Source organism: Rhizobium sp. Leaf384 (genome assembly GCF_001424065.1).
Classification (GTDB): Bacteria; Pseudomonadota; Alphaproteobacteria; order Rhizobiales; family Rhizobiaceae; genus Ferranicluibacter.
Map to the genome: position 1 here is coordinate 569,496 of NZ_LMQE01000001.1, position 57,671 is coordinate 627,166.

General features: G+C 60.0%; 44 protein-coding genes and 8 pseudogenes (2 of these 52 cut by a window edge). 23 read left to right on the forward strand and 29 right to left on the reverse strand.

What is annotated here, in order from left to right; all coding sequences use genetic code 11:
- Positions 1-659, reverse strand: the 5' end (the start) of a protein-coding gene (gene cysS / locus ASG25_RS02745; RefSeq protein WP_062468928.1) for a cysteine--tRNA ligase. 799 nt of this gene lie to the left of the window's left edge; only the first 659 of its 1,458 coding nucleotides appear in the window; it begins with the start codon at positions 657-659; its stop codon lies beyond the left edge, outside the window.
- Between the two features lie 548 nt (positions 660-1,207).
- On the opposite strand from cysS, the gene ASG25_RS23060 reads away from it, so the two are divergent.
- Entirely contained in the window at positions 1,208-1,384 is a 177-nt protein-coding gene (locus ASG25_RS23060; protein WP_164490737.1) for a hypothetical protein, read from the forward strand.
- Positions 1,385-1,427: 43 nt separating this feature from the next.
- On the opposite strand, the gene ASG25_RS02750 is transcribed toward ASG25_RS23060, so the two are convergent.
- Positions 1,428-2,252 carry an SOS response-associated peptidase gene (locus ASG25_RS02750; protein ID WP_082479987.1) on the reverse strand — a complete coding sequence of 275 codons (825 nt, stop codon included), beginning with the start codon at positions 2,250-2,252 and terminating at the stop codon, positions 1,428-1,430.
- Positions 2,253-2,390: 138 nt separating this feature from the next.
- On the opposite strand from ASG25_RS02750, the gene ASG25_RS02755 reads away from it, so the two are divergent.
- From ASG25_RS02755 to ASG25_RS02765, 3 genes are all read left to right on the forward strand, one after another.
- Positions 2,391-2,837, forward strand: coding sequence for an NUDIX domain-containing protein (locus ASG25_RS02755; RefSeq protein WP_062471977.1), 447 nt, complete (start codon positions 2,391-2,393; stop codon positions 2,835-2,837).
- Complete coding sequence (locus ASG25_RS02760) at positions 2,834-3,340, forward strand: TIGR02301 family protein (RefSeq protein ID WP_244479296.1); 507 nt, start codon at positions 2,834-2,836, stop codon at positions 3,338-3,340. Before ASG25_RS02755 ends, ASG25_RS02760 begins: the two co-directional genes overlap by 4 nt.
- A 124-nt stretch (positions 3,341-3,464) precedes the next feature.
- Positions 3,465-3,734 carry a hypothetical protein gene (locus ASG25_RS02765; RefSeq protein WP_092988168.1) on the forward strand — a complete coding sequence of 90 codons (270 nt, stop codon included), beginning with the start codon at positions 3,465-3,467 and terminating at the stop codon, positions 3,732-3,734.
- Here the strand turns inward: ASG25_RS02765 and ASG25_RS23585 are convergent.
- Entirely contained in the window at positions 3,728-3,850 is a 123-nt protein-coding gene (locus ASG25_RS23585; RefSeq protein ID WP_277996158.1) for a hypothetical protein, read from the reverse strand. The genes ASG25_RS02765 and ASG25_RS23585 overlap by 7 nt on opposite strands.
- Between ASG25_RS23585 and ASG25_RS02770 the strand changes: the two genes are divergently transcribed.
- The 6 genes from ASG25_RS02770 to ASG25_RS02795 all read left to right on the forward strand — a co-directional run bounded on the left by ASG25_RS02770 (position 3,849) and on the right by ASG25_RS02795 (position 8,900).
- Positions 3,849-4,694, forward strand: a complete 846-nt coding sequence (locus ASG25_RS02770) for a hypothetical protein (protein ID WP_062468933.1) — start codon at positions 3,849-3,851, stop codon at positions 4,692-4,694. The two genes, ASG25_RS23585 and ASG25_RS02770, sit on opposite strands and share 2 nt — an antisense overlap.
- Before the next feature lie 245 nt (positions 4,695-4,939).
- On the forward strand, positions 4,940-5,800 hold the full coding sequence (locus tag ASG25_RS02775) for a folate-binding protein YgfZ (protein ID WP_062468935.1): 861 nt from the start codon (positions 4,940-4,942) through the stop codon (positions 5,798-5,800).
- Positions 5,797-6,417, forward strand: coding sequence for an HD family hydrolase (locus tag ASG25_RS02780; protein WP_156379641.1), 621 nt, complete (start codon positions 5,797-5,799; stop codon positions 6,415-6,417). Before ASG25_RS02775 ends, ASG25_RS02780 begins: the two co-directional genes overlap by 4 nt.
- Complete coding sequence (locus ASG25_RS02785) at positions 6,414-6,989, forward strand: tyrosine phosphatase family protein (RefSeq protein WP_062468951.1); 576 nt, start codon at positions 6,414-6,416, stop codon at positions 6,987-6,989. The genes ASG25_RS02780 and ASG25_RS02785 overlap by 4 nt, the downstream gene beginning before the upstream one ends.
- A complete protein-coding gene (locus ASG25_RS02790) occupies positions 6,979-7,956 on the forward strand; it encodes an NAD regulator (protein WP_156379642.1) in 978 nt (325 codons plus the stop codon). The genes ASG25_RS02785 and ASG25_RS02790 overlap by 11 nt, the downstream gene beginning before the upstream one ends.
- A gap of 77 nt (positions 7,957-8,033) precedes the next feature.
- Positions 8,034-8,900 (forward strand): mechanosensitive ion channel domain-containing protein, encoded by an 867-nt coding sequence (locus ASG25_RS02795; protein WP_082475673.1) that lies wholly within the window; start codon positions 8,034-8,036, stop codon positions 8,898-8,900.
- A gap of 17 nt (positions 8,901-8,917) precedes the next feature.
- On the opposite strand, the gene ASG25_RS02800 is transcribed toward ASG25_RS02795, so the two are convergent.
- The 6 genes from ASG25_RS02800 to ASG25_RS02825 all read right to left on the reverse strand — a co-directional run bounded on the left by ASG25_RS02800 (position 8,918) and on the right by ASG25_RS02825 (position 15,553).
- Complete coding sequence (locus tag ASG25_RS02800) at positions 8,918-9,445, reverse strand: superoxide dismutase family protein (RefSeq protein WP_062468954.1); 528 nt, start codon at positions 9,443-9,445, stop codon at positions 8,918-8,920.
- A 141-nt stretch (positions 9,446-9,586) separates the two neighbouring features.
- Positions 9,587-10,300: a sulfite exporter TauE/SafE family protein gene (locus ASG25_RS02805; RefSeq protein ID WP_062471985.1), complete on the reverse strand. Its 714-nt coding sequence runs from the start codon at positions 10,298-10,300 to the stop codon at positions 9,587-9,589.
- Positions 10,301-10,420: 120 nt separating this feature from the next.
- Positions 10,421-11,329 carry a carboxylating nicotinate-nucleotide diphosphorylase gene (gene nadC, locus ASG25_RS02810; RefSeq protein ID WP_062468957.1) on the reverse strand — a complete coding sequence of 303 codons (909 nt, stop codon included), beginning with the start codon at positions 11,327-11,329 and terminating at the stop codon, positions 10,421-10,423.
- A gap of 50 nt (positions 11,330-11,379) precedes the next feature.
- Entirely contained in the window at positions 11,380-12,978 is a 1,599-nt protein-coding gene (locus ASG25_RS02815) for an L-aspartate oxidase (RefSeq protein ID WP_062471988.1), read from the reverse strand.
- 89 nt (positions 12,979-13,067) lie between these two features.
- A complete protein-coding gene (gene nadA, locus ASG25_RS02820) occupies positions 13,068-14,147 on the reverse strand; it encodes a quinolinate synthase NadA (protein ID WP_062468960.1) in 1,080 nt (359 codons plus the stop codon).
- A 167-nt stretch (positions 14,148-14,314) separates the two neighbouring features.
- Positions 14,315-15,553: an MFS transporter gene (locus ASG25_RS02825; RefSeq protein ID WP_062468963.1), complete on the reverse strand. Its 1,239-nt coding sequence runs from the start codon at positions 15,551-15,553 to the stop codon at positions 14,315-14,317.
- Between the two features lie 201 nt (positions 15,554-15,754).
- Between ASG25_RS02825 and ASG25_RS02830 the strand changes: the two genes are divergently transcribed.
- Positions 15,755-16,189: a VanZ family protein gene (locus ASG25_RS02830; protein WP_082479988.1), complete on the forward strand. Its 435-nt coding sequence runs from the start codon at positions 15,755-15,757 to the stop codon at positions 16,187-16,189.
- Here the strand turns inward: ASG25_RS02830 and ASG25_RS02835 are convergent.
- The 5 genes from ASG25_RS02835 to recO all read right to left on the reverse strand — a co-directional run bounded on the left by ASG25_RS02835 (position 16,170) and on the right by recO (position 22,826).
- Entirely contained in the window at positions 16,170-17,045 is an 876-nt protein-coding gene (locus ASG25_RS02835) for an MOSC domain-containing protein (protein WP_062468965.1), read from the reverse strand. The genes ASG25_RS02830 and ASG25_RS02835 overlap by 20 nt on opposite strands.
- A 50-nt stretch (positions 17,046-17,095) precedes the next feature.
- Positions 17,096-18,190 (reverse strand): acyltransferase, encoded by a 1,095-nt coding sequence (locus tag ASG25_RS02840; protein WP_162242157.1) that lies wholly within the window; start codon positions 18,188-18,190, stop codon positions 17,096-17,098.
- A gap of 176 nt (positions 18,191-18,366) precedes the next feature.
- Positions 18,367-19,029, reverse strand: coding sequence for an HD domain-containing protein (locus tag ASG25_RS02845; RefSeq protein WP_062468971.1), 663 nt, complete (start codon positions 19,027-19,029; stop codon positions 18,367-18,369).
- 26 nt (positions 19,030-19,055) lie between these two features.
- Entirely contained in the window at positions 19,056-21,908 is a 2,853-nt protein-coding gene (locus tag ASG25_RS02850; protein WP_062468974.1) for a DUF2339 domain-containing protein, read from the reverse strand.
- A 129-nt stretch (positions 21,909-22,037) separates the two neighbouring features.
- On the reverse strand, positions 22,038-22,826 hold the full coding sequence (gene recO / locus ASG25_RS02855) for a DNA repair protein RecO (protein WP_062468978.1): 789 nt from the start codon (positions 22,824-22,826) through the stop codon (positions 22,038-22,040).
- 449 nt (positions 22,827-23,275) lie between these two features.
- On the opposite strand from recO, the gene ASG25_RS23325 reads away from it, so the two are divergent.
- Positions 23,276-23,668 (forward strand): transglutaminase-like cysteine peptidase, encoded by a 393-nt coding sequence (locus tag ASG25_RS23325; protein WP_277996161.1) that lies wholly within the window; start codon positions 23,276-23,278, stop codon positions 23,666-23,668.
- Positions 23,669-24,027: 359 nt separating this feature from the next.
- Here the strand turns inward: ASG25_RS23325 and ASG25_RS02865 are convergent, their stop codons facing one another.
- Positions 24,028-25,035 carry an NAD-dependent epimerase/dehydratase family protein gene (locus tag ASG25_RS02865; RefSeq protein ID WP_062468985.1) on the reverse strand — a complete coding sequence of 336 codons (1,008 nt, stop codon included), beginning with the start codon at positions 25,033-25,035 and terminating at the stop codon, positions 24,028-24,030.
- Positions 25,036-25,375: 340 nt separating this feature from the next.
- Here ASG25_RS02865 and ASG25_RS23330 point away from each other — a divergent pair.
- Both ASG25_RS23330 and ASG25_RS22045 read left to right on the forward strand, forming a co-directional pair.
- Positions 25,376-26,293 (forward strand): annotated as a pseudogene (locus ASG25_RS23330) (IS3 family transposase); the annotation flags it as partial.
- A gap of 9 nt (positions 26,294-26,302) precedes the next feature.
- A pseudogene (locus tag ASG25_RS22045) lies at positions 26,303-26,485 on the forward strand (integrase core domain-containing protein); the annotation flags it as partial.
- Between the two features lie 18 nt (positions 26,486-26,503).
- On the opposite strand, the pseudogene ASG25_RS02875 reads toward ASG25_RS22045, so the two are convergent.
- Positions 26,504-27,337: pseudogene (locus ASG25_RS02875) on the reverse strand (IS5 family transposase).
- Between the two features lie 41 nt (positions 27,338-27,378).
- Here ASG25_RS02875 and ASG25_RS23335 point away from each other — a divergent pair.
- A pseudogene (locus ASG25_RS23335) lies at positions 27,379-27,525 on the forward strand (IS481 family transposase); the annotation flags it as partial.
- Positions 27,526-27,566: 41 nt separating this feature from the next.
- Here the strand turns inward: ASG25_RS23335 and ASG25_RS02880 are convergent.
- Positions 27,567-28,238 carry an SGNH/GDSL hydrolase family protein gene (locus ASG25_RS02880; RefSeq protein ID WP_244479297.1) on the reverse strand — a complete coding sequence of 224 codons (672 nt, stop codon included), beginning with the start codon at positions 28,236-28,238 and terminating at the stop codon, positions 27,567-27,569.
- 565 nt (positions 28,239-28,803) lie between these two features.
- On the opposite strand from ASG25_RS02880, the gene ASG25_RS02885 reads away from it, so the two are divergent.
- Complete coding sequence (locus ASG25_RS02885; RefSeq protein WP_062468991.1) at positions 28,804-31,059, forward strand: Wzz/FepE/Etk N-terminal domain-containing protein; 2,256 nt, start codon at positions 28,804-28,806, stop codon at positions 31,057-31,059.
- A gap of 384 nt (positions 31,060-31,443) precedes the next feature.
- Here ASG25_RS02885 and ASG25_RS22970 read toward each other — a convergent pair.
- The 4 pseudogenes from ASG25_RS22970 to ASG25_RS22060 all read right to left on the reverse strand — a co-directional run.
- Positions 31,444-31,656 (reverse strand): annotated as a pseudogene (locus ASG25_RS22970) (IS630 family transposase); the annotation flags it as partial.
- An 82-nt stretch (positions 31,657-31,738) separates the two neighbouring features.
- Positions 31,739-32,982 (reverse strand): annotated as a pseudogene (locus ASG25_RS02890) (IS256 family transposase); the annotation flags it as partial.
- A 71-nt stretch (positions 32,983-33,053) separates the two neighbouring features.
- Positions 33,054-33,884, reverse strand: a pseudogene (locus tag ASG25_RS02900) (IS256 family transposase).
- A 108-nt stretch (positions 33,885-33,992) separates the two neighbouring features.
- Positions 33,993-34,361, reverse strand: a pseudogene (locus ASG25_RS22060) (helix-turn-helix domain-containing protein); the annotation flags it as partial.
- A gap of 363 nt (positions 34,362-34,724) precedes the next feature.
- Between ASG25_RS22060 and ASG25_RS02905 the strand changes: the two are divergent.
- Both ASG25_RS02905 and ASG25_RS02910 read left to right on the forward strand, forming a co-directional pair.
- Entirely contained in the window at positions 34,725-35,477 is a 753-nt protein-coding gene (locus ASG25_RS02905) for a hypothetical protein (protein WP_156379643.1), read from the forward strand.
- Between the two features lie 333 nt (positions 35,478-35,810).
- Complete coding sequence (locus tag ASG25_RS02910) at positions 35,811-39,110, forward strand: VCBS domain-containing protein (protein WP_082479861.1); 3,300 nt, start codon at positions 35,811-35,813, stop codon at positions 39,108-39,110.
- Positions 39,111-39,284: 174 nt separating this feature from the next.
- On the opposite strand, the gene ASG25_RS02915 is transcribed toward ASG25_RS02910, so the two are convergent.
- Entirely contained in the window at positions 39,285-39,878 is a 594-nt protein-coding gene (locus ASG25_RS02915; protein ID WP_244479298.1) for a CatB-related O-acetyltransferase, read from the reverse strand.
- A 399-nt stretch (positions 39,879-40,277) separates the two neighbouring features.
- Between ASG25_RS02915 and ASG25_RS02920 the strand changes: the two genes are divergently transcribed.
- Positions 40,278-41,141, forward strand: coding sequence for a right-handed parallel beta-helix repeat-containing protein (locus ASG25_RS02920; RefSeq protein WP_162242159.1), 864 nt, complete (start codon positions 40,278-40,280; stop codon positions 41,139-41,141).
- 71 nt (positions 41,142-41,212) lie between these two features.
- On the opposite strand, the gene ASG25_RS02925 is transcribed toward ASG25_RS02920, so the two are convergent.
- Both ASG25_RS02925 and ASG25_RS02930 read right to left on the reverse strand, forming a co-directional pair.
- Positions 41,213-41,656 (reverse strand): hypothetical protein, encoded by a 444-nt coding sequence (locus ASG25_RS02925; protein WP_156466859.1) that lies wholly within the window; start codon positions 41,654-41,656, stop codon positions 41,213-41,215.
- Between the two features lie 34 nt (positions 41,657-41,690).
- Positions 41,691-42,440 carry an exosortase/archaeosortase family protein gene (locus ASG25_RS02930; protein ID WP_162242161.1) on the reverse strand — a complete coding sequence of 250 codons (750 nt, stop codon included), beginning with the start codon at positions 42,438-42,440 and terminating at the stop codon, positions 41,691-41,693.
- 480 nt (positions 42,441-42,920) lie between these two features.
- Between ASG25_RS02930 and ASG25_RS02935 the strand changes: the two genes are divergently transcribed.
- Positions 42,921-43,130, forward strand: coding sequence for a KTSC domain-containing protein (locus ASG25_RS02935; RefSeq protein ID WP_062469022.1), 210 nt, complete (start codon positions 42,921-42,923; stop codon positions 43,128-43,130).
- Positions 43,131-43,363: 233 nt separating this feature from the next.
- Positions 43,364-43,837, forward strand: a complete 474-nt coding sequence (locus ASG25_RS02940) for a transglutaminase-like cysteine peptidase (RefSeq protein ID WP_062469024.1) — start codon at positions 43,364-43,366, stop codon at positions 43,835-43,837.
- A gap of 40 nt (positions 43,838-43,877) precedes the next feature.
- Here ASG25_RS02940 and ASG25_RS02945 read toward each other — a convergent pair whose 3' ends face one another.
- Entirely contained in the window at positions 43,878-50,762 is a 6,885-nt protein-coding gene (locus tag ASG25_RS02945; RefSeq protein WP_082479864.1) for a VCBS domain-containing protein, read from the reverse strand.
- 658 nt (positions 50,763-51,420) lie between these two features.
- Here ASG25_RS02945 and ASG25_RS02950 point away from each other — a divergent pair.
- Complete coding sequence (locus tag ASG25_RS02950) at positions 51,421-51,633, forward strand: hypothetical protein (RefSeq protein WP_156379775.1); 213 nt, start codon at positions 51,421-51,423, stop codon at positions 51,631-51,633.
- Positions 51,634-51,707: 74 nt separating this feature from the next.
- Here ASG25_RS02950 and ASG25_RS02955 read toward each other — a convergent pair whose 3' ends face one another.
- The 3 genes from ASG25_RS02955 to ASG25_RS02965 all read right to left on the reverse strand — a co-directional run bounded on the left by ASG25_RS02955 (position 51,708) and on the right by ASG25_RS02965 (position 55,225).
- The gene (locus tag ASG25_RS02955) at positions 51,708-52,928 is read right to left on the reverse strand and encodes a hypothetical protein (protein WP_062469034.1); all 1,221 of its coding nucleotides are present in this window, start codon (positions 52,926-52,928) and stop codon (positions 51,708-51,710) included.
- Positions 52,929-53,295: 367 nt separating this feature from the next.
- Positions 53,296-53,730, reverse strand: a complete 435-nt coding sequence (locus ASG25_RS23590) for an acyltransferase (RefSeq protein ID WP_062469037.1) — start codon at positions 53,728-53,730, stop codon at positions 53,296-53,298.
- A 310-nt stretch (positions 53,731-54,040) separates the two neighbouring features.
- Entirely contained in the window at positions 54,041-55,225 is a 1,185-nt protein-coding gene (locus tag ASG25_RS02965; protein ID WP_062469040.1) for an O-antigen ligase family protein, read from the reverse strand.
- A 374-nt stretch (positions 55,226-55,599) separates the two neighbouring features.
- On the opposite strand from ASG25_RS02965, the gene ASG25_RS02970 reads away from it, so the two are divergent.
- Positions 55,600-56,727 carry an acyltransferase gene (locus ASG25_RS02970; protein ID WP_062469043.1) on the forward strand — a complete coding sequence of 376 codons (1,128 nt, stop codon included), beginning with the start codon at positions 55,600-55,602 and terminating at the stop codon, positions 56,725-56,727.
- 67 nt (positions 56,728-56,794) lie between these two features.
- Here ASG25_RS02970 and ASG25_RS02975 read toward each other — a convergent pair whose 3' ends face one another.
- Positions 56,795-57,671: the 3' portion of a hypothetical protein gene (locus ASG25_RS02975; protein WP_062469046.1), read on the reverse strand. It continues 8 nt past the right edge of the window; the window shows 877 of its 885 coding nt (coding positions 9-885); its start codon lies beyond the right edge, outside the window; the stop codon is at positions 56,795-56,797.

Here is a 57,671-nt window from a genome sequence, read left to right on the forward strand (position 1 = left end):
TCGATATGCCAGCCCGGACGGCCGCGGCCCCAGGGGCTGTCCCAGCCGGGCTCGTTTTCGGACGACATCTTCCACAGCACGAAATCGCCGGGGCTCTTCTTGTGGGCATCGACCGCAACGCGGGCGCCCGCCTGTTGTTCGTCGAGATTGCGATGGGAAAGCGCACCGTAATCGGCCATCGAGGTCGTGTCGAACAGCACCTCGCCGGCGGCGACATAGGCGTGCCCCCGCGCGATGAGCGCCTCGATGATCGCGATCATTTCGGCGATGTTGTCCGTCGCACGCGGCTGCACGGTCGGTTCCAGGGATCCGAGCGCACGGGCGTCCGCCAGGAACTGCGTCTCGGTCTTTTCCGTGACGGCCCGGATGGCGTCGTTGAGGGGCAGATCCGGAAAATCGCGCAGCGCGCGGGCGTTGATCTTGTCATCGACGTCGGTGATGTTGCGGACATAGGTCACCTTCGCCTCGCCATAGAGATGCCGCAGCAGGCGGAACAGGACGTCGAACACGATGACCGGGCGGGCATTGCCGATATGCGCGAAGTCGTAGACGGTGGGGCCGCACACGTACAGACGGACATCCTCGGCATCGATCGGCGTGAACACGGCCTTCTCGCGTGTCAGCGTGTTGTAGAGCCTCAGTGCCGGCACGTCCGTCATGCGTATGGTCTCCCTGTCTAGGTTCGTTGTCTTTGTATCGTTGTCGTCACGTCGTCGGCTTCCTGCCCGAACGCCCCGTCCGGATGATCTCCGCGAGGGATCGACCGCGCCGGCCTGCCGGCCTTCGCGTTGTCATCTTTGTCTTGGGTAAGGAGACGAAACGGAAAAGGCCAGCGACGAGCGCTAGCGAATGATCGAGCCGCAGATAATGCAGGTGTCCGTTTTCATGCCGGCTTTATCGCCGTTCTCGTCCTTTGGGTCAAGGGCCGAACCTGACCACCAGAACCGAAAGGCCGTCCGCACCGACGGTTGCATTGCAGCATGAGCTTTGCCGCGTTGCAGCATGCTTTTGCTCGCAAAAAGCTCGCAAGACGGACATGAATTTGTCATGATTGAACCGCTTCAAAACCATAGATTTCTTGGAGAGTCGAGCTTGCGGGGACAACGCAGGAAGCTTGGGTCTCCCGGAACGAAAGGGGTGCAGCAGGTTGTATAAGTGACCAAGCAGCACCCGATCCGGGACGGAATGAAATTAAGGAGAGAGTGACATGACGGAACGCAAGACGGACACGGCGGATACCGCTGCCAAGAACGAGACATTGATCGACCGCTATCGCCCGCTCGGCCTGAAGGCCGTGGCTGCCGCGGCTTTGCATCAGAAGCCCAAGGCATCGACCCAGACGACGAAGGTTTCGGATCGCGCCCGCGACTGGCGCGAGCACTGATCGCGGACGGCAGCCGAGGTCCCGCAGCGTTGCGACCGGGCGCTCAGAACAGCGACAGCTGAGGCCCGTCACTCTTGTGCAGCGATGCTTCAGGCCCGGCCTTGGCGCCGCCCGGCTTCCTGTCGGACGGGCTCTGGGCGTTGACGGCCTGCCGCGGCACCGCGGCGACGGTGACCGGCGTCTGAATGTCAGGTGTGGTGTTGGCGACCTTGTTGACCGCGTCGGATATCGGCACGAACTCGAAGAGATCGTCGTCGGCCGGAACCATCAGGTCGGCGACATCGCGCGGCTCCTGCGTCTTGCAGTCGAGCCAGCGCTCGAAATTTTCCGGCCGGATGACCACGGGCATGCGATCGTGAATGAACTCCATTGCCGCGTTGGCGCGGGTGGTGAGGATCGCGCCGGTATCCATCTCGGATCCGTCGGCCGAAGCCCAGGTTTCCATCAGCCCGCCGAAAGCCACGACCCCTCCCGCCTTCGGCCGGATCCAGTAGGCCTGCGACGGCAGGCCGCTCTCCTTCGGATGACGCCGCCATTCGTAGAAGCCGGAGGCGGGCACAAGCACGCGGCGATGGCGCATGGCGGCCCGGAACGAAGCCTTTTCGATCGCCGTCTCGGCGCGCGCGTTAAGCAGGAGGGGAAAGTCGCCGGGATCCTTGACCCAGCCGGGTACCAAGCCCCAGCGCACGAGCCCAGCGCGGCGCGGCGGCGTGTTGCTGCGCGGGTCCGAGCGGTCGGCGGCGGCGACCACCAGGATCGGCTGCGTCGGCGCGATATTGTACCGCGGCGGAAAATCCCCGGCGTCGATGACGGCAAGCGCCTCTTCCAGTTCCTCGGGCGTGACCGTCAGGGCAAAACGTCCGCACATGATGTCGATCTCCCTGTGACCGACCGGCGCCGGACCATTCCGCCAGGCTTCGGCCACTCTGCGGCGACGCATAGGATCGCGTTCGCCCCGTCCCTTGATGTAGGAACGATTGGCATGCAACGCCAGAACGGAACCGACATGACTGCCTCTCTTTCCCCCGCCCCGCCTCCTTCTCCCGCCCTCGCCTCGTCGGCGATCGTCGTGCGCGCTGGACGATACCTCCTCGTGCGCCGCTCCAAGCCGCCGTCTGCCGACATGTATGCCTTTCCGGGCGGCCGGTCCGAGCCGGGGGAGACGCCGGCGGAAACAGCGATACGGGAGCTGCTCGAGGAGACCGGCATCGTCGGATCCGCGCCGCAGCTCTTTGCCACCTACGACCTGCCGGCAGCAAAGGCGGACGGCGCAGGCGGGCGGCACTTCTTCCTCTCGGTGTTCCGCGTCGAGGCAGAGGTCGATGCCGAAGCCGTGGCGGGAGACGATGCCGCGAGCCTTGGCTGGTACACGGCCGACGAAATTGCTGACCTGCCGGCGCCGCCGAGCGTGCGGGACTGCATCGCCAGGCTGGAAGCCCTGCGGGCATCATGAAACGGTCGGGCCTTGCGGAATCGGCGGAATCCGGCATCTTCGCCGGCATGACTCTTGCCCCCCTCTCGCGCCGCGTCTGTCGCCTGCGCTGCGCCACCGCCTGTCTGCTGCTTCTGGCTATGCCCCTACCCGTCGCCCTGGCTCAACCGGCCGCGGAACGCGCGCCCGCGCCGAGCGTCGATACGGCCGCCCCGAAGCCGGCGCCCTACGATGCCCGCCTGCTGCGCATGGCGGAAATCGTCGGCTCCGTCACCTATTTGCGGACGCTCTGTGCCGACGCCTCGGCCGGAGAATGGCGGGAGGACATGCAGGCGCTGATCGACCGGGAGGCCGGCGCGGAGGCGGATCGGAAAGCGCGCCTTACCGCCGCCTTCAACAGGGGCTATCGCAGTTTTGCGGCGGTCTATACACGCTGCACGCCGAGCGCCCGGCTTGCCGACAAGCGCTACCGTGACGAAGGCGCAACACTGGCGGCCGAAATCGTCTCGCGCTTCGGAAATTAGGGGTGCGTTAACCTTTTTTCGAACGGGCCGTGTCGTTTCGGTAAAAGACTGCTAGTCTTGTTAAGACCATGGTAACAAGTGCCGCCGCGATTCCGATGCGGCGTGATGTGAAAGCGTAAATTGCATGGAACGATCGATGGAGCAGAGCCTCAACGAGATAGACGACATGATCGTCCACGAGAAGATGCAGGCGGCCCTGGAACATCAGAACGAGGCGTGGGCTGACGGCATGGCGGACGGTATCGAGCCGGAGATCATCGCCGATGCCGCCATCGCGCTTGCCATGCGCGAGACGATCCGTCTTCACGGCGAGGACGGGGCTGAAGCCATGCTCAATTCGCTGCGCGAGCGCATGCTTGCGGGCGAGTTTTCTCCGCAGCGCTCCCTTCAGTAGCCGCTGCCCGATGCGGGCACGTCCGTCTCCGGACGCCCCAGACGTAAAGCGCCGGCCGTAGCGCCCTTAGCAGTAGCGCCCCAGCAGTAGCGCCCCACCAGTAGCGAGAGTGCCATGACACGTTCGTCGGACAGCCGGAGTCCATCCGTTCTTGTGGGTGCGCTTGCCGTCGCCTCCCTGATCGCCTCGACGTCCCTCCTTTCCACGACACCGGCTCTTGCCCTCAGCCAGTTGCGCACGATCCCGGGCGATGCCGGTCCCGATGACGCGGGTTCAAGCGGCGCGACCACGGGCGCGCCGGACGCGCCGTCAAAGGACGACGCCAGCGCCCCGAGCAAACCCACCGCACCGGGCGCCATCCCCATGCCCGATCCGCTGGTCAACAAGCCGGTGGCACCGGCACGGCCCGGCAAGGCCGAAGGGCAACCCGGCAAGACACCCGCCGCAGGCGGCCCCACCGCCCAGCCCCCCGGCAGCGAGACGCGCGAAGGCCCGGTCGAGGTCCTGACGGATGTGTCCAAGATCCCGAAGCCGGTCGCCCGCATGCGCGAATTGATTGTCGAGGCTGCCGCCTCCGGCGACATCGAGCGCCTGCGCCCGCTGCTCGGCAAGGGCGAGACGGCGACGGCCATCGGCGACAGCGGAGAGGAAACCGATTCTGTCGCTGCCGTGAAAAGTCTTTCCGGCGACGCGGATGGTCTGGAAATCCTGGCGATCATGCTCGACGTCCTGTCCACGGGCTTCACCGTGATCGACAAGGGCACCCCGGACGAAATGTATGTCTGGCCCTATTTTGCGGCCAAGCCGCTCGACAGCCTGACCCCGCCGGAGAAGGTCGACCTGATGCGTCTCGTCACCGCCGGCGACGTGGCGTCCATGCAGGAGTTCGGCAGCTACAATTTCTACCGCATCGGCATCACGCCCGACGGTCAGTGGAAGTTCTTTATCGGCGGCGATTGAGGCTCGCGCCCGTCTGGAAACGCTTTGCCGGTCATGCGCTGCCGCATGGGGCGGAGTGCTTGCAGCGCAGCCGTCGAAAGCCTACCTCTCAAGCATGCGTCGCGTGCTTCTGCCGGTCTCTTGGGTCGAACGGAAGCTGCGCCGACCGGTGCAAGGCGTGCGGCCGTCCTTCGTCGAAGGCCTGCGCGGTGCAGGTGCGCCATCCCGTTCAATGCCTGGGCGTTCCGGCCCTTTCAGGATCGATCATGTCTCTTCTCTCTGTCCCCGACCGCGCTCTCGTCCTGGTATCCGGAGAGCCGGCCATCGCGTTTCTCCAGGCGCTGATCACCACCGATCTCCTGCAATTGGAGGCGGATGAGGTTCGTCCCGGCGCCCTCCTCACCCCGCAGGGCAAGATCCTGTTCGACTTCCTCGTCAGCCGGACGGACAACGGCGTCCGGCTCGAAACCGATGTCGACCAGGCGCCCGCGCTCATGAAGCGGCTGACGCTCTACAAGCTGCGTGCGCCCATCACGCTCTCGCTGGATGCCGAAACCGCTGTCGCGGTGTCGTTCGAGCTGGCCGAGGGCGCGTTGCGCGACGTGCGCTTTGCGATGTCGGGCGTTACCGCCTATCGGATCTACGGCGCGAGCGGCGTCGACGACAGCAGCGGGCGTGTCGACGCTGCGCGCATCGCCGCCGGGATTGCGGTTTCCGGCGCGGATTATGCGTTGCAGGATGCGTTCCCCCACGATGTTCTCCTCGACAAAAATGGCGGTCTTTCCTTCCGCAAGGGCTGCTATGTCGGCCAGGAGGTGGTGTCCCGCATGCAGCATCGGGGTACGGCGCGGCGACGCGTGGTGACGGTGGAGGCAAACGGCACCCTGCCCGCGTCCGGCACGCCGATCACGGCAGCCGGCAAGGTCATCGGCACGCTGGGAAGCGTCGCGGGACGCGCAGGCCTTGCCATCGTGCGCATCGACAAAGCGGGCGAAGCCATGGCGGACCGGACGGATATCCTGGCAGGCGACGTCAAGGTGGCGCTGGCGCTGCCGGCCTGGACCGGGCTCGCCTTCCCCGTGCCGTCACCAGACGCGGCTCCCAAGACCTCCGAGGCGGGCGCCTGATGTCGCCACGAGCCTGGCAGCGCATGCTCTCCGGTCGGCGACTGGATCTGCTCGACCCGTCCCCGCTCGACGTCGAGATCTCCGATATCGCACACGGACTTGCCCGCGTCGCACGCTGGAACGGACAGACGGATGGCGCGCATGCCTTTTCGGTCGCGCAGCACTCGCTGATCGTCGAGGAGATCTTTCGCCGCAACGGCAAGGCCAGCGCTGCGGAATGCCAGATGGCGCTCCTCCACGATGCGCCGGAATACGTCATCGGCGACATGATATCGCCCTTCAAGGCCGTGGTCGGCGGCGGCTACAAGGTGGTGGAGAAACGGCTCGAGGGTGCGATCCATCTGCGCTTCGGCCTGCCGCCGATCACGCCCGAGGCCGTGAAGGAGCGGATCAAGAAGGCCGACCAGATCGCAGCCTATTTCGAAGCCACCGTGCTGGCCGGCTTCACGCTCGAGGAAGGCCGCCGCATCTTCGGCCAGCCGCGCGGCATCACGCGCGACATGCTGGCGATGGAGCCTCTTCCCGCGCTCGAGGCGCAACGGCTCTTCGTCGCGCGTTTCGAGGCGATCGAGGCGGAGCGGACGGCCGGGCAGACCGTGCAGGAGGCGCACACATGAGCGTGATCGTCGTTTCGCCGCTCGCCCGCATCGGGGAGATGGCCGTCCGTCATGGCTGCCGGGACATGCTGAGCCTGATGGCTGTCGGGCACACATTTCACAGGCCTGGGGTGATTGCGGCGACGCGGCACCTGACGCTCGGGCTGAACGACATCACCTTTGCCGGCAACGACAAGCTGATTGCGCCGGCCGAGGAGCACGTGGAAGAGATCGTGCGGTTTGCCCAAGGCTGGGATCGCCGGACGCCGCTCCTCGTGCATTGCTGGATGGGCGTATCCCGCTCGCCCGCCGCCGCAGCCATTGTTGCGCTCACGGTTGCACCCGATCAGGACGACGAGACACTGGCAGACCGGCTGCGTGCGGCGTCGCCCTTTGCAACACCCAATGCCCGCCTGATCGCAATCGGTGACAGCATGCTCGACCGCGGCGGTCGACTGGTCAGGGCCATGAAACGCATCGATCGGGGCAAGGATGCGGATGGCAACACGCCGTTCGTGTTCGATCCCCTGCCGCCGCCGGCCATCCTGTCTCCCGCCCCTGCGGATCGCGGAGTGCCAGCCGATGCCACGTGAGGCGGTACCGGGCGGCATGACCGTCGAGATCGGCCTCAATGCCGCGATCGTCGCGATGGTCGATCGGTCGCCCCGCATTCTCGTCGTCAACGACGGCGGCGATGGCGGGCGGGATGCCCTGCCCTTCGGCCCCTTCGACCCGGCCGTTCACCGCACCTTCGAGACGAGCGTGCGGGCGCGGGTCGAGGAGCAGACCGCGCTCGATCTCGGTTATATCGAGCAGCTCTATACCTTCGGCGATCGTGGCCGGCAGCGGCTGGCCAACGAGGATCGCCTGCATATGGTCTCCGTCGGCTATCTCGCGCTCACGCGGAGCGACCCGGAGACGACATCGCACCTCGCGCAGGCCGGGGTCCACTGGCGCGAATGGTATGTCTACCTGCCGTGGGAAGACTGGCGGCGGGGACGCCCGGCCGTGCTCGATCGCGTGATCCTGCCGGCCTTGAGCGTGTGGGAACGGGAAGATCCGGGCAGCCGCCGCAGCCGCCTGCGGCTCGCCTTCGGCCTGGACGACTTCCCCTTCGACGAGGAGCGCGTTCTCGAACGCTACGAGCTGCTCTACGAAGCCGGCCTCGTTGCGGAAAGCCGGAGCGGCACGGAGGGAAACGGCGCAGAGACGCCGGCCGCGGCAGGCCTTCCCGTGGGTCAGGCCATGCGCCATGACCACCGGCGCATCGTTGCCACGGCCGTTGCCCGGCTGCGCGGAAAGATCAAGTATCGACCCGTCATCTTCGAACTCATGCCGCCGGAATTCACGCTGACGCGCCTGCAGGAAGCGGTGGAGGCGATCTCCGGACGGCATCTGCACAAGCAGAATTTTCGCAGGCTCGTGGAAGGCGCCTCGCTGGTGGAACCGACCGGCATGACCACCGGGGGAACCGGCGGGCGACCGGCCGCGCTCTTCCGCTTTCGACGGCAGATCCTCGACGAGCGACCGGCGCCGGGGCTCAAGCTCGGCACCCGCTGACCGTACCAAGCGGCGCCGTGCGGTTGACCCCCGGAGCTTCCGCCCCATGTCCCTCCTTCCAACGAAGAGGGCCTTTCATGGAAGCACAACAGCCGGACGTCATCCTTGCGACCCGCACGGCGCTCAGCCAGGCATCCGCCCTGGCCGTGCAGTATTCGTTCTCGATCGTGGGCGCCCTGGTGCTGCTCTGTGCGGGTTGGCTCATTGCGCGTCTCTTGCACAACTGGGCCTATGCCGGTCTGAAGCGGGTGCACGGGATCGATGAGACGCTGGCCCGGTTCTTTTCCAACATTATCCGCTATGCCCTGCTGGTGCTGGTCTTCGTCACCGTGCTCGGCCAGTTTGGGGTGCAGACGGCCTCGATCATCGCAGCTCTAGGCGCTGCCGGCCTGGCCGTCGGTCTCGCGCTTCAGGGCACGTTGCAGAACATTGCCGCAGGAATCATGCTTCTCGTGCTCCGGCCCTTTCGGGTCGGCGAATCCATCGAGACGTCCAGCGTGACCGGCACCATCCGCGAGATCGGACTGTTCGCGACGGAGCTTGTGGATTCCGACGGTGTCTATCGGCTCGCGCCCAACTCGACGCTGTGGAATACGCCGGTGCGCAATTTCAGCCGTCTGCCGACACGCAAGCACGACCTGACCATCTCCGTCGGCGCCGACCGCGATCTCGACGGCGCGATGCAGCGACTTCTCGACATCGCCAAGGGCAACGAAAACGTGCTGAAGACACCGGCACCGGCCGTCTTCATCTCCGAGCTTTCCGGCGACGGGGCCAGCGTCACGCTGCGCTACTGGGTCTCGACGCCGAACTGGTGGGCGACGACCCGCAGCATGCTGAAGCGCGTCAAGGACGAGTTTGCGGTGAAGCCTGAACCGAACCTGCCGATGGAATCCCAGACAGACGAAGACCGGGGCGACAGCCCCGGTCCGCTGGGTTCGTAGTTTAGATACCGACGACGTTATCGGATGACGGCGCAGGCGAGACGCTCGCCTGCATCGCCGGACGGCTGGCTGCGGTTGTCGTCCGGCTTGGCGTGGATCATCAGGGCCCGTCCCCGAATGCCATTGGCCTTGTCGTCGAGCGTGACCATGGTGTTGAACACCTGTGCGCGCAGCGTGCCGTCCGCACCGACATATTGATTGGGCATATCGCCGGCATGCGGGCCGTTGGCGGCGAGAAAGCCGTGCTCCGTCTTTTCCGGATTGAAGTGGCCACCCGCGGATTCATGCGCGTGGGCAGGATCGCACTTTCCGGTTTCGTGAACATGGAACGCGACCCAGGTTCCCGCCGGCAGGCCCGTTACCTCGACCTCCATGAGAACGCCGTGCTTGCCGGCGGTCAGGACCGCACGCCCGGTTTCCTTGTCGTCCTTGCCGACAAAGCTGGCCATGGCCGTCTGGGACTGCATTTGGGCGGCGGCGGGGACCGCGGCGGCGACGGTGGCCGCAAGCGCGGCGGCCGTGAAAGTGATGAGCGCTGACGTCATGATGTTCCTTCCCTGATGATCCCGATGTCCGGGAAACGAAGCCGCGTATTCGCAGACCCGCATGGACGCAACGCCGCCCGCCCGCGCGATGTTCCCCACACAACCGCGTGAGGCGTGCGCGAGCAGCCGGGGAGCAGAAGATCAGAAGAAACGGATGAGGGACGTCACGATGATGACGAAGGAGACGGCGACCATCAAGGGCCGGACCGGCAGGTGCTTGACGATATACGCCCCGACGGGTGCGGCCAGGACCCCGCCGATGATGAGACCGACCGCGGCGTCGAGCTGCGACCAGCCGAGCGTGACGATGAAGGTTGCGGAGATCGTGAGCGTTACGGCGAATTCGGTGAGGCTGGTGGAGCCGATCACCTTCTTCGGATGGTGCCCGCGGCCGATGAGCGAGGTCGTGACGATCGGACCCCAGCCACCGCCGCCGGCCGCGTCGAGGCTGCCGCCGGCAAAGCCGATCAGCGGCACCATCCGGTCGTGCACCTCCCGTGTGAATGTCGGCCGGAACGCCTTGATGAGAATATAGATGCCGATGAGGATGAGGTAGACGGAGACGAAGGGCTCGATGACCTTGCCGTCGATGTTGGAGAGCACATAGGCACCGAGAACGCCGCCGATCATGCCGGCCGGCGCCAGCCGCGCGACGAGCTTCCAGTCGACATTCCGATGCCAGGCATGCGACGCGCCGGACGCCGCCGTGGTGAAGACCTCGGTGATATGCGTCATGGCGCTTGCGACCGCCGGCGGCATGCCGAAGGCGAGAAGGGCTGTGGTGCAGAGAACGCCGAATGCCATGCCGAGCGCGCCATCGACCAGTTGCGCGAAAAAGCCGATGAGGATGAACATCCAGATGTCGCTCAAATGCCGTCTCCGTTTCGTCTATCGCGCAGCCGTTCCCGGCGGTTCGTTCTGCTCGGACACCCGGACACGCAGCACGCGCGTCGAGGCACCGCCGCGGCCGTCCCGTCAATCGGCGCCGATCCCGATGTCGAGACCGATATCGAGCGTCGGCGCCGCCATGGTGATCTTCGACGTGGAGATATAGTCCACCCCCGTCTCGGCAATGGCGGCGATGGTCCCGAGATCGACGTTTCCCGACGCCTCGAGCCGCGTGCGCCGCCTGTCGGTCGGATAGAGATCGGCGGAGAGCATCCAATGCGCAGCATTGAGCGCGACCGCCTCGAGCAGGACGTCCGGGGACATGTTGTCGAGCAGGATCGCGTCAGGCGCTTCCCGCAGCGCATCCCGCATCTGGTCCAACCCGTCCACCTCGACCTCCACCTTGACCAGATGCCCGGCATAGGCTTGGGCCGTGCGGATCGCCGGTGCCACACCGCCGCAGACCGCGATGTGATTGTCCTTGATCAGGATCGCGTCGTCGAGGCCGAAGCGGTGGTTCGACCCGCCACCGAGCCGCACGGCGTGTTTCTCGACCGCACGAAGCCCCGGCAAGGTCTTGCGCGTGCAGCAGACCCGTGCCCGGGTGTGGGAGATGGCATCGGCATACCGGGCGGTGGTGGTGGCTATCCCGCTCAGATGCATGAGGAAGTTCAGTGCCACCCGCTCCGCCGAGAGAAGCCCGCGTGCCGGGCCGGAGATCCGGGCGATGGACGTGCCGGCCGGCACGCGATCGCCGTCGGACGCAAGCGCTGCAAAGGTCAGAGCGGGGTCCACGAGCCGGAAGGCGGCACGCGCAAGGTCGAGCCCCGCCACAATGCCCGCGTCCCGGACGTTCAGGGTGGCCGTTGCCGTGAGATGCGGAGCGACGGTGGCCGCCGTGGTGATATCGCCGGCCCGACCGAGGTCTTCGAGCAGGGCGGCACGAACGATTTCGTCGATCATCAGCGGGGGAAGATACGGTGGATGGGCGGTCATCGGCGGTCTCTTGGCAAACTGGGGCGTGAAGGAGCTGGAAGCACGGACGTTCAGGCGAAGGCGGTTTCCGTCACGTCGGCAAAGATCCGGTCGGCTTCCGCAAGGGTCATGAAGGTTCGGCGCTTCCACCGGGCGCTCGGCTCGGGAAAGTCGCGGCGGAAATGACTACCGCGACTTTCCTCGCGCGTCAGAGCGCCGGCGACGATCAGTTTGGCGGTCGTGACGATATTGCTGAAGCGCAATCGCGGCGTGTTGCGTTCCAGCGCGGCAATGGCGCGCGCAGCGGTCATCAGGCCCGCGCGATCCCGAACGACGCCGGCATGGGCCGACATGATGCGGCGGAGCTCGCGCAGTTGCGGGCTGTCCTCGATGGTCACCAGATCGTCGCTCTCACCGGCATTGCCGGCCCAGTTTCCCTGGCGCGGCGCGGGAAGCATGCCCTGGATGTTCTCCGCGATGCGGGCCGCGAAGACGACGGCTTCCAGGAGCGAATTGGAGGCGAGCCGGTTTGCGCCATGGACGCCGGTGGATGTCACCTCGCCCGCCGCCCACAGACCGTCGATCGAGGTGCGGCCCTCGGCATCCGTGAGAATGCCGCCCATGTGGTAGTGGACCGCGGGCACGACAGGGATCGGCTGCGTCACCGGGTCGATGCCAGCCGCCCTGCAGGACGCATAGACCGTGGGGAAGGCCTGCGGGAAATGCGCCCCCACGGCCGTGCGGCAATCGAGGAAGGCGCCACGGCCGGCGGCGACCTCGGCGAAAACACCGCGCGACACGATATCGCGCGGTGCCAGTTCGCCATCGGGGTGGATGTCGAGCATGAAGCGGCGGCCGTTCCGGTCGACGAGGTGGGCGCCGTCCCCGCGGAGGGCTTCGGTGGCAAGCGGGGCCGGATCGCGGCCGACATCGATCGCGGTCGGGTGAAACTGGACGAATTCGGGATCGGCGATGATGGCGCCGGCGCGTGCCGCCATGCCCACGCCCTGCCCGCTCGCCTCCCGCGGGTTCGTGGTGACCGAAAAGAGGTGACCGACCCCGCCCGAGCAGAGGACGACGGCCCGTGCCGGAAACACGATGCGCGTTCGGGACTGCCCGGCATCAGGCCGTGCGATCACGCCGGCAATGAAGCGCCCTTCGCGGATCAGGTCCTCCACGACATACCCCTCCAGCACGCGGATGGACGGCGTCGCCCGGACGGAGGCGATCAGCGCCTCCATGATGGCGCGCCCGGCCATGTCCCCTTTGACGCGGACGATCCGGCGCTCGGAATGCGCCGCCTCGCGCGAGAGCAGCAGGTGCCCTTCCAGATCGCGATCGAAGGGCACGCCATAGGCGAGGAGATCATGGATGCGGGCCGGGCCTTCCGACACCATGCCACGCGCCATCTTCTCGTCGACAATGCCGGCGCCGGCGGCCAGCGTGTCGGCGACGTGGCTGTCGATCGTATCGCCCGGGCTCATGGCCGCCGCGATCCCGCCTTGCGCCCAGGCCGAGGATGCGCCGTGGCCGATCGGCGCGGCGGCGAGCACGGTGACCGGACGCGGACTGAGCTTCAGCGCGCAAAACAGGCCGGCGAGCCCGCCTCCGACGATGACGACGTCATCGATGCCGTTGAAGGACTGGGGACGAAAATGATCGGTCAGCATGGCGTTTTCCTCCGCCGTCGTCATCGGGCCGTCCTGGGTCCCGCAAACGCCGCCGTGTTGTCCCCGGCAACGATGCGACGCCGTCGGACTTACTGTTTGAGGTTGATCATCCGCTCCACGGCAAGCCGCGCACGGTCGGCGATATCCGGATCGATCACAACCTCGTCCGTCATGGTCAGCAGGCTGTCGAGGATCTTCGGCAAGGTGATGCGCTTCATGTGCGGACAGAGGTTGCACGGCTTGACGAAGTCGACGCCCTCGACCTCCGCCTCTATGTTGGACGCCATGGAACACTCGGTGACCAGCAGCACCTTCGGCGGCCGCTTGTCCTTGACATAGCCGATCATGCCGGCGGTCGACCCGGCAAAGTCGCAGACCGCGATGACGTCCGGATGGCATTCGGGATGCCCGATGATCTCGATGCCGGGATGCGCGGCCTTGTAGGCAAGGAGTTCGGCCGCCGTGAAGCGCTCGTGCACCTCGCAATGTCCCTTCCAGGTCAGGATGGTCTTGCGGGTCTGCCGGGCGACATTCATCGCCAGGTATTCGTCGGGGATGCAGAGCACGGTGTCGCTCTCCAGGCTTTCCACGACGGCAAGGACGTTGGACGAGGTGCAACAGATGTCGGTCTCGGCCTTAACGTCGGCGGAGGTGTTGACGTAGGTGACGACCGGAACGCCCGGATAGCGCGCCTTCAGAAGGCGGACGTCGGCCCCGGTGATCGAGTCCGAGAGCGAACAGCCGGCACGGGAATCGGGAATGAGAACCGTCTTCTGCGGATTGAGGAGTTTCGAGGTCTCGGCCATGAAGTGCACGCCGCACTGGACGATGATATCCGCGTCGACCCGCGTCGCGTCGCGCGCCAGCTGCAACGAATCGCCGACGATATCGGCGACGCAGTGGAAGATGTCCGGTGTCTGGTAGTTGTGGGCCAGGATCACGGCGTTCCGCTCCCGCTTCAACCGGTTGATGGCCGCGACATAGGGCGCATAGACCGGCCACTCAAAGGCAGGAATAAAATCGCGGACCTTCGCATAGAGATGCTCCGTCTCCCGGGCGACCTCGGAGGTGAAGGTGAGATCCGGGAGGGGACGGACGCCGAAGCGCTCGGCAGCGGTCGGCCGCGCGGCAGCCACGGGCCCCTGTCCTCGATGAACCATCTGTGTCATGCCGCCTCGCCTTCCGCCGCTCCACCAGGGCAGCACATATGCTCGAAATGAGCATAAACAAGCCAAAACAAAACCGGCGGTGCCGGTCCTGCTCAATTAGAAAGTTTTGTGACAGAGATCAAGCCAGCCGCGGTGACTTTTTATCATCTCGAGCATAACTGACGGCATCACGCGATCGCCGGGCGCACGACAGCTTTTTCCTCAATGGGCCAGTGCACGAGCGCTGCGAAAAGTCCGAGCGCGACGCCGATCCACCAGACCGGATCGTAGGAGCCGAAGTGATCGTACAGATACCCTCCCATCCACACGCCGAGGAACGAGCCGAGCTGGTGCGACAGGAAGACGATGCCGCCGAGCAATCCGAGATGGCGTGTCCCGAACATGATGGCCACCAAGGCATTCGTCGGCGGCACCGTCGACAGCCAGAGCAGGCCCATGGCGATGGCGAAGAGAATGACGGTCAGCGGCGACTGCGGCAGCAGGAGAAAGGCGGATACGACAATGGAGCGGCCGATATAGATCAGAGACAGGAAATAGGGCTTGGAAAACCGCTGCCCGATGATGCCGGCCGACAGCGAGCCGATGATGTTGAAAAAGCCGATGAGCGCGAGCGCAATGACGGCGTAGCGGGCATCGATGCCGATATCGCCGATATAGGCGGGGAAGTGTGCGGTGATGAAGGCGACCTGATAGCCGCAAACGAAGAAGCCGGAAACGAGGAGGAGATAGCTCTTGTGGCCGAGCGCTTCCTTCAGCGCTGCCCCGATCGACTGCTTGTAGGCCGAGGGGCTCTGCGAACCGGAGGCGGCGTTCCCGCGCAGGGGAATGGCGACGAGCGGGACGATCAGCATCATCAGCCCGAGGTAAACGAGGCTGTCCGACCAGCCGAATGTCGAAACGAGGCCCTGGCTCAGCGGTGCGAACAGGAACATGCCGGCCGATCCGGCAGCCGTCCCGATGCCGAAAGCCATGGAGCGCTGCTCCGGCGTGACATTGCGGGCGAAAGCCGAGAGAACCGTTCCGAACGACCCTGCCCCCACGGCAAGGCCGACGAGAACGCCGCCCCCGACATGCAGGAAGACCGGGGCGGTCGCGAACGCCATGACGATCAGGCCCGTGGCATAGAGGACCCCGGACATGGCGAGCACCCGCCAGGTGCCGTACTTGTCGGCGACGGCGCCGAAGAACGGCTGGCTCAACCCCCAGCACAGGTTTTGCAGGGCCATGGCCAGACCGAAGGTCGTGCGGTCCCAGCCGAGATCGGCCAGCATGGGCAACTGGAAGAACCCCATGGCCGAGCGCGGCCCGAAGGTGAGCATCGCGACCAGCGAGCCGGAAAGGATGATGAGCCACGGCAAGCCACGGCGGGGCGCGACGGCGGCAGCGGACGGGATGGCGGCGGACATGGTCGGGCTCCGGAGAATGTGCCGTGGAGGGCGAGGCGAAGTCGCAAGATTAGGCGAGCGGACGCGGGATCGAAAGTGAAATTGCGTGACGCTCGGATCAATCGGATTGATCAGACGCGAAGAGGCACGCAACTCGACATGCTGCAGGCGCGAATAGCCGTGTGCATTGCAACATGCGCCCGCAAGGTCTATGACGTTTTCATGACATTTCGTTCCCTGCTCCGAGCGGCCGCCTGGGCTGCTCTTCTCGTCCTGGTCTTCGTCACGGTCTCGCCGATCGGGTGGCGACCGCATACCGTCACGGATGTCAGTCTCGACCGGGCTGGCGCCTTCGCGCTGGCAGGCGCGATCTTCGCGATCGCCTATCCGCGCCGATGGCTTTCTCTCGCCTTGTTCCTGGTCGCGGCCGCCATGTTCATCGAGATGATGCAGTGGCTTTCACCCACCCGGCATGCGGAGATTTCCGACGCTGTTGTGAAGTCGATCGGCAGCATCGTGGGCCTTGCGCTCGGCAAGCTGGCATTGGTCGCCCACCGGCGCTGGCGTGCCTCGCGCGTCGAGGCGCCTCTCGCCAACCCTCGGCCGCGCTCTCTTCCGAGCCCGGGCGCCCGTGAGATCAGCCGCGACGCTTCATAGGCCACCGCTCGTTCCGGGTCGACAGTAGGCGGACAGCGTTGCCGAGCGCGATACGACCCGTGCCGCGCGGCACGGCATTCCATCCGAACACCACGCCGGGAACCCGTCGGTCGGCCGACAGCCGCTCCATGCGCAGGCCTTCGATGGGGTTTCCACCCGTCCGCTCGCCCGTCTCCTGGTCCTGCGTCGTCACCACGCAGCGAGCGCACGGTTTGACGAGATCGAAGCGGATGCCGCCGATTTCGACCGCTTCCCAGAGATCCTCGTCCCAGGCCGCGTCGTGATCGATGACGATGTTCGTGCGGAATCGATCCATGCCGACGGCGGGCTGGTTCATCGAGACGAGCGTCCGGTTGAGGGCGTCGAGCGAACCAGTCGTGGTGATCAGGAGCGGGAACCCGTCGGCAAACCCGACCGCTGCCGGCTCTCCGGCCCATTCCGCACCGAGGCTTCGCTCGGCCCTGTCATCCATGAAGACCAGACGGACCGGGCGGGCGAGCCAGGAGGACAGGGTCGCGTTGACCGCATCGTCGGCGCAGGCCGTATCGACCACGCTCGACCAGACACGAACCGTCAGACGCCGTTCACCGACAAACGAAGCCGACAAGGTGGCATCGCCCATCGTAAGGTGAACGCCGCCGGCCTGCGCCACCGCCGTCACCTGCGCCAGTGACGGAAGCTCGCGCTGCGTGATGAAGCTCCCCTCGGGATCGACCAGCATGAACCGGCGATCGCCGACAAAGCCGTCGAGCCTGACATCGGCCTGCTCGACCGCGATTGCCCGACCGCTCTTCAGCGGGTGGATATTGAGAGCGGCGACACGGGCGTTGAGGGTCACTGTCGGCTTGAGGGGCATCGCGGCAGTCCTTTGCGGGCTTCAAGGCCGTTCTTCTAGCCGCTGGGGCATCACGCCGTCGATACCAATCCGTCCTGCATATCCCGTCCCTTCGCGTCCCGCGCCGGCAGGTCTCCAGGACGGGCCGCGGTCCGGCTCCGTCGTGCGTGCTGTTTCCAGAACTCGACCAGCCTGCGGCGGGCCGGGTCCTCGATCAGATGGTAGGAGAAGGTGGCGAAGACGACGGCAACGCCGATGGCCAGCACGACCGAAACGGCGCCGGGCAGGAACAGGCCGAGCGTCTTCATGGACAGGAACATGACCGGCACGTGGAAGAGATAGAGCGAGAAGCTGATCTTGCCCAGAAACCGCAAGGGCGGGCTTGCAAGCACGGCTTTCGACAGGGCGTGCTCCTGTGCCGTCAGAAAGACGATCATTCCCGCCGTGGCGGCCATTGCCAGCCCCCAGCCATCATGCTGGTCCCGCAACATCAGGATCTTCGACAGGAAGACGAAGCCGAGCAGGCCCAGCGTCGCGAGGCCGACCACCGGGCCGGTGGGCGTCAGGCGGCCGGACGCAAAGAGAAGCCCGGCCGCAACGCCTGACAGAAAGAAATGGATCTTGGACGGCAACAGGATCCCGGGTCCCGGAAATCCGAAGACGGCATCGACCAGGAGGCAGCCCACCAGGAACGCGGCGAGAAACCGATACTTCCGAGGGTCGGACAGGCAGAGCCAGACGAGAAGGAAAAAGAAGTAGAACTGGATTTCCGGCGGCACCGACCAGAAGACGCCGGACGAGCCGAGCATGACGACATGCCGGAGGATCTCGACGTGACCGTGAATCGCGTGGATGTAGTCGAGGCCGGGAACGGACGACAGCAACACGACGAACAGAACGGCAACGAGATAGACCGGATAGATGCGGGCGAAACGGTGGACGAGATAATCCGCGGCCGCCTGCCGATCGAGCGGACGCGCCGCATAGAGGCTGGCCATGAGGAAGCCGCTGAGCGCGAAGAAGATTTCGACCGATTCCGCGCCGATATTGAGCGAAAACCACGTTGGCAGATGGGGATAGAGAAGAGCGACGTGCGACATCACCACCAGAAAGGCGGCCATGCCTCTCAGGCCGTCGAGGCTCGCAATGTGTCTGGTGGCGCGCATGGACATCCCGCTGGCAGCCCCTTCCGGTCACGTCTTCAAGAGGGAAACTCCAGGACACAACACCATCGCGATGCCGCCAAGTCAAATATTCGCGTCTCCTTTCAGAAGTCGCGGTTAACGCTTGAAAAGGTCGAGACGCTCGAAACAGCGCCTGTCCGGAGCGCCGATGTCTGGGATCAGCCGATCTCCTGCATCAGCATGTCGACGATGGCGCGCAGTCGCGCTTCCCGCTCCGCAGCCAGCCGTCGGCCGCTCTCGGTCTGGAAACCGGCCGCCAGCTTGAACAGCTTGACCGCGAAATGATCAAGCGCGAACGCCTTGTCGTCGAGGGGACGATCGAGCGCCAGGGGATCGAGCGGATCGTAGAGACCGCTGCCGAGGCGACCCGCGATATAGAAGCAGCGGACGGCACCGATCATGCCGATCGCATCGAGCCTGTCCGCGTCCTGAAGGATCCGGGCCTCCAGCGTCTCCGGCGGGAGGCCGGCCGAGAAGCTGTGGGTGAGAATGGCATGGGCAACGGCTGCGATATCCGACGCGCTCCAGCCGAGACCGGCCAGGAGACTGCTGGCTTTCTCCGCCGACAGCCGGGAGGCGTTTGCCCGGTCCGGCGCGTTTTTCTCGACCGCCACCCCGTCATGCAGGAGAACGGCGGCGCACAGGAGACGCAGGTCGCCACCCTCCTCCGCCTGCAGGCGGCCTACATTGCGCCAGACGCGGATCAGGTGCGCCGCATCGTGCGACCCGTCGTCGCCCGCCGCACCTTCGGCGAGCAAGGCCCCTGCTAGGTGTTCGAACTGGGCGAAGGCAGCCGCAAGGTCCGGCAGGGCGCTTGTCATGTCGCTCGTCCTTGTCATGCCACTCGTCAGGGGGCCGTTGTGACCGACGGCGCATCGTCCGGTTTCTTGGGCCGCGATGTCAGGACCTTCTGGTAGAACAGGCCAATGCCGATGAGCACGATGCCGAGGCCGATGAAGGACAGCGCCCGGAGCAATCCTTCCAGATTGGCCATGTCGAACAGGAAGACCTTGAGCACCGTCACGAAGACGAGCACGCCGGAGACGATGCGCATGCTGCGGCTGTGGAAGCGGAGGCTTGCGACGAGCAGCGCCACGCCGAGCACGAGCCAGACAACCGAATAGGTATAGGTTTCGCCGGCAAGAAAGCCTTTCCAGTCGGCGATCCCCGGTCCCTGCCATGCGCGGCGGACCGACAGCGTGGCCCAGGCAAAGGCGAGCACGGCGGCCGCCGTCGCTAGCGCCGCGACGAAGGCGGGCGGACGCCGGCCGACTGCCACGCGCGCAAGTCCGGCATAGGCGAGACCCGGCAGGAGGTAGCCGATCAACAAGAGATCGAACAGCGGATAAGGACCGAGCATTTCCCCGGTCAGATAGGGATTGAGGGCGATGAGATGAGCCGATAGCGTCATCAGCAGCGAGAGGACGCCAAGGCCGATGCTGCCATAGCGCAGGAACGAGCCGGGACGGCTGAGATCGAGCCGCATCAGGATCGCGGAGCCCCCGATGACCAGCAGCGTATAGATCGACTGTTCGGCCAGCGACGGCGCCCCGCCCTGAAGCTGTCCGCCGTTCATGGCGTGTCGCACGAGAATGGCGAGCGTCAGCAGGGCGAACAGGCTAGCAATGGCCTGCAGCGTGTTGCGCAGGGGATCGGACGGCCAATCGCGCAGCCTGTAGGCCGACCAGAGCGCAAGAAGCGCAGGAATGCCATATCCCGGCAGCAGCGCGTTGAACACCGGCGTGCGTCCAAGCGCCAGCGGCCCGACCACGGTCGGTTCCCAGCCGAGCCGTACAAGCACCAGCACGAAGCCGAGCGCGCCCACCCAGGGAAGCGCCGCCCAGTTTCGAACCTGCGTCGCGGCGACGAAGGCGCCCGCAAACGCCGCCATGGCGAGAACGGTCCACAAACCGTCGGACAGGGCGTGGGCGGCAATCACGAGATGGCCAAGCGCGCCGGCCAGCAGCAACCCGAGCGCGACCGGAGGCAGGTTCGCGTCCCGGCGGGATACCCGCTCCGCAAGCGCGAGGAAGGCGACGGCAGCGACCGTTGCGGCGAAGCCATGCAGCGGATCGAAGGCATAGGTGCCGAGCATCAGGAAGGACAGCCCGATGCAGGCGACCGACGTGATCGCCGCCAGCCCTGTCCAGAGGACCGCAACACGCGGCCTTCCCGCATGACGGTGGAGGGCGAAGGCGCAGAGCGCGATGAAGATGGCGGCAAGGCTGAACGCCGCCAGAGGCGAGGTCGAGAACGGCCTGTCGGCGACGATCCCGACGCTGGAGAGCTCCAGCAGCTGCGGCAGGGTGGCAAGCGTGGAGACGCCGAGCACGGCCATCAGCCCCGCCGCAAGGGCGGCCACGCCGGCCCGCGCGCGAAACGCGCCGAGCAGCCCGAGGGCGGCTGTGACCAAAACGAACTCGAAGGTCGGATTGCCGTCCGTCTCCGTCAGCGGGCCGATGAGCGAGAGGCCGGTCATCAGCACGGCAAAGGCACCGGTGATCATGACGGGAGCATGGCGCGGCAGCAGGAGGCGGCGCCAAGGCGCCGCTTGGCGGGTGGGCGGTAGCGCTGCGGCCTCCCCAGCTTCACCCGTGGGGTCAGCTTCACCCGTGGGGTCTGCTTCACCCGTAGGTTCCGCTTCATCCGTGCGGGGCTGGTCCGAAGCCGAGAGGGACCGAGCCTCTTCGACGGCTTCCGGCTCCGCGTCATCCGCTTTGGCCGGCCAGACGAAGGCATGGCCCGCGATGAGGACAAGCAGCGCGAGGGAGACCGGAAGGGTTACGGCGGGATCGTCTGCGATCAGATAGATCGTGCCCCAGAGCGCGAGACCGATATTGGCAAAGGCCGGCACGAAACGCCAGCGGCCGATGCGCGCCGCGGCCATGGACGCGAGCCATACAAGCGCCAGAAACGCAAAGAGGCTCCAGGGCGACGGATCGTCGGCGTCGATCAGGAGCGGCGTGACGAGCGAGGCGGCGAGACCCAGCCCGGCCAGCGCCTGTCCATGGCGCAACGACAGGAACAACACGAGGAACGAGACGAGGCCCATGAGAACGAAGGCGGTCGTCGGCCCGATGAAGGCGTAGACTGCGTGGGCCGCGAAGATCGCACCGAGCAGCGTCACCGCGCCGGCCGCCGTCAGGATGCCGGGGATCATGGCATTGCCGAACCGCTTGGCTCCCTCGAGAGAGCCCCGTCTCAGAATCATCTCGCCGCCGGCCATCAGGGCCGCGCCGAACAGGGCGGCGAGCACCAGGCGCACGGCGGGGCTCAGCAGCCCGGCATCGATCGACACCTTGACGAGGAAGATGCCGCCAAGCGCCAGCGCGATGCCGCCCACCCAGACCGCCCAGCGTGCGCCGAGCCAGCTTTCGAAGGATTCGCGCGGCGTCTGGGGTTCGGCGTCCTCGCTCGCGGCGGAGATCTGTGCGGCCTGCACGGTTTCCGGCTCGCTTGCGGGCTCGCTCACAGGCTCGCTCGGCCGGACGTCATCGGCTGCGTCGATCCGCGCGTCCGTCAATTCGCCATCTGCCGCAACGGCGTCCGCAGGCGGCGCAGGCGGCCGTTCGGCCGAAAGACGCGCAACCTCGGACTGGAGGAAGGCGATGTCTCGGGTGAACCGTTCGTTCGCCTGGCGGGTCCGGGCGAAGGCGAGGAACGACAAGATGAAGGCGGCGAGGACGAGGAGTTCGGGCATGGGCACCTGTCACACAGACCCCGGAAGCAAGCGCTGCCGGAGGCGATACGGAAAGACGGCAACTTATCGTCCTTCCCGCAGAAACCAAGACGGGCACGGCGGGAATCTCTCGCGAGGATACGAATCGCTTCAAAGAGATGGGGGATCGCGCAGCTGATCGCCTGTCGTCGGAGGGTCGACCGGGGATCGACCCGGGCCGAGCGCCTTCAGCGCAGCCTGAACAAAGCCGTTCCTGGCGGCGGAAACATCGATGCCGCGCGGCTCGTAGACATGCCGGTGCAGGAAATAGCCGGTCATGCGCAGCGCATCCTCCAGGCTCTCCCGATCGGCCGCCCGCCCCTCGACGGACAGGAACGGTGGCAGCGCGAACATCCGGTCGGCGTAGGGCAGTCCCGCGGTGCGGCTGACGGCGCGGCCGGACTTCGGCGAGACGAAGGCCAGATCCTCGAGCGTACCCGTCGCCGCGCAACGCGCGAGATCGAGCCCGAAGCCCAGATCCTCGAGCAAGGCGATCTCGAAGCGCACGAACAGCTCTCCGGCATCCCGGGGATCATGTAGATGGTCGAGGATGACGGACAGAGACGTGAAGAGGTGGGGATGCGGATCGCGCTCCGGCAGCAGGCGCAGCAGGGCCGCCATCGCCTGCACCCCATAGACGGCGGCTGCCGTCTCCATGAGACGCGCCGCCCGTAGTTCGAGCGGCTCCATCCGGAACTCGCCGAGATGTTCGTCCAATCGGGCGCGCCATGTAATCTCTACGGCGTTGCCCGGCTGAAGAACGGGCTGCAGGCTACGGGACCGCCCGCCGCGCACCAGACCGAGATGCCGACCCCGCGCCCGCGTCATCACTTCGGCGACGACCGACGTCTCGCCGTGACGTCTTACGCCAAGGATTATGGCCTCATCGGTCCATTGCATGCCCGGGTTCTACCCGCGTTTGCCGGAATTTTCAATCGCGCGTTCCGGCAGCGGCCGGGCGGTCAGGATCGCAAAACGGACGCGACATTCCGAAAACGATGCACCTTTCAGATTTTAAGCATCCGGGAAAACGGCGTGTAAAATCTCGCTGCTAGGGTGATCGCACAGGAAACGAAAAGCGCCAGACACGGCGCCGGTTGGAAACGCCGAGATACGCTTCATGGAGTCGCCAGAATTGGAGAACAGTATGTTCAGACATCTCATATTGGCCTTCTCCGTCACGGCACCCATGATGGTCCTTTTCCAGGCTGTCGCTGCACCGCTGGCGAACTCTCCCGCGGGGTCGGTTTCGTGAACCCTGCCCTCTATCTCCAGCAAAAGGGCTTAACGCTGGCGCCCTTCGCGCAGATCCGCTTCTGCTTGCAGAACCCCGGCGACTGCGAGGTCGGCTGGAGTGCGGCCATCGTCAGGCTGACCTCGGAAAAGAATGCGGAGCTGCAGCACGTCACCGCGCCGTCAACGTCGCGATCGTCCCCGTCAACGACCGGATCGGCACGATGGGCGATGTCTGGCAGGCTGATGTCTCGGCCGGCGACTGCGAGGACATCGGCATCACCAAGAAACGCAAGCTGATGTCGCTTGGCTGGTCCGCCACGGCACTGCGCCTCGCCGTCGCCGGCACCCGTGAAGGCAAGAGGCACGCTGTCCTCGTCGTCAAAAGATCCGATGGCGATCTCGTCCTCGACAATCGCACCAGCCGGATCCGGCCTTTCCGTCAGGGGGGCATCTCCTGGATCAAGATCCAGTCCGGCGAGAACCGCCGGCTCCGGTTTGCTCTGTAGAGCCGGCAACGGATAGGCGGTGACAATCATCTATGCAGCGCACAATTTAACCATGAACCGGCGGCATTTTGCCGGTTCACGTGACTTTGCTCGCAGCGGCATCCCTCCTAGAAACGACCCGTCCGACATCGAAGGTGATCTATTTTGACAGCATCCTGTGACGCGGCAGCAAGGTCATCCATATTATGTGTGAACCTTTGCCTTGAACGCAATTTCTGGCCAGCAGATCTTTTGATCACGGCCGCTGCCAGATCGAACGCATCGCGCAAGTCTTTTCTTAGATGCCGTCCCAGTCCACAGCATGAAGAAAACAGATGTTCAGACACGCCACCGCGCGGGCATCAACAGCGACTACATGCTCATGAATACTGCGTCCGGTACCACTCGACAAACTTCGCGACGCCGATCTCCAGGGAGATGTCCGGACGAAATCCGGTTAGGGCGACAAGGAGATCCGGGGATGCATAGGTTCTGGGAACATCGCCCGGCTGCATGGGAAGCATGTTGCAGACCGCTGTCTTGCCTATCATCGTCTCGATAGTTTCGACGAAGCGGAGGAGTTCGACCGGCTGACCGCCGCCAATATTGACTACGCGGAAGGGCGCATGCTTCGACAGGGTATCGTTGACACCCTTCGTAATCACCCGGTTGGATTCATTCGGCGCGACACCGACTAGACGGACGATGCCCTCGACGAGATCGTCGACGTAGGTAAAATCGCGGCTCATGCGCCCCTCGCCGTAGATGTCAATCGGGCGGTCGTTGCGGATCGCGTCTACGAACTTGAAAAGCGCCATATCTGGCCGGCCCCAAGGGCCATATACGGTAAAGAAGCGGAAGGCGGTGGTCGGAACATCGAACAGATGCGCGTAGCTATGGGCCATCAGCTCCATGGATTTCTTCGTGGCCGCGTAGATGGTCATCTGCTCGTCAGCCTTATCGCTTTCGGCAAAAGGCACCTTCTCGTTGGAACCATAGACCGACGAGGTTGAGGCCAACAGCAGATGCCGCGGCTTCCGCCTTCTAGCCGTTTCGAGAATGTTGAAGGAACCAACAACGTTGGATTCTACGTAGGAGCGCGGGTTTTCTAGACTGTAGCGAACGCCAGCTTGCGCTGCGAGATGAATGATGACGTCAGGCTCGGCTAGATCGGCAGCATAATTGACAGCCGCCTCGTCTTCCAACATCCCGATGACCGGTTTGAATCCATTCGACAGCGCCAAAATGCCATGCCGCTTCTTCTTCAGCTCAATGTCGTAATAGGCCGTCATCCCGTCAAAACCTACGACGAAGTGGCCTTGATCTAAAAGTTTCTTTGCGACATAAAATCCGATGAAACCGGCTGTTCCAGTGATGAGAAAACGCATATCGAGTTCTTGTTTATCTTAATTCAAAGAGTAAGGTCAATCTCTGCGAGAGCCCAAAGAGCGTTTCACCTTCTGACGGAAACATATCGTGTCCTCTTGAGATGGCTTGCGCATTCGTCCGGCTGGATTGTTTCGATAAGCCTGATCTGCCTCGATTTTGCCGGACATCATTTGGTTTAAATTACGCGGCTATGGCCGGTGAGTCGGTAATCCCCCGGCATGTAGCGAGCTGCAAAGGTAGAATTCCCTCGGACCTTACGATCGAGGAGATTGATGAAGATTGAATAGCCTCGAGATTTGTAGACGCTTTCTTTCCTAATTTTGAAGCAAGAAGATCACCATGAGCAAATCGAATTTCAGCGAAGAGTTTAAGCGCGACGCGGTGCGCCAGATCAGGAAACGGGGCTATCCTGTTGCGAAGGTTTCGCAGCGGCTGAGCATTAGCCCTAGCACTCGCGTTATGAGTGGAAGAAGTTCTCCTTGCGTTTGGGAACTAGGGTAACGACCAGTCCGACGAGATCAGGCAGCTTGAAAAAGAACTGGCGAGGGTCACGGAGGAGCGCGACATATTAAAGAAAGAGATCGCGTATTTTGCCAGGGATGCAAAGTGAAGTACGCGTTCGTTGCCCAGCATCAACAGCGGCTCTCGGTGCGAATGATGTGCCGCCTATTGGGCGTCCATCGCAGCGGGTTTTATGCCTGACTGCGGATGCCCTTGAGCATGCCTGCCTTTGAGGAAAAGCGGCAGATCAATCTGCTCCAAACAGCTTGGGAAGAGAGCGACAAGGTCTACGGGTATCCTTTCGCCGACAGGCGATTGCTACGCAATCGCTGATAGGCGCAAGCTTCATGACGACCTGCTCGATCACGGCGAGACATGCTGCCCCAACCGGGTTGCACGTCTGACGCGGATTGCTGGGATAAAGGCTTAGATCGACTACAAGCGCCGTCCCGGCGTTTATGGCGGCAGGCCTTCCATTGTCATCGACAACACTCCGGACCGTCAATTCGACGTTGCTGCTAATGGCTGTCTGGAGGCGAAGGCCAAAGGAAAAGCTTCTAGTGCTTCGGATCAGGGATTGCAATTCACCGGTATGGACTGGGCAGCGTTCCTGAAGCGCCGCAATCTGGTTCATTCGATGAGCCGACGGGGCAACTGCAATGACAATGCCGTCGCTGAAAGCTTCTTCAATCTGTTGAGCGGACGCGGATACGCCGGAAGGTCTATCGCGCAAGAGACGAAGCCGGGCATGACGTGTAGCAGAATATCGAACACCGGCTGACAAAGGTGAAGCACCCATGGACCAATGGACAGGTCGAGCGAATGAACCGAACAATCAAGGAAGCAACCGTCAAGCGTTTCTACTGCGACGATCACGATCAACTCAAAACGCATCTCGCCGACCTCATTTATACCTATAACTACGGGCGAGGGCTCAGGACACTAAGAGACTGACTCGAAAAGGTTTCAACAATATCCGTACCTTGCCAAGCGTCGTGTCAGGACCCGGATGTGGGCGATAGTGATCCAGGCCTCGGCTGATGCGATGGACTTTTCCCAATCCTTCGCCAATCATCGGCATCTGCCAAGCCACGCGAAGGTGCGCTCCACGACCCAGCGACGCGGCAGAACCTCGAAGCCCTTGGCCTTGTCGGTACGCTTGACTATCTGGAGAGTGAACGCAGCGATCTTTTGCAGTGCGCCTTTCAGCTTCGGTCCGGCATAACCACCATCGGCGAAGATATGTCTCAGCCACGGCCAGCGCTTGAGAATGGTTTTGAGGACGGCAGGCGCGCCGTCGCGATCCTGAATATCGGCGCTGTGGACCATGAGGCCGACCATCAGTCCGAGCGTGTCGACGACGATATGACGCTTGCGTCCCTTGATCTTCTTGCCCGCGTCATAGCCCGAAATTCCGCCGCTTTCCGTGGTTTTAACGCTTTGACTGTCGATCACGCCCGCAGACGGCGAGGCTTCTCGGCCTTCCAGTTCACGCGCCTCCATCACAAGATGATGGTTGATCCGACCCCATAACCCTGTCGCTCGCCATTCGTAGAAATAGGACTGCACAGTTGTAAAAGGCGGAAAATCTCTGAGCATCATCCGCCACTGGCACCCTGTCGCGGCGATGTAAAGCAACGCATTCACGACCTCGCGAAGATCGGTGCTGCGCGGCCTGCCCAGCGGCCTGGGTCCAGGCAGGCAATGGGAGATCAATCCCCATTCCCGGTCCGTCAGATCGCTTGCATACCGCATTGCGCGTCGGGCATATTGCCGACGGGCGAAATCAGTCCAGCCCATTGTGGTCTCCGTTCGTCCTAAGCAAACAAACAGAATCACAACTGGCTGATTTCACTCAACTCTTTTTCGGTCAGGCTCTAAAAGGCCTCACGCCCTACGAATTGATCTTTAAACGATGGATTTTGGACCCGGATCGTTTCATCTTTGATCCGATCCATCAAATGCAAGAACCAAACGGAAGCGATTGATACCCAGGTTGCTCAATCAACCCTGGGTCTGGACAACTAGACTAAGGATGTGAGGGGTTGCAGGTCTGGAAAAATGCGGTAAGACGGGGCGCCATCAGTTGTGACGCAAACCCTGGGTCCGGGTGTGCCCCATCTAGTATCACCTCCTGCAGCCTCTGAGACGGCACCGTTTTCCAGTCGGTACGAAAATCAATGTGCTCAACGCTCCTTTTCCTGGCCTCTTCGAAATGCGCATCAATGAAGTCGTCGACGAAGGGGCGGATATAGGATTTCAGCCCCAGCTGCGGGCTCATGGCCATCACCGCTAGTCTGGCGGACGGCAAACGCGCCCGCAGGTCCGTCAGGATGGACGCTATGTTGACACGGCTTTGGCGCACCGAGATGAAGCGGTTCAATGCCGCGTCATTGGCATACAGTTCGATGAGAACAACGTCCGGCCGCGCCGCCGCGATTGTATCGATCTGTGTGAGGCCCCAGCGCGTTGTTTCGCCGCTGCGCGCGATTTTAGTGACCACCACTGGCCGGCCGTCGCATGTCGCCAGTGCGCGCCCCAGGTCGTCAGGCCAGGCCGCTCTCGCGGTCAATGAGGTTCCGAACGCCACGATCGTGTAAGGCTTGAGTGTATTGGTCATGTCCACCGAACTCACTGTGCTCACACCGATCAGCATGGACGCCGCGACGGCGAGCGAACACGACAGCAACTGGAAACTCAATCGTCCGCGTCCGGCGCCTTTCCCGTTCAACACACGTGCATTGCTCCACCTGCTGTCTGTACGCACCCACATCCTTCACGGCGGACAGCAACACCCTAATCGCACGCCTGCGTGACCGCCATCGTAACGCCATACCTGTTTGACACGGTACGTTAACGGTCTCAACGTTTCCTACCGGCCTACGTATTTCGAAATATCGCGAAAATGTCAAAGCCCGACGCAAAATTCGATGTTGCCGTAGGCAGAAGGAGGGTAACATTGGGGCAATCTCCGCGCATGAAATGCACGTTCGGATAATTTGCGTTGCGCTGCAGCATATCTTGGACGACGATGGCGTCGCAGTACTTGTGCACTCTGCGAGCATTGCTTAATGTCGGAATGGGTGCAGATTTTGGTCGAGCCTGGATCGAGTTGGAACGTTGCAACGCCGATTGGCCGCGATAGCTGTTGTCGATAGTATAACCATGTAATTAGACTCGCGAAATAAGGTCATGCACATCTGCGATAAAGAGATTCGACCCACAGTCAGAATGATCCGTGACACCCGCGGTACAGAGGTAATGGAATGACGGATGCCAAGCTTGGCTACAATATGATGTCCTTTGACAGCGCGCCGACGATCGTCAATGAACTTCGCGAGTTCATGTCGATCCTTCGACGCCGCGGCAGGCTTATCCTGTTGATGGCTCCTTTGGGTCTCGTGGTTGGCTACGCTGCAAGTTATCTCATCACCCCGGTCTATACTGCCACAGCCCAATTGTCGCTGGACCCACGCCGCATCGCAATCGCGCAGCCGGTTAACGCCCAGACCCAAAGACGCGATGAACCACTGATCGATTCCGGACGCGCCGACACGGAGGTCCAAACGATCCGCTCGGAAAGCGTCATCCGATCTGTCGTTACCTCTCTCGACCTGCAGAACGAGCCGGAATTCACAAAGGCCTCGACCGGAGTTGTGGCGAAACTAAAGATCCTTGCAGGTCTCCAGGAAACTGCTCCTCCGCTCGGCGAAGAGGACCGCATTCTGGTTGCCTCGGCGGCAGTCGCCAAGAAGTTGACGGTTGAGCGCGTTGACAAGAGTTATGCCTATTCGATCACGTTTAAATCCGAGAACCCCGACCTCGCGGCTCGCATCGCCAATGGATTTGCCGAAACCTACATCAAGAAACAGCTTGATGCCGATTACGACGCGACCGGTCAGGCTGTGGCATGGTTGAAGGAGAAGTCGGAAAGCCTGTCCGTCGATCTCGACAATGCCGAGCGGGCTGCCAGCGCCTATCAGAAAGAGGCGCGTATCGCCACTTCGGATGGCAAGCTGGTCGACGAACAGCAGCTTGAAAAACTCGGCGAGCAGCTTTCGGATGCAACCGCCCAGCGCGTGGAGGCTCAGGCCCGTTACGAGGGGTCGCTGCAATTCTCGCCCAGCTCGGTCGGCGAACTTGCCACGACGGACTCGTTCCAGAACTCGGTGATTTCTAAGCTGCGCACGGAATATGTGGAGATCAAGAACAGGGCGGCGGCGCTTGCCAGCCGGTATGGCGAGAACCACATTGCGGTTCAGAAGCTCAACTCCGACGCCGAGGCTATCGAAAATTCGATCCGCGCCGAGCTGTTGAGATACCAAACCAGCTACAAAAACGACTTCGATGTGGCGCAGGCGCGCGAAAAGTCGATCCGCGACGCCCTCAACGCCCAGATGGACAAAGCAGCGGATACCAGTAGCACGCGCGTGCGACTGAAATCGCTCGAAGCCAATGCTGCCGGTCTGCGTGCGGCCTATGAGGGCTTCATGCAGCGCTATACAGAATCCATGCAACGCCAGAGCTTTCCTGTCAGTGAAGCACGGGTCATCAGCGAAGCCATGGCCTCTACATCGCCATCCAACCCGAAACGCAGCCTTTTCGGCCTAGGCGGTCTGGCGCTGGGTTTGATCGGCGGGATTGCTGGCGCATACACGCTGGAAGTGGCCTTCCGCCGCATTCGCACCCGCAACGAGGCCGAAACTGCGACAGGCGTGGAGTGCTTCGGCTACTTTCCAAAGGTGGACAAGCTGGTGGCGCAGGGCCACGATCGCCAATCCAAGCCGGGCTTGCCAATCGATTATGTCCGCACCGAACCGTTTTCGGTGGCAACGGAGACGCTGCGCACCGTCAGAACAACATTCGAAATGAAGAACAAGCGAGAAGCCTGTCCTGTCCTGGCACTCACATCCTGCTTCCCCAACGAGGGTAAGACTAGCCTTTGCGGTAATCTCGGTTTTCTTTTCGCATCGAAGAATAAACGCATTCTCTTGGTCGATGGCGATGTTCGCAACCCCAGCCTGTCGAACAAGCTGCAGCTGACCGACGCTGACGTCCGACCCGAGGAACGCGTGATGTTGGCAAACGGTGTCAGCGTCGTGCGCCGCGCGGGGCTGGGTTTCGATTTTCTCTCGATGGTGGAGACGGGACGCATCAACATGCAGAAGAGCGACCGGTCGAACAACGAGAAGAACCGAAGGGTCGTCGCCAGCCTCGAACCGGATTTTTTCGGGGAACTGATCGAAACTGCCAAGGAACATTACGATTGCATCCTGATCGATTTGCCGCCAATCGTTCCGCTGTCCGACGTGCGTGCCGTGTCCGAGTGGATAACATCCTTCGTGCTGGTTCTGTCATGGGGTCAGAGCGAGATGCGTGCGGTTAATGACGCGCTGGAAACCGCGCCGGCAATGGCCGATAAACTCATCGGTTCGATCTTGAATTTTGCAGATCTCAAGGTTCTTCCGCGGTATGGCGAACATTTTGCTGCCTATTACAACTCGGATTACTTTAATCGCTAGGTCAGCTCGAATCTGAGATTGCCGAAGCTGTCTGCTCGGCATGTGGAAAGCGGATTTTCATAACGCTCTCGTGATTTTGACGGTTGGGCCTTTCAAGCCCAACTTTCGATCTGGATGACGACGACAGATCAGCCCGCTACGCCGGTGCATGATCGATGACATGACGATCCGCCGTCTTTCGCCAGCGACGAAACGGTCGTTGCGTGCGGTCACGACGTTCCATCAAGGCCACAGATCGCCAGACCGCCTCTTAGGAGACCCTACAGCTTGGCTTGGAGTCGTAGGTCCCCCACCTATGACTTTGCCTGCAGCTCCAGCGCATCGTTGAACGGCAATGCGGTCACACGAAGCGTTTGGCCATCGTGTCTTCGCTAGTGCACTGACTCATACAGACACTACACGTAGTTCGTTGAGCTTCACGAAAATGTCCTCGGCGGATTTTGTCCAGACGAAGGGTTTGGGATCGGCATTCTGGCACTTGATGTAATCGCGGATTGTCTTCTGCAGATCAGGCACGGATTTGAACACGCCCCTTCGCAGTGTTCTTCTGGTGAGAGCTGAAAAGAAGTTCTCGACCGCATTGAGCCACGATGCGGATCCTGTCCCACGAAGTGGTGTAGCTCCGGCGTTCGCCGTGCCTTCCGGACAGAGCCAAGAATAGATCAGCTTGCGGCTGGCAGCTGATGAGCGGATCATCGCTCATCGTGGCGATGGCCTCAAGTGTCATGTAGCGGGATCGTTGGACCGCCCATTCGTCGTTTTGTTCAAGGAGCAAGGCACCGACCAGTCTGACGACGGCGTCATCGTTGGGAAGATGCCGACGACCTCCGTTCGCCGCTTGATCTCTCCGTTGAGGCGCTCGATCGGGTTTGTGGAATGTAGCTTGGCCCAGTGCGGCTTGGGAAAGGTCATGTAGGCAAGCACGTCCTGCTTGGCGCTGTCCATGAGCATGGCAAGTCTCGGCACCTTAGGCCTGATCTGATCGGCGACATTGCGTCATTGACTGCTTGCCGCCTCCGGTGTGTCCTGAGCAAAAGCCGTGGCGATAAAGGCGGAGACAACGCGGCGGCCGCTCTTTCCAGCATGGGCTAAGGCATTGCGCTCTGCGAGTGAACACAGCACCTCTGCCAGGTGGCGGAGAGCACCTTCGACACTGCTGCCTTGATGCCCTCATGCGCGTCGGAAACAGCCAGCTTGACGCCGCGCAGGCCTCTTCATGTCAGTTTGCGCAGGAATTCAGTCCAGATCGGCTCGGCCTCGGATGTGCCAATCTCCTTGCCCAACACCTCCCGGCGTCCGTCGGTGTTGACGCCGACGGCGATGATGACGGCGACGGAGACGATGCGTCCACCGCGCAGGACCTTGAGGTAGGTGGCATCGATCCACAGGTAGGGCCATTCACCCTCTATGGACCTATCGAGGGAGGCCTTCACCTTGTCGTCGATCTCCCACTGCCCGACAGGCAATGCCTGCATTGCCGATAGGGTCGCAAAGCCTCGAGACCTGGCTCTTGGAGATGCCGCTCATGTCAAGGCGAATGCAAAGCTTTCGTCCGGCCCATGGCCTTGGCCAGGTTATCGACGGAGCGGGTCGAAACACCCTGGATATAGGCTTCCTGGATCACGGCCGGCAGAGCCTTCTCCGCCATGTGGCGCGGCTCAATAAAGCTCGGGAAATAGCTGCCGGTGCGCAGCTTCGGGATGCGCAGTTCGACGGTGCCCGCCCGCGTCTCCCAGTCCCGGTTGCGATAGCCGTTACGCTGGGCCAATCGGAAGCCATTCTTCTCGCCGTAGCCCGCGCCGGTCTTCGTCCCGACCTCCAGAGCCATCAGCTTCTCGGAAGCAAAGCCGATCATATCCGCAGTAAATCGGCGTCAGTGCTCTTCTCAACGAGTGAATGCAGGTTCATCATGTCGTCGGTCATCGTGGTCTTCCCTCAGGTTGAGCTTTAACAACCCGACCCTACCGGAAAACACCGATGGCTATGAAACCCAGCTACACCACGAACTGGTACACGATCTTCTCGGATCTGTTCAAGACGAGGTAGAGCAGTTTGGTCGCCGCGTCGTCGCTCGGGAAATGACCTCTTGCCCGCACAGCGCGACGCAGCTTGGAACTCAAGGCTTCGATGGCGTTCGTCGTGTAGATGATCCGGCGCACGTCCTTGGGAAAGGCAAAAAAAGGGGATGACCTCCTGCCAGGCGCGCCGCCAAATCTGGGCGACGGCTGGGAATTCCGGCCCCAGAAGCCCCCCTCGAACGTCGTCATGGCTGTCTCCGCCGCCTTATCGTCAATGGCGCCGTAAATTGATTTCAGCTTTCGGGCCAGGTCCTTGCGGTCTTTCCACGCGGCAAAATCCAGCGAATTTCGCAGCAGGTGAACAATGCACGTCTGCACCGTCGTTTCTGCGAAGACGGCATTGATGGCCTCTGGAAAGCCCTTCAAACCGTCAGCGACAGCGATCAGAATGTCGTCGACACCGCGGTTCTTCAGCTCGTTCATCAACCGCAACCAGAACTTGGCACCCTCGTTGGTTTCGATCCAGAGACCGAGAATCTTCTTCGTACCATCCCCGCGCACGCCAAGCGCAATATGCACCGCCTTGTTGCGAACATGGCCTTCATCCCTGATCTTGAAGCGCAACGCATCAAAGAACACCAGCGGATAGACCGGCTCCAGGGGCCGAGCCTACCACATCGCAACTTCGTCCAGCACGGCATCGGTGACAGCCGAGATCAGGTCGGGCGACACATCGATGCCTTAAAGCTCTTGGATATACCTGACGATCTCGCGCGTGCTCATACCACGCGCATACATCGACACGATCTTCTCGTCGAAGCCCGGAAAGCGCCGCTGGTATTGGCCAGCAACTGAGGATCGAAACTCGACTGCCGGTCGCGCGGGATGGAAAGCTCAAGCGAGCCGCTATCCGTTAGATATACCAATGATGCCGGCGACAGCACGCCCGGTCCATTGTGTGATCGAACCGGGTGGCTCCGAACAGGTCAGCGCTAGCACGCGCACTGTGACGCTTGAGCCAAGTGGAGCCTTGCCAGGCGGCCGCGTCTTGTCGCGGAGCAGGCCTTCCGGCCCCTCTTCGCCAAACCGCTGCTGCCAGCGCCAGACGCAGGGGCTGCTGACGCCGACGCGCCGGGCAACATTCTGCACGGTCAGACATTCCGCCGAAAACAGAATGGTCCTGGCCCGCTGCACGTGTTTGAGCGGACGATTGCGATCAGACACGATCGCTTCAAGCTGAAGGCGATCGGCAGGGTTCAGGAGAATGCAAACGGTCTGAGACATAAACCCAGATTCGCACATTTGAACGTAAATGTGAATCTTATGTCTGTGTCAGTACACTAGGTCTGACACGCAGGCATAGCCGTCGGGCAATCTCAGTTGGTATTGATTCAGCCAGAGCGGCTTCTCGTATTGCCCCTGAAGACAGATTCAGCGTTATTCTTCTCACTGAAACAAGGAGATATGCCTAAAGCGCGCTACCGTCGCGAGATGGCAAAATATGGGTCAACCGAAACTAGGGAATGAGACAATCGGGAAGTTAACCTAGATTGTCTGTTCTTTATTAGAGATCATAAAAAACTTGCGAATTAAGGTTTTGGTAATTACAAAAGCGCAATTGGGCAAAATTCCTTAGGAGTATTGAAGATGCGTACCGCTGCTATGATTTCCTCCAGGAGATGCGTGTTCTTGATCGCGTTCTTGCTGCCCACGGGTGCATACTCGGCCACATGTCTTTCACCTTTCGGCATGGCGTCGGGTGCTGAAAAAGATAGCTTCAAGTCAGATCCGCAGTCTATTCTTGCCAGCAACCCGTCGGGCGGCGGAGTGCTTGCGAGGTCTACTCGGGAATTACTCCTTGGCGAAACGCAATTGTACGATCCGATTTTGTCGATTGTGACGAATGCGAATGCCCAACAGCAATCTGCGATAGGCGTAGGCTTCGGGCAGGCGGTTTTGGCCTGCTCTCGCGTCAACCCGACCGCTGCCCAGGAAATCAGCGTGGCCGTCATCGCCCGCGCGCCGCAGGATATGGTCAACGCGTTCAGCGCAACTGTGAAAGATGTTGAAACTCTTGCAGTCGGCGGCAGTCCATCTGCGGCTGCAGCGCCCGGCTTGAACGGCGCAGCTGTTATAGGCACCAACGGTGGTCCCGGCGGGCTCGACGAGAGCGTCGCGCAGACTGCAGTGGCTTTCAGCAACCCGCACAGGACCGCACAATTCTCCCCCTCGAGCAACTTTTCGACGGGTGATGGCTCTTCAGGCGGCGGCTCCACCCCGCCGGTCGCTACAGTTCCGGGTCCGACAGTGGGTGAAGGTCCGCTAGCGATGATGGCAAGTATCGTTGCTATGATGTTTTTTTATCATCGCCGAAACAAGCGCCACGCTTCACAGGCTTGAGGTCCGCCTCGGCCAAACCCAACGGGCATTTACCCTGAATGACCTGATGGCACGCACCTGTCAGATCCTCGTAGATTGCTACTCTGTACTGAATGGCCTGGAAAGCGTCCTCAACACGCCTTCCGGGCCATTTTTTGCGGATGTGCACCATTCAGGGACGGGCTTTAACGTTCCATACAAGTACTTCTCACCAATTCACCGAACGCTTATGAAAAACGCGAACGTCTAAATCTTTAGCTTTCTCGCGGACCAAATTTTAGAAAGACCCCCTTAGTTTCTGCTCATGAGCCGGCCAAGAGTAAATTTTCCGCGCTAGGTATACAGGAGCAAATAATGACAATATCAGCCGATATTTACCAGATCGCCGAACGTACTGGTTTGAAGGCAACGACCGATCATGAAGTTGGCGCGCAAACCCCGGTAGCGACATTGCGCAGTTTCACCGAACTTTCATTCGCAAAGGACGGCGTATACTACAACAAGTCACTCAACATGCTTGTTATTAGCAAGGATGGGACGGCGCTTGACGGTTTCAACTTTAGCGGCGTAAGCATCAACGTTCAGGCCAACAACGTTGTGATCAAGAACAGCTATTTCGATGCCTCTGTCGGAATGTACGCGATCAATGCCTTTGCCGGAACCAAGAACCTGACTGTAGAGAATTCGACATTCGACGGCCTCAAGCTGGACCGTTCATCCTATAACGTCTTCATCTCGTCCAAAGGCGAAAACACCGTCATTAAGGACAGCGAATTTCTGAATGCACCGAACGACGGGATCACGCTACAGAGCGGCCAGATTTCCGGCAACGTCATCTCTGGCGGTGGTTATGCCACCGGTGCGCATTCCGATGCGATCTGGATCGGCGCCACCAACGGCGCGGTCGTGATCTCGGATAACGTCATCGACTGGCGAAGCAGCGCAGACGCACCTGTTGCCACCAACAACGCCGTCCGCGTGACGTCCGAAATGGGCAACATCGACAATGTGTTGATCAAGGGGAACATCATCCTCGGCGGAAGCGCCAGTGTTCTGGTGACGGATGGTGCGACCCTCACACATACGGCATCGCAGGTCGGTACCGTCACGAATGTCGTGGTCACGAACAACGTCGTCGATCAAGCGCAGTATTTCGATCTTTACCCGACAGGCCGTCCTGCTGATCTTGTCTACAGGGACAACCTTCATGCCTCGGGCACCCCTGTCTCGGCAGGGATCGCGTCCGTCGGTATCGTCCCCGACCGCAGCACCCTTAATGTCGTCCAGGCCACCAGTTCTGCAGCTGTCGTCAAGGGCGGCGCGGGTCACGACTTCGTCATTGGGGGCGATGGCAACAACTCGCTCTTTGGCGGCGACGGTAACGACGTGATCTTCGGTGGTGCTGGCCGGGACTACCTGACCGGCGGCAATGGCACAAACATCTTCTACTACACCTCCCTGAGAAACTCCGGCCTCGACTACATTCAGGATTTCAAGCAGGGCGTCGACAAAATCGCTCTGGCGGACCTCGACGGTGCTCCGACCTCCGCCGATGGCTGGCAATGGCTCGGTGGGGAGACGTTTACCGGCCATGCCTGGCAGCTTCGTGTCATCCGGACCGCGACCGTCACCACTGTCCAGGTCGACTCGGACGGCGACCTAACCGCTGATTTCCAGACCACTCTCAAGGGCAACGTTGCCGTTGGTCTCGGTGATTTCATTCTGGCATCCAAAGCAACCTCCAGCGTTGTTGATGTGCCGATCACCAAGCCGGTCGGCACTTCGGCGCTCATCGTGGTGCCGAACAATCTCCCGACGATCACCGGCGAGGCGACCGGCACGATCATTGCAGGGTCGTCCACGGCAGCGACGGGACAGCTGCTGTTTAGCGACGCGGATGCCTCCAACGTCCTGACTGTCTCGATCAAGTCCTACGCGACGCAATATCTCGATGTTGCCGGAGCGGCACACGCCGCTTGGCTCGACAGCACCGATATCGCCGCCCTCAAAGCCGGCTTCTCGTTGTCACTTGGCGGCGCAAGCGGTAGCGCGCAGTGGACCTATGACACGACCAAGACGGACCTGTCCTTCGTCGGGGCCGGCGAAACAGCACAGATCACCACGACGGTCGAGGTCAACGATGGCGCCGGCGGCGTAAAGCTCCAGGACGTCGTCGTCACGGTAACCGGCGTCAATGATGCCCCCGTCATTCTCGGCAGCACCACACTCTCGGTCAAGGAGACCGAAGGCCTCTCCTACAGTGCCTCGACCATGTCCCGTGAGGGCCTGATCAGCTTCGCCGACGTGGATCTGGGCGATGTGCATTCGGTCTCCGTCGCAGCGGTCACCGGCGCGCGCGGCTATCGTGGCAACCTGTCTGCGACCATCGCCGAAGACAGCACCGGCACCGGCACCGGCGCCATCAAATGGACCTTCACCGCTCAGGAGAAAACGCTCGACTATCTGGCCGCCGGGGAAACCTTGGTTCAGAACTACTGGGTTGATTTGAAGGACAACAACGGCATCAACACCCGCGCCAATGTCGCCGTCACAATCGTCGGAACCAACGACAACGCGATCATCAGCGGCACCAGCGTCGCTAATCTCTGGGAAAGCAAAGCCAGCACGTTGAGCGCAAAAAACACGCTGACATTCTTCGACGCCGATGTCACCGACAAGCTAACCAGCAGCGTCAGCAAGCAGACCCTCAACCTCGTCACCGCAGCTGGCGTCGACATGACGTACGATCTGACGGCAACGGAAATCTCCCAGCTCAAGAGCGCATTTCACATGGCGACCGGTGAGCTCAACTCGAACAAGGGCAGCGGTGTCTGGTCCTACTTCATCGATGACAGCTCTCTCGACTTTCTCGGCCAAAACGACACTCTGACCGTCGTTAATACAGTCAAGCTCGACGATGGCCACGGCGGCGCGACCACGCAGGATGTTGTAATCAAGTTACGTGGCGTCAACGATGCGCCTGTTTTCCAAACGCATAAGGCCGGCGACAGCGCTACCACGGCTAACGTCAAAGAAGCGGCACAGACGTCCGGAAGTTCCAACGTGCTTGAATCGCACGGTAAGCTCGCCTTCTCCGACATCGACATTTCCGACAGCCACACGGTCCGTGTCACGGCAAAAAGCTCCGGTTATGTTGGAAAACTGACTGCATCGGTCGACAACGACACGACCGGCGGCCATCAGGGCGACGTCGTCTGGTTGTTCCAGGTCGATGACGGCGCACTGGACAAGCTCGGCGCTGGCCAGACCGCCAAGCAGACCTACACGATCTCACTCTCGGACGGAAAATCGGGGACCACAACACAGGAGGTCACCGTCAACCTCAGCGGATCGAGCGATACCTTCCTGTTCCAGAATACGGCAACGAAAACGCTCACGACTTTTGCGAGCGGTGACCTCATCGGCCTGAACTCCAACGCCTTCGGCGGCGGTCTCCACCAAGGTGACCTGCTCGACTCCTACTTCAGCACGGGCAAGGCGCCCACCGAGGCGGGCCACGGCCAGCTCTATCAGGATGCCAGCCATAAGACGCTGTATTGGGATCAGGATGGTAGTGGCAGCGCTTCGGCAATCGTTGTCGCCAAATTCGCCTCGGCAGTCCATCTGCAAGCTTCGGACTTCTTTGTCATCTAATAAACAACCGCAGACCACGGTCTGCGCTCGCCTGGCACGATATGCCGCCGGCGCCCGCTTTGTTGCAGGGGCCGGCGGCATTATCGTTTGTTTACTGCAAATCGTCCTCGCCCCGCTACCGTCGGCCGCTTTGCAGTCGCAGAAAGACAACGTCCGCCTTACACAATGTCCGCCTTACACACGGGGGCGGTCGCCGAACACGAACGCTGGCTTTTGCGCGGCCAAGCGCGCAACCGCAGCCTTGTCGAGTACCCACCAGCGGCTCTGTTCGATCTCGTCTATTCGGGCCTGGTCAAAGCGATAGCGAACAATCTTTCCCGGTACGCCCGCAACGATGGCGTAAGCGGGAACATCGCGTGTGACCACGGCACCTGCACCGATGATGGCACCTCGCCCGATATGTTTACAGGACGGCGTAATGACCGCATTGTGGCTCAACCAGACATCGTCCTCGATCACGATGCTTGTTTCGACGACCCGACTTTCAGACACCACGTGATAGGAAGGATCGTAAAAATACGGATGTGTCGAGATCGCTTCGATCGGATGGTTGGCGTTCAATATCCGTGCTGATTTCGCAATCGAACAATAGCGGCCGATGCGCGTGCCGGGGGGTATGCGCCAGCGATCGAAGCAGCCATAACTATAATCTCCGATTTCAATTCCGTATTTCTGCGAGAAGTGCGAGCGGAGTCTCGTACTTTCGTACTCATTGCGTCGCTCGCGAAATAGCATCCATTTCTCGGTCAATTTTCCAAGCGTGCTCACGATTCCTCCATACAGACGTTACGGGCCGACAGCGGCGGCAGCGCCGGCTTTTGTGCGGCGATAGCAGGATGAAGTTACACGATCGGCACTATGGGTGGTCAACCAAAAGTCTATCGATCAGTGAAATTTAGCAACGGCCCGCGACCTTGACAGTCCAAACCCGGTTGGCCAGATTGCCACTTCGGCTGGATGATCATCATGAGAAGCGATATTGATATGGCCATGTCCTTTACACGTCGCGACTTCGTCTACAGTCTTTCGGGACTGATCGCCGCCTGCACCGTCTCGGCTGCTCAGGCACAGGCGCCGGACGAGCTGATCTTTGCGCCGACCCGCGACGATGGGCTGGGTGAAGCGATCAAGAAGGCCCTGTCTTCCGGAAAACGACGCGTCCGCCTTTTGGATGGCGATTATGGTCCACAGACGATCCAAGGTATCGCTGCCGAAAACTTCGAAATCGTCGGCAGCGGCAAGTCGGTCGTTAACATGACGATGATTACCGCATCCGCGGGGATCAGCTTCCGCAAGGTGATCTTTCAGGGCGAAAAAAGTGATCTTGGATCCGGCATGGGTCTGGTCTACGTCAACAGGGATGCCTCCCATACACGATTTTCCAAATGCACCTTCAGGACCACCGAAGACACGTCCTCATGGCAACCGCGCGACTGGGTCGAACTGCCCTATAATTCCGGCCTTCTTGCCAGGGGAAAAAACGTGGTCGTCGCGGATTGCGATTTTACCAATCTGCGGAATTGCTTGACGTTTCTCGATTGCGACGACAGCAGCGCCGAAAATTGCCGGTTTCAGGACTTTGGTAACGACGGCGTCGAATTCGGCGGCAGCAATATTCGCATTGTTGGCAACACCATCCGCGGCAGTCACCATACAGATGCGGAAAACCAGCATAGCGACGGCATCCAGGGCTTCCCTGCCCCGAACAAGCGCATCTACGAGAACATCGAGATCACCGGCAATTTGATCGAGTATGTCGGCCCGGGCGATTACATGCAGGGCATCAGCATCTTCGACGGCCGCTGGAAAGACGTGCGTGTATCGGACAACACAATCGAAGTGAACATGTGGAACGCGATTGCCCTCTACGGCATAGACGGCGTCACCGTCGAACGCAACACGGTGCGCTCGAAGGACAACAAGCGCCCGAGCTGGATCGAGGTCCGCGCCAGCAAGGACGGGCGCAATTCATCGAACATTGTCGCGCGCGACAACCATGCCCCGACACTGAGAATCCCCACCCCGCGTTAGAGCATTGATTCTACGCATCAGGCTCTCCGAAAATCAATTCCGATTTTCGGGCCGATGCTATAGAGAGCCTCCTATCGCGTCGCGAACAGACTTTCGGGTTTGCAGCGCGCTTGGCCGATGATCGCCCAGACGGGCTGCCAATCGTAATCGACACGCAATTGTCCCATTATCCGGGCGATCTGATAATGCAGCGTCGCCCTATAGACCGGCGGTTGCCGCAGAATCTTTCCGCCCAACACATAGAAGATGTCGTCGTAATCCCGATAAAGCGTCTGGATCTGCGCGGTGTTCCATCCCTGCGGCCTGATCTCCGCAAGCACAAGACGGCAGTCACCGTTCGAGGCAGCGATGGCGATTTCGGTCGTCTGAGAGGCGTGTTCGATATGGTAGCCGTTTTGCGCCAACAAGACGCTCGCGGTATCGAGCAACGCCTGCTGGTCGCGCGGATCGGGAGCGGTTCCGACGGCAAATTTCAAGCCGATCCCAAGCAACCCGACAACGAGATAAGGGTGCACGTTCATGATGCTGCGCTCGAGACATTACTGTCCTTCATAGCGCGACCTGGGGCTGATCGCTCTTGTCCCCACCCGGCATGGCCGGACCGATCGATGAGCGAATGCCAAGCCAGCACACGATGGCCACGACAGCCAGTGTGAACCATCCGACGACCGTATTGCCGATATCACCGTGAATGATATCGAAATACGGCCGAAAGGTTCCGATCGCCACGAGGCGGACGATGTTGATCAGGAAGACGCAAAGTCCCATTGCGACGGCGACCCCGGCCACCCGCGTCAACGCTATTCTCGGCACGAGGTTGACCACCGTCCACCAGGCAAGCAGTGCCAGCGACATGTTTACCAGCGACGAACAGGCCGGATAAATCTGGAAATATCCACTGCGATCCGCAAACTGCACCATGTTGCCGTTCGAGGGCATACCGAGGATGAGCGCTGTCACGAAGGCATCGGTTCTCAGCACAGCATTGCCCGCGAACGCGAATGCCAGCTTTGCCCAGAACAGCGGAACGGTGATTGCCAGAAGGATGCGGGTACCGCGCACCATCGGGCTCGGTGACTTTGCGTTTCCCAGAAGCCATGCAACACAGATGATCAGTCCGATCCAGGCTGCGTAGCTTTGCGGGATCAACGAAAGGATGACAGCAACGGAGCCGACGATACGATCTGCCCGGTTGGTCTTGTGCAGCCCTTCTCCGCGTCCAATGAGAACCAGGCCCCAGTAGGCCGCGATCCAAATGATCGCACTGACATCGAACAGCGACCAAGCTGCCTGTTCCATGCCTTTCTGCATAATGCTGATGATGGCTCTGGCGACGAGACCGTTGGCAACACACACGCAGGCCACCAACCGAAAATAGTTGCCACGTGTTGTCCCTGTCCACCAAGCCGCTTCCGGCATGTCCCTGAGCGACCCGCTGTTCATGACTGCCTTGCCAATCTCATCGATGATCACGCTATTGGTAGTGGGGATACGCCAAAATACCTTTAACGCCCGGCTGCATCGCCGTCCAGAGACGCAGGGCCCTTCAGAGACCCAGGGTCCTTCAGAGACGAAGAGCCAACAAGGCCCGCGTCGGCATCGACTTGATATCTGGAGCCAGCAAGTTTGGCAATCAGTCCCGCCTTCCTGTGTCCTTTCGAACAACCGTTGGGCGATTGCTATCCAAAATCGAACACATCGATAAAATTAATTCCACTTCTTTTACCGAGCCTTTCAAGCTGCATCCTATGCTGGCCTCAACGAGCACAGGAGATGAAAATGCTTCGACTTCACGTAGAGTCTCGGATCATCCATTCGGTTTACTTCAGCCAGGAGGATGGACAGCTTCGCATCTGTTTTAAGAACGGCGAAGAGCGCCGTTTCATCGGCGTACCCGAAGCAGAAGCGGCGGCCATGTGCGAGGCACCCTCGCCGGGACAGCACTACATCGCAAAAATCCGCAATGAGTACGACAGACTGGCAGCGTAAGCACAACGCTACGCCGCCGGTATGTTTTAAGAAATTCCCGGCAGTCAAGGCCTAGAGGGCCGCGCGGACAACCGCTGATGTCAGCAAGGAAGCAAAAGGGGTCGAAAATGTTGAAGTTATTGAACGCTGCGCTCTTGCTGACTGCTTTGTCCGTTTCGGGCCCAGCAGCCGCCAATTCCACGCAACGCCCCCATCTTGCCGCCTCCTCGCAAATGCCGGAGGGGAAGCTGGCCATGGCCCCGATTGCGTTCCTGATGTTCTGCAAACATTACGCGGCGCAATGCACGGCGGATGGCGATGCTTCCAAGGTGACCATGACAGCAGACGTCTATGCCCAGATGGTCGCAGTCAACAAGGCGGTCAACCGGAAGATCGTCCCCGACGCGGCGAAAGGCGGAATGGACTGGTCGCTGGAGACCCGTGTCGGCAATTGCAACGACTACGCGATCCAGAAACGCGATGCCCTGCATGCCATCGGCTTTCCGATGGCAGCACTGTCGCTGATCGTCGCCATTACTCCGAATGGCCAAGGCCATCTCATCCTGTCGGTTCGCACCGATCGGGGCGACTTCATTCTCGACAATCTCGCCAGCCGCGTCATGCCATGGGCTGAAACACCCCACAAGCTGTTGAAGCGCCAGTCAGCCGATCACCTCATGCAGTGGGTCATGATCGAACAGAACACAGAGGTCGCAGCTGCCAATTGACAGCTGACCCGTATCTGAGTGGTTTTCGGCCCTGCCCGCCTCAGACGATCAGAAGATCGCTAAAATGCAAGGTGGGATTGCCGTTCAATTGCGTGACCATCACAGCGGCGCCCGAGCCAATGCCATCGGCATCGTAGAGAAGCTTTCCGTTGGAGCCGTCATAAACGAACTGAGCGCTGTTGTCGCCAATAGCAGCAGTACCATAGCTGAAATGCGAGGCATCGAGCGTTCCGGCTGCGTAACGGCCGAAGTTCGACGAATTGAACGCCAGTGTGTCTGAGCCGGGCACAAAGTTGGAGATGATTTGCGTCGTCTGGTTGGTGAACAGATATTGATCTGCAGCGCCATTGAGGGTGATCGCAATGTCTTGTTTGACGAGCACGCCCTTTCCGTCGCTGATGCTCACCGTATAGGTCTGCTGCAGTTTCTGGCCGGCACCTAAAACGTCCAGCATATTGTCTGCAACCGAAAACGCCCAGTTGACCACGCCAGTATTGCCGCCGGTCGTATCGCTACCGAGGCTTGCGGTCAGGTTGCCCAGATAGCCGCCTACCGCTGCCTTGACCGTTACGGTATGTTTGTCGGAGAGGTCCGCATCGGCGAAGTTGAAACTGCCCGACGTGGTGTCGAGGAAAGTCTTGCCGCTGACATTCGATGTTTCGACAACGCCACCTGAGATGGCCACATCACCCGGCGAATAGGATTTGACGGTCGGCGCATCGTTGATGCCGCGCACGGACAGCGATATCACCTGGGTTACTTCCCCGGAACCATCATCGGCATGGACGGTGGTGTTGATGGTGACGAAGTCGTTCGCTCCGAGGAAATCCAAAGCGCTGTCATTTATGACGTAGTCCCAGGTGGCTTTCCCACTGTTCTTGCCGAGATCGCCGACAGGCATGGAGAAGGCGTTCTTCAACAGAATGGCTTGGCTGTCCGAGAGGTAGGACGTGATATCCGCCCCGTCAGACGCCTTGACCGACAGCGTCGGACGGTCGAACGAGATCATCAAATGATCGTTGGTATCCACGTCGCTCAAGTTGAGCACACCGGACTTCACGTAGCTAACGGCCTGCCCTTCGACCCAGGACAGCTTCGCCGAGCCGGTAATGGTCGGCAGATCATCGGCACCGTTGAGAACGACGTTGACGTTCTGCTTGGTGACGGCACCCTTGCTGTCGGTGACCGTGATCACATACGTCTGGGTGATCACCTGGCCGGCAGACAGAGCATCGAAGCGCTTGTCCGGTATCGAATAGGTCGCAACCACAGCGCCGCCCGTCCCGTTGACGGGCTCCTGGAGTTGCGTCGACATACTTCCAAGATATCCGGCACCCTTCATGACGACGGAGACCGAATGCACGTCGTTGATGTCGAGATCGCTGAAAAAGAGCGTGCTTGCGCGGGTCTGGACGTTCAGAGAACCTGTTTCGAGCGCCGGTTCGGAGAGAACGACGTAGACGTTCGGATCCTGTGCGGACACGACATCAAATATCGGCTTATCGTTCGTCCCGGTGATTTTGATGCTGACGTCTTGGTAAGAGACGGCGTTGCTGAGATCGGTGACCTGTACACGGGTGACGACGGTCAGCACTTCTCCAGCCGCAAGGAAAGCCGTCGCCGTGTCGGCAAGCTGGTAACGCCAGTCGAGACTGCCATTCGTGCCAATCTGGCCAAGTGGAACCGAGAAAGACGATAGAAATTTCGATATTTGATCCGGGGTTAGGCTGGCGGATATGTCCTGACCACTGGCGCTGGAAAAAGACACCGTCCTGCCCGCCAACGAAACCGTCAAACTGTCGTCGAGGTCACTGTCCGAGAATGTGAGCTTCCCCGTCAGCGAATAGAGGCTGGCGGCCCCTTGGACAAGGGTTCCCGAAACATCGCCCGAGAGCACCGGCGCCGTGTTCGCAGGTATGATGTTTATCACCAGCTGGGCGCTAGATACGCCACCAAATCCGTCCGATACACCATAGGTGAACGTGTCGGTCACCGAAGTTGCCGCCGGCGCAATGCCGTTCTGGACGTAGCTGTAGGATCCGTCTGCGTTGAGCAGGAGATCACCATAGGTCCCGTGGATCGCGCGTCCGACTCCGTCCTGAGAACCAGCGACGGAAATCACGTGCAGCGGGTCGCCGTCGGCATCTGTATCGTTGGCAAGCACGCCATTGGTCGCCGAAACGGAAAGCTGGCGGCCGGCCAGGTTCTTGGTGATGGTCGCATCGTTGGACAGGACGGCGGCCCTGTTCAACGTTATGTCGAGATTGGCGGAATTGAAACCGCCCTTTCCGTCGGCCACGACATAGCGAAAATGATCGACAAGATGGCCACCGGTCGCTCCCATGGTCGAGGTGACGGCATAGCTGAAGGTGCCGTCGGCGCCCATCTTCAGCGTGCCGTAACTGCCAACAACTTCGGCACCGATGTTGCCGACCGACCCATTGACGGAAACCACCTTGAGGACGTTGCGATCGGCATCGGAATCATTGGTAAGCACGCTCGTCGGCGACATCAGGATTGTGCCGACAACACTCTGTGCGATAGCGGCATCTGCGGCGGCGGTCGGAGCGGAGCCCACCAGGCTTACGCCGGCTTCGAAGCTGACACGGCCTTCGTAAGCGCCGATCGTCAGGAAATGCGTCAGCGGGTTCATACCTGACGCAGCGACGTCCGGACTGGCGGCGAGATAGGAGCTGACATCGAAGAGGGCGCTCGGATCACGACCTTGCATCCAGCCGACCGCCATAAAATGCGCGAGCGGCTCTACCCCTGACGCGGCAACGTCCGGGTTGCTTGCCAGGTAATAGGAAGGATCGAAATAGGCGTTGGGCCGCAGTCCCTGCTGCCAGCCGACTGTCTGATAATGCTGCAGCGCGGTCATGCCGCTCTTGGCGACCGACGGATTTGCAAGAAGGTAGTACTCCTCGTCGAATCCGTTGACGATCTGGTCGCCAATCGCGGCGTAAACCGTCCGGCCCTGGCCATGGCCGATGGACAGGTAATGCTCAAGCGGATCAAGACCCGACTTCGCGACATCGGGGTTCATCAGCAGGTAGAGCTCGGTATCAAAGTTCACGCTGGGATCGTCACCCAGCTTCCAGCCGGTGGTATGGTAATAATCCAGCGGGTTCATGCCGGCCGCGGCAGTGTGGGCCGCTGCATAACCATTGGTGGAGAAATAGAAATTGGGATCGTAACCGAGCTGCCAGCCGGTGGCGGCATAATGGGCCTCGGCATCGAGACCGGCATTCCATACTGACTTGTGGGTGGCGTAATAGAACAGGTCATCGACCATGACGTTGCCATCAGCCACGTTGATCGTTCCATCGGCAAACGCGTATGTGGACAGACCCGATATCGGCAGAAGCGAACCATCCGCATGGGCGAGCGCCGCCTGACCCTTAATGAACACGATCGGTGCAGATGCAAACGTGAAGCTGAAATTGGCCTTGGACGCCATCAGGTCCAGATTGCTGTCGGAAAAACTATACGGTTCGACGACAGCCGTTCCATCCCGATGGATGATGAGATCGGACATTGAGAGGTTGTACACCCCGGTCAGATCGATGCGGTAATCGAAAGCCGTATCGCCATTCAGGTCGATGAAGAACGAGGTGACGCCGCTGGCATTGACTGCATAGCGTATCTGCAATGGCGTTCCGGTGAAACGGTCAGTGCCGACCCAGCTCCAGTCACTGGCAGCGGACTGCGCCACCAGACCGGAAATATCAATTTTATCGATACCCTGCTCGAAGTCGCGAATGCTGTCGGCACCGTCGCTCAGCGATGTCAGCAGGAAGATGTCGGCACCCGCGCCGCCATATAGAAAATCGCGACCGCCGCCGCCCTGGATGATATCGTTTCCGCTACCGCCGGTGATGATATCGCTGCCGGCGCCACCGACAAGGTAATGGTCGGCATGACCGCCCCAAAAGCTGTCGTTTGCGACCGTACCGATCGTCGCGTCATAGCCGACGAACGACAGCTTGCCGGCGGTTTCCGAACTGCCGAAACTCGTGCCCGTGCCCGTTGGCCCGTAATTGCCGGTGTAGATTGTGCCCGCCGGCAGGAACTGGGTGTCAAATTCGCCCGTGACACCGAGACCGATGGCATTGTTCTTGATGACGACATTTGTCAGCGAACCCATCTGTTCGGCCGTATTCGTCCAGGTTGGGCCATTGGTGACAGTAATCGTGTAGTTGCCGCCGACGAGGACGTTGTTCTGGACCAGGACCTTGTCGATCGACCCGAGTTCGGAGGAGATGCGGATGGCGTTGTTGGTGCCGGTCGCTGCATCGACGGGAGAACGCCAGTCGATGATGTTGTTGGAGATGACCACCGGTGAGTTCGTCTTGCCGACCCAAATGGCATCGGAATGCGCCAGAGAATAATATCCCCCGCCGTGGAAGTAATTGCCCGAAACAGTGCCGCCCATGATGGCCACGGCATCGATCGGGGCATCGATGAACATGTTGTTGGTGATGGTCGCGTCAACGCCCTGCGCAAGGATGAAATCCTGGAACGCTGAATTGATCTTGCCGCCATCGAACGTGCTGTGGTCGACAATCAGTCCGGTCGTGCCCGCGGCAGCCCTCAGGCTCACGAAGATATCCGTCGTCGCATTGAAGATGCAGTTCACGAACTTGACGTTGTCGGCCAGGACGGAGACCTGGACGTTCCGAAAATCGACGCCGTCGAAAATGGCGCCGTTCTTCGTCACCTCGAGCGTAATGGCGGAACGGACGATCACACCGTCGGCTGCAGTCAGCGTCCTGTAGTCCTGCAGGTCACTGACGGCGACCTGATTGCCGAGCGTCACATTGGCGGGCAGCGACTGCAGAATCGTGTTGTCCAACACGTGGCTCAGATAGTCCTTCGCCTGGAAACTGGTGTCCGATCCGACCAGATCGACGACGATGGGCTGTGTAACGACCGATACCTGACCCGTCTGGGCGTGCGTCGACGAGATGGTCGCATCGACCTTGACTTCGGCATAATATCCCGCGCCGAGAAACGACACCTTGTCTGGTGTGACATCATAGGACCAGGTGACCTGACCGGCATTAACAGCCGAACCGGCCGAAACGGAGAGATACTCCCCCAACGTTCCAGCCTTTTCCAACATCAGCGCCTGCGCCGCCGTTAGCTGGCTCGGCGGAAGCGATGACAGATCGATGCCGTTGACATCATAGATCGTGACGTGAACAGCCGAAGTCTGCACGACGACCGTATCGCTGGCATCGGGGTCGGTGATCTTGACCAGACCATCAAAAGTGATCGGCTTGTCCAGAAAAGAGCCAAGCGACTGGTAATAGGTTGCGTGCGTTGCACCGGAGACCACGGCTGCGTCATCGACGCCAATGTGGTGCACGCTCACGTCCTGGGAAACCATGCTTCCCTTGCCGTCGCTGACTGAAATACGGTAGGTCTGCGTCAGCTCTTCGCCCTGCGCCAGGTAGTCCAGCGCCTTGTCAGCCACAGCATACGTCCAGTTGACAGCGCCTGTCGCAGTCGCATCGGTCTCCGAAAGCGTCGCGACAAATTTGCCGACGTAATTTTTCCCCTGTGCGGCAACGGTGACCGCATGAATGTCCGAACTGTCCTTGTCAACGAACAGCATCGTGCCGCTGGCGCTATCGAGCGTATCGCTGTTGGATTTGCCCTCGCTTTCGACAACGGTTGCTGACAAAGACGGCGAACCGCTGGCCGCGTTGTTGAACACCACATTGTCGTTCGTGCCACGAACGGTGATGATCACGTCCTTGGTGACGGTACCGCCATGTTGATCGCTGATCTGGATGGTCGTCTTCAAAGTCGCCATTTCGCTGCGACCCATGAAGTCGATTGCACTGTCGGCGATCGAGTATACCCAGGTGGCAGCACCCTTATTCGTCACCAGGGTGCCCACGGACATGCTGAAGGCGCCCTTCAGCTGGTCGATGACCGATTGCGTCAGCGAGGACGTGACGTCGTCTCCGGCCAGATTCTTGAAGGACACATCCTGGCTCAGAATGGACACGACCGGCCGGTCCGTCAGATCCGCGTCGGCTATGCTCAACGTCCCGGTCAGGTTGTAGTTGGTGGCGGCTCCTTCAGCGACATAACCGGCCACACTACCGGATACGACCGGCACGTCGTTTGTCCCGGTCAGCCTGATCGTGACGTCCTGGGTAGTTTTGCCACCCTTCTTGTCGTTGAGCGTGATCGTGTAGACCTGATAGGCAACCTGGCCCTCAGCCAGGCCATCCAGCATCTTGTCTTGCGCGTTGTAGGTCCAAGTGATGGATCCGGGAGCCCCCAACGCCGTATCAACCACCACGGCGGAAAAAGCGCCAAGATAGCCGCCGGCCTTCGGAGCAATCGAGATGGCGTGCGTATCGGTCAGGTCGAGATCGGAAAGCACAAGCACGCCTTGCGCAGAATAGGTCGCGGCGCTTGCGAGCGTGGCGGTCGCTTCTGACAGGGCAGCGGAGGTATCGGCCGCGGTATAGGCAGTCATCGTCGGCGCGTCATTCGTGCCGCGCAGCGTGACGATAATGTTCTGCGTGGTAGCCTGGCCAGCCGGATCCGTGACGGTGATCGGCAGCGTAATCGTTACGACTTCGCTGGTGCCGAGGAAATCGAGAGACGAGTCCGCGAGCGCGTAGTTCCACTTGAGGCTTCCGCCTGAAGCATAGGTGATGGACGCTGCGTCGAACGACAGCGCGCTCGTCAATTCTGCAATGCGTGCGGAGGTCAATATGGACGTCTGATCGACGCCAACCGATGATTTATACACCAGAGACGCGCTGCCAAAGCTTGGCGTGAGCACCGCTTTGGTGTCAGAACTTGAAAAAACCAGAGATCCTGTCTTGGAATAGATGGTTTGCGCACCTTCCAAAACTACGGTTGACAAGCTACCTGTAATCGTCGCAGCAGACGCCATAACAATCAATCTTTCTTCAATAATGCTTAAAAAATCCTTACGTTTGCTTATATATCAAAATCATCGAATTGTTCAAGAACCGCGACGCCCAGACCAACGATTCGAGTTAACTGGTTAGCAGCACTTACAACGAATATTCGAATGTTATAAATTATTATTACATTTATGATGAAATACGCAAAAGATATTACTGAATTTTAAATCCGTTAGATTAAATAACATCTTTTAGTTCTAAAACTTAAATTTGTCCTCATTAGCGACGCTATCATCACCTTCTTGAACAAGGAGCCGTTGCGTTGAGCCGCAAACAGGTCAGAGAAGGGCCGGAAGCGCTGATGGAGGCTGCACAGGTTTGCAGCTGGCTCAGAATTCAGCGAATGCAAGGGCTTATCTCGATATACCAAGGTAGAGGTCATGGGAAGCTTTGTCGACATGTCCTTGAGCAACGCGTGATCAAGTCCAGGGACTATGTCCGCCGTCTCAGCGACGGAGGAACGCACTGATCGGAGAAAATTCGCTATGGAGCAGAGCGGCAGCGGCTTGACAACGCCGTCCGCAAGTCCCTGACCGCCCGCCCTTCTGCCGCGCCGCTTCTGTAGAATATCGGACAGGGCACACTTGTCGCCGTCGCGCGTTGCGAGCGATCAAGGCTCCGAACTTGGTCGTTCAGAAGCAGAATTCTTCATTGGAGATGTCGATAGCACGCGCGAAGCAGCATGATATCTTCACGTTGCGCAAGCTCTACTTGTATCGAAAGGAGGCCATACTCGGGAGTGCCTGTCTGCAGCGCAAACCAGCGATGCTTGAAGCGGTTATTTACATCGCAGAATCTACGCTCAACCCGACCGGCTCGCTGGCAACCGCAGCATGATTGGTGTGACAGCACCCGATCCTTGTGCTCAGGGAAGGTCCCGCGGCCGTCACGCCAAGCGGCGGACGACCTTCTCAGACAAACATAAAATCGTCATGGCCAAGCGAAATCGCTTTGACGCCGAACAAGGTGATATCGTCGTCAGCGGTAACATGAACGACCGTATCCTTGCCGATCTGGGTGAAAACGAGATCGGAAAACTGGTAGTCTGCGCTGAGCGCAATGAGGTCGGAATTGGCGGCTTGTCCTACGTCAAAACCCTTGATGGCGTCATGACCGAAGTTTTTCCCCAGCACGAAGGTGGTCGCGCCGAAATCCAAAAACGTATCGTCCGCAAGCCCACCGTAAAGCGTCTGACCCGTCATATGCGCCGTGACGAGATGTGACCCATCGGCACTGATCGCGTCGGTCACTGCGAGCTTGCCGCCGGCGGCGTAAAGATTGTGATTGGTAAGCACGCCATTCTGAAAGATCTGGACATCGGAAGCGCCGGTGGCTTGGCGCTCTACAGACTTCGCTGTTGCACCGAGGTTATTGTAATACTGCTCGGAGGACGACCCGTCGGTATGCTGCGTGATCAGGGAGCTGATCTTTCCGCCATCGAAATTGCGGGTCACCTTGTCGCCGTCGGCTTCGAACGTCAGATCGAACTTGACGCCTTCGGTAGTGAAACTGACCGCGCGGACCACGTTGTGATCTGCATCGAAGCTGAGCTGGCGAAGCGAATTGGCTTTGATCTCCGTGATGGACCGGCTGTCCGCCGAAATCAGCCGTATCAATCCACCGGCCGGCACGGCGAGCCAATGTGCCGCGTAGTTGTAGGAGCCGGTGTTGGGATTGTCGAACGACTGTCTAACATCCCAGGCATCCGCCTGGCCACCCGTTTGCTCGTAACTATATCCGTATTTTCCATCCGACGACGTGTATTTCAGGACGTTACTGAACTCGCCGGTCGGACTATCCGTGCGAATGTAGTCAAGTCGGTCGTACCCGTTTTTCCCATCGAGAACTCTGTAGCCATAGGTATTGTAGCCATCGACCTGTGCGTATTCGAATGAGGTCCAGGTGCCGTTGTTACTGTATTCAACGGTCTCGTAATACTCTTCGTTGAAGAGTGTCTGTGTTTTGACCAGGCTGCCGTTCTGGTAGAAATCACTCTCGTCAAAAAACTGAGAGAAATCCCAGAAGGAGATGCTTCCCGTTCCCGAGGAATCGATAGTCGAGTAAATAGGGGAATTTTTCGCAATGTCGATGCCGTATTCAGTTTTTACATAGTATGGATAACTGTAAAACATCCTATAGACCCCTCATCCAATCTCAATCTATCGAATCAAAATTTGATCGACGGAAAAGAATCAATCTCGTGGTTGCAAGATGCCACTAAGTAATGGAATCCGTCCAGCGACGATTAGTGGAAATAAACGGATATGATTATTCAGCTGTTAACGACGCAGCCGGGACCGGCTGTATCGGGACATATCACCAATATCGATGGCATCGTCACCTGTCCGCGTGTGGACAGAGAGACTGACAGATTTGCTTGGTGATCCCCACACCGCCTGCAAATATTCATGCAGCTTGGGCGAGATACCCCGCTCCGCCACCGGGGTGTTGGGCCAAACGCGTCGATGTTAACAGGGGGACACGGCTACGCTCAGAGGATCAGGTTCGCTGTTTGAGCCGACCGAACCGTTCAACCTCGATATCGGTCTTGATGACTCTGGCGGGATTGCCAGCAACGGCCGTTCTGGGGGGAACGTCTTTTGTCACAATACTGCCCGCCCCAACGATGCTGCCGTCACCAATGGTAACGCCTGGCAGGATCATGCTGCGCGCACCGATGAAGCAGTTGCGGCCGATATAGGTGTTGGTACGGAAGGAGCGCGTCATGTCATGAGACAGAATGGCAGCGCCGAAGGCGATGTATGTCCCCTCAGCGATATGGATGCCACGGGGATTGGTCTTGTCTAGCTTGGCACTCAGCGACATCACCACCGAAGGATGTATGTCCATCGACCACACCCAGCGAAGATAGGTCCGCTTTATGCCGACCACGAAACGCTGGATCTTGATAAACTGATTGAGCGATTTCAGCATGTTGTTCTCATTACCTTCAACTCGAATTACCCGTCGGCTGACGGAGATGAAACATGCATCCGAGTGATCAGACAGGTTTCGGCCCTGCCCCCCCAGTCATTAGTCATGCCGACACCAGCGGTCAAGTGAACGGCAGCAGCTCAAGACAGACGTTGGCGCTCGTGGGCAATCTAGCCGGGCCGGGCAAGCAGGCCTAGGCCCGCGCTGGTGCGCGACACTTGGCTTCTGACCCTTTTAAGCTCCGCAGTTCGAGAGCTGGCCGCATGAGGCGAAAAAGGCGTACCCGTTTTTCCGATGCAAGTCCAAACTCCTACGGCTGGCCTCGGCAAGATCTGTTAACTCGCACTGAATGCTCGGTAAGCCCTGCGCGCATCCCCAAAAGAGCGGCCAAAAGCAGCCATACGAAGCCCCAAAAATGCACGCTGAATGCGCAGAAAAACAAGATAAAGATTGCTGTTCCAAGCCCTGACGACATGCTCGAAATAGCAGGATCACGCAACACAGCACTTCCCGACCTCAACCACAGACTTGTGCCTGTCGTGGCGCAACTCATAGCCAGTAGCAGGGCTGCAGGAATTCCGTACCTCACCGCCTGAACCAACCACAGGCTATCGATCGTGGCTGACATGTTTTCAGGCCTCATCCAGTCAGCGGTACCGATGCCAATCCATGGGCTTGTCTCAACATTTACCGATACCCATCGCCAGATATCCATCCTGTAGAAGCCTGTTTGCGGGTCCAGTGTGAACGTACTGATAAGCGCCTCGATAGGCTGATCCACAAATAATACAACTATACCAATAATGTAAAACACCCCCATCCAGAGTATTAACTTTGCCCAAGGATACCCACGAAGAAACCTGAAATACAACAATATCACTACGCCTTGTAGCGCGGATAGTATCGGCGCAGATGACAAGGCTAAGACAGTACCCGTCGCGCAGATGAGGACAACGAGAAACTTTTTTCTAACGTCGAGCAGCGACTGGCTGAGCAACACTGCCGAGACAACAAAGAACACCCCCATGAGAATCGGGTGCTCAAGCGAACCTTGCGCGCGAACGAGCCCAAACCGATATGCCTCCATCGCTAAAGGCTGCGTTGCCCCCCCCCCCGCCAGTGTCATTGCCAACCTCAGGATCGTGTTGCGAGAAGTGAGAGTATCGACGATTGCGTACATCAATGTCGCAATCAGGACATATAACATTCGCTCCGCAAAGACTTTTAACAACAACGGTGTCGAGAAGAACGATCGGCAGATCAGATACGTTAGCAGAAATTGTACCGCAGCGAAGGCGCCGGCCCCTGTTAATGCACGGACTCCTTCGTGCAACACAAGAGAGACCAGCATCCACAGTGCCATGGCAAGAACTGCAAAATCTGAGAGGACAAAAACATACGACTTCTGCGCAAAATTCTGAAGTAGTCTCCTTACGGCAAGAGGACCGCAGAAGAATATTGCCAACCCTACAGCGTTAAGTGCCCCGCTGCTCATGCTTCCCGGAATAAGATAAGCACCCGGGTAGAGGTACGAAACTAGGATGCTCGTTCTTTCAGGATTTTTTGCACTCCATGCTCTCCAACGTAAATTGACCCCTTCTTGAGGTAGGGGCTTTCCGCTGTCTGCCGGACTGCCCCGCTTCTGTTCTGCAGAACGCTTGGGCTCGAAACGCACTTTGCTACTTTCACGCTGGTTATGCACGCTGTTGTGCCCGGAACTCTCAAAATCGCGACGACGCTGACTTTGCACCAGATACTTTGAAAATGCCCGTCGCGCAACTTCGGTAGTAAAATTAAAAGTTTTTTAACGATAGCCTTGCACAGATTTTCGCAACTGTGTAGCTCTGGCCCTTAAAATGGAGTTACGTTGTGAGTTTAATAAAAATTGATACTTTCCCGAAGACCTCGTTTGCTGGGATCGATGCGCTTCGATTATTCGCTGCTCTCATTGTTATGATGTATCACTTTTCTTATCTCCACCTGTTGGATGGATCGTATGCAGAGTTACTTAAGAAAGAAACTTCGGATAAAGCGTCCCCGATATTCCATTTCGGCTGGGTTGGGGTGCAGATATTTTTCGTGATTTCCGGGATATTGATCTACAAGTCTGCGGCCAATTCTTCAGCTTCCAGGTTTGTGATGAATCGGGTTTTTCGTCTGGTCCCTGCCATCTGGATATGCGCGCCGATCAGCATTGCGATAGGAGTTTATTTAGGAGAGATGAGTGGGTACGCCGCGATACGCCCTTTAATCCACGCATTGCTTTTTGTCCCGGTGGGCCCTTGGCCAGATGGCGTATACTGGACGCTGGGCATAGAGTGCGTCTTCTACGCTTTGGTCGCTGTCTGTCTTTACTTCGGTAAATTATCATACGTTAAAATAACGATATTTTCTCTCAGTATATTTAGTTGTATATTTTGGGTCTCATTCTATTTCCTCAAATCAGATTATGATTTGTTTGATTTCCTTAGAGGAAATCGATATTTCGAGCTCCTTATGTTGCAGCATGCTCCCTATTTCGCATTGGGTGTCTTACTTTTTGAGATAATAAGCGGCTCACGATTGACACCAGCCGCTATGGCGCTCGCCATAATATGTATCGTTGGGGCGTGGTTCGAGATTTGGGCTGTTAACGACGAAATCAATCACATCGCATCTGACAATCAGTCCGCTATAACACCAATAGCCGTCTGGAGCATTTCCATTGCAACACTTGCATGGTGCCTGAAGAGAAACATCTTCCCGAGAAAAAAAGCTTCCGCAATATTAAGATTTCTTGGGCTTATTACATATCCGCTATACTTGATACACGGACAGCTGGGGATCCTCGTCATCTTTGCTACGGTCGCTCTTGGCGCGGGTGTGTATCTCGCAATCACGGTCGCTGTGATGACGTGTTTGGCAGCAGCTGGTGCTATCACGTATGGCCCCGAGAGAATGATCGGAAAATATCTGAAAGCGCGAACGGATATCCCCATGGCTGTGCCGGGCAGCTAAAGCATGTCACGGCCAACCGAATGAAAGTCTCGAGTTAAACACCGGCTGGAAGTTATTGCTTTTTGAATTACGTGATACTGCGAAAAAAAATCCGCTGGGTTGCGCAGTGTAGAAAGGAGCGCAGTACCCCGATCGAATAGGGCATCAGCACCGGGCCTCTTCGATGAGCGCACTGACACGGTCTGCCTGATCGAGCCAGCGCTGATTGCGCACAGAGTCGCCGCAGGCTGCGCGTATCTGCGGCGTACCGTGAGAAGTGACGCACCGCCTGCGCACAGGCGATCGTCAGGCTTTCGGCGCTGTTGTCTACAAACAGCCCGGTCGGAAACAGCGACCGCAGGAGCACGGTGTCGCTGATAATCATCGGCTTGCCGGAAGCGACCGCTTCGATGGCTGAGGACAGCTGGATGCCCTCTTCCGTGGTCAGACAGATCATCCCGGTTGCATCCGCGATCAGATCCGCGTAACGGGCTACGGGTAGAAAGCTGGTGAACATGACGTTGTCCGGCTTGTTGTCGAGATAGCCGATATTTTCGGCGCGCACCCGGTCGCCGGTCATCAATAAATAATAATCCGGCAGCCGCCGGGCAGCTTCGATCAGCGCCAACACCGGTTCATCGGGACGAAATGAACAAGGCGCGACAAATTTTAGCCGACCGCTCGGCGGCGCGTCGATATCGGCTCCGGGCGACAGCGGGACACGATCCTCAAGCTCCAGAAGACGATAGGGAAGAATGCCCACTGCAAGCGCCGTCTGGCGAACCTCATCATTATGAACAAGGACGACATCGATTGAATTGAGCAGTCGACGCGTGAGGGGAACCGAAAACCAGAGCTTGGAACATGCGGAATTGTGCACGTCTGCAACCACAACCAGTTTGCCGACGCTGACGAACCGGAAGAGCCAGGCAATATTGAGCAGGACATTTGGCGGGGTCTGTATC

Coding starts and splice junctions, on each gene's coding strand:
- ASG25_RS23060 (WP_164490737.1), top strand. CDS start 1,208: ATGACGGAACGCAAGACGGACACGGCGGATACCGCTGCCAAGAACGAG.
- ASG25_RS02750 (WP_082479987.1), bottom strand. CDS start 2,252: ATGTGCGGACGTTTTGCCCTGACGGTCACGCCCGAGGAACTGGAAGAG.
- ASG25_RS02755 (WP_062471977.1), top strand. CDS start 2,391: ATGACTGCCTCTCTTTCCCCCGCCCCGCCTCCTTCTCCCGCCCTCGCC.
- ASG25_RS02760 (WP_244479296.1), top strand. CDS start 2,834: ATGAAACGGTCGGGCCTTGCGGAATCGGCGGAATCCGGCATCTTCGCC.
- ASG25_RS02765 (WP_092988168.1), top strand. CDS start 3,465: ATGGAACGATCGATGGAGCAGAGCCTCAACGAGATAGACGACATGATC.
- ASG25_RS02770 (WP_062468933.1), top strand. CDS start 3,849: ATGACACGTTCGTCGGACAGCCGGAGTCCATCCGTTCTTGTGGGTGCG.
- ASG25_RS23585 (WP_277996158.1), bottom strand. CDS start 3,850: ATGGCACTCTCGCTACTGGTGGGGCGCTACTGCTGGGGCGCTACTGCT.
- ASG25_RS02775 (WP_062468935.1), top strand. CDS start 4,940: ATGTCTCTTCTCTCTGTCCCCGACCGCGCTCTCGTCCTGGTATCCGGA.
- ASG25_RS02785 (WP_062468951.1), top strand. CDS start 6,414: ATGAGCGTGATCGTCGTTTCGCCGCTCGCCCGCATCGGGGAGATGGCC.
- ASG25_RS02790 (WP_156379642.1), top strand. CDS start 6,979: ATGCCACGTGAGGCGGTACCGGGCGGCATGACCGTCGAGATCGGCCTC.
- ASG25_RS02795 (WP_082475673.1), top strand. CDS start 8,034: ATGGAAGCACAACAGCCGGACGTCATCCTTGCGACCCGCACGGCGCTC.
- ASG25_RS02800 (WP_062468954.1), bottom strand. CDS start 9,445: ATGACGTCAGCGCTCATCACTTTCACGGCCGCCGCGCTTGCGGCCACC.
- ASG25_RS02805 (WP_062471985.1), bottom strand. CDS start 10,300: ATGTTCATCCTCATCGGCTTTTTCGCGCAACTGGTCGATGGCGCGCTC.
- nadC (WP_062468957.1), bottom strand. CDS start 11,329: ATGACCGCCCATCCACCGTATCTTCCCCCGCTGATGATCGACGAAATC.
- ASG25_RS02815 (WP_062471988.1), bottom strand. CDS start 12,978: ATGCTGACCGATCATTTTCGTCCCCAGTCCTTCAACGGCATCGATGAC.
- nadA (WP_062468960.1), bottom strand. CDS start 14,147: ATGACACAGATGGTTCATCGAGGACAGGGGCCCGTGGCTGCCGCGCGG.
- ASG25_RS02825 (WP_062468963.1), bottom strand. CDS start 15,553: ATGTCCGCCGCCATCCCGTCCGCTGCCGCCGTCGCGCCCCGCCGTGGC.
- ASG25_RS02830 (WP_082479988.1), top strand. CDS start 15,755: ATGACATTTCGTTCCCTGCTCCGAGCGGCCGCCTGGGCTGCTCTTCTC.
- ASG25_RS02835 (WP_062468965.1), bottom strand. CDS start 17,045: ATGCCCCTCAAGCCGACAGTGACCCTCAACGCCCGTGTCGCCGCTCTC.
- ASG25_RS02840 (WP_162242157.1), bottom strand. CDS start 18,190: ATGCGCGCCACCAGACACATTGCGAGCCTCGACGGCCTGAGAGGCATG.
- ASG25_RS02845 (WP_062468971.1), bottom strand. CDS start 19,029: ATGACAAGCGCCCTGCCGGACCTTGCGGCTGCCTTCGCCCAGTTCGAA.
- ASG25_RS02850 (WP_062468974.1), bottom strand. CDS start 21,908: ATGCCCGAACTCCTCGTCCTCGCCGCCTTCATCTTGTCGTTCCTCGCC.
- recO (WP_062468978.1), bottom strand. CDS start 22,826: ATGCAATGGACCGATGAGGCCATAATCCTTGGCGTAAGACGTCACGGC.
- ASG25_RS02865 (WP_062468985.1), bottom strand. CDS start 25,035: ATGCGTTTTCTCATCACTGGAACAGCCGGTTTCATCGGATTTTATGTC.
- ASG25_RS02885 (WP_062468991.1), top strand. CDS start 28,804: ATGACGGATGCCAAGCTTGGCTACAATATGATGTCCTTTGACAGCGCG.
- ASG25_RS02905 (WP_156379643.1), top strand. CDS start 34,725: ATGCGTACCGCTGCTATGATTTCCTCCAGGAGATGCGTGTTCTTGATC.
- ASG25_RS02910 (WP_082479861.1), top strand. CDS start 35,811: ATGACAATATCAGCCGATATTTACCAGATCGCCGAACGTACTGGTTTG.
- ASG25_RS02930 (WP_162242161.1), bottom strand. CDS start 42,440: ATGGAACAGGCAGCTTGGTCGCTGTTCGATGTCAGTGCGATCATTTGG.
- ASG25_RS02935 (WP_062469022.1), top strand. CDS start 42,921: ATGCTTCGACTTCACGTAGAGTCTCGGATCATCCATTCGGTTTACTTC.
- ASG25_RS02940 (WP_062469024.1), top strand. CDS start 43,364: ATGGCCCCGATTGCGTTCCTGATGTTCTGCAAACATTACGCGGCGCAA.
- ASG25_RS02945 (WP_082479864.1), bottom strand. CDS start 50,762: ATGGCGTCTGCTGCGACGATTACAGGTAGCTTGTCAACCGTAGTTTTG.
- ASG25_RS02955 (WP_062469034.1), bottom strand. CDS start 52,928: ATGTTTTACAGTTATCCATACTATGTAAAAACTGAATACGGCATCGAC.
- ASG25_RS23590 (WP_062469037.1), bottom strand. CDS start 53,730: ATGCTGAAATCGCTCAATCAGTTTATCAAGATCCAGCGTTTCGTGGTC.
- ASG25_RS02965 (WP_062469040.1), bottom strand. CDS start 55,225: ATGAGCAGCGGGGCACTTAACGCTGTAGGGTTGGCAATATTCTTCTGC.